The 52,525-nt window shown below is 70.4% G+C and carries 51 protein-coding genes, 2 pseudogenes and 1 riboswitch; of the genes and pseudogenes, 31 read left to right on the top strand and 22 right to left on the bottom strand.

What is annotated here, in order from left to right; genetic code table 11:
• Positions 1 to 190: 190 nt before the first annotated feature.
• Both ACFQ7F_RS23400 and ACFQ7F_RS23395 read left to right on the top strand, forming a co-directional pair.
• Complete coding sequence (locus tag ACFQ7F_RS23400) at positions 191 to 1,045, top strand: helix-turn-helix domain-containing protein (protein ID WP_383273424.1); 855 nt, start codon at positions 191 to 193, stop codon at positions 1,043 to 1,045.
• A 44-nt stretch (positions 1,046 to 1,089) separates the two neighbouring features.
• Positions 1,090 to 1,641 (top strand): hypothetical protein, encoded by a 552-nt coding sequence (locus ACFQ7F_RS23395; RefSeq protein WP_383273422.1) that lies wholly within the window; start codon positions 1,090 to 1,092, stop codon positions 1,639 to 1,641.
• On the opposite strand, the gene ACFQ7F_RS23390 is transcribed toward ACFQ7F_RS23395, so the two are convergent.
• On the bottom strand, positions 1,574 to 1,882 hold the full coding sequence (locus ACFQ7F_RS23390; protein WP_383273420.1) for a hypothetical protein: 309 nt from the start codon (positions 1,880 to 1,882) through the stop codon (positions 1,574 to 1,576). The two genes, ACFQ7F_RS23395 and ACFQ7F_RS23390, sit on opposite strands and share 68 nt — an antisense overlap.
• An 18-nt stretch (positions 1,883 to 1,900) precedes the next feature.
• Positions 1,901 to 2,095, bottom strand: coding sequence for a DUF397 domain-containing protein (locus ACFQ7F_RS23385; RefSeq protein ID WP_383273418.1), 195 nt, complete (start codon positions 2,093 to 2,095; stop codon positions 1,901 to 1,903).
• Positions 2,096 to 2,366: 271 nt separating this feature from the next.
• A riboswitch (cobalamin riboswitch) is annotated at positions 2,367 to 2,510 on the top strand.
• Between the two features lie 121 nt (positions 2,511 to 2,631).
• Between ACFQ7F_RS23385 and ACFQ7F_RS23380 the strand changes: the two genes are divergently transcribed.
• The 5 genes and pseudogenes from ACFQ7F_RS23380 (at position 2,632) to ACFQ7F_RS23360 (ending at position 9,217) form a co-directional block, all read left to right on the top strand.
• Positions 2,632 to 3,570, top strand: a complete 939-nt coding sequence (locus ACFQ7F_RS23380; RefSeq protein ID WP_383273416.1) for a cobalamin biosynthesis protein — start codon at positions 2,632 to 2,634, stop codon at positions 3,568 to 3,570.
• A pseudogene (locus tag ACFQ7F_RS23375) lies at positions 3,570 to 5,170 on the top strand (cobyric acid synthase). Before ACFQ7F_RS23380 ends, ACFQ7F_RS23375 begins: the two are co-directional and overlap by 1 nt.
• Positions 5,167 to 7,245, top strand: coding sequence for a putative cobaltochelatase (locus ACFQ7F_RS23370; RefSeq protein ID WP_383273414.1), 2,079 nt, complete (start codon positions 5,167 to 5,169; stop codon positions 7,243 to 7,245). The pseudogene ACFQ7F_RS23375 and the gene ACFQ7F_RS23370 overlap by 4 nt, the downstream one beginning before the upstream one ends.
• Entirely contained in the window at positions 7,245 to 7,853 is a 609-nt protein-coding gene (gene cobO / locus ACFQ7F_RS23365) for a cob(I)yrinic acid a,c-diamide adenosyltransferase (RefSeq protein ID WP_383273412.1), read from the top strand. Before ACFQ7F_RS23370 ends, cobO begins: the two co-directional genes overlap by 1 nt.
• On the top strand, positions 7,847 to 9,217 hold the full coding sequence (locus tag ACFQ7F_RS23360; RefSeq protein ID WP_383273410.1) for a cobyrinate a,c-diamide synthase: 1,371 nt from the start codon (positions 7,847 to 7,849) through the stop codon (positions 9,215 to 9,217). Before cobO ends, ACFQ7F_RS23360 begins: the two co-directional genes overlap by 7 nt.
• A gap of 67 nt (positions 9,218 to 9,284) precedes the next feature.
• Here the strand turns inward: ACFQ7F_RS23360 and ACFQ7F_RS23355 are convergent, their stop codons facing one another.
• Positions 9,285 to 10,016 carry a ZIP family metal transporter gene (locus ACFQ7F_RS23355; protein ID WP_383273408.1) on the bottom strand — a complete coding sequence of 244 codons (732 nt, stop codon included), beginning with the start codon at positions 10,014 to 10,016 and terminating at the stop codon, positions 9,285 to 9,287.
• A 265-nt stretch (positions 10,017 to 10,281) separates the two neighbouring features.
• On the opposite strand from ACFQ7F_RS23355, the pseudogene ACFQ7F_RS23350 reads away from it, so the two are divergent.
• The 3 genes and pseudogenes from ACFQ7F_RS23350 to cobC form a co-directional block, all read left to right on the top strand.
• A pseudogene (locus ACFQ7F_RS23350) lies at positions 10,282 to 10,656 on the top strand (cobalamin biosynthesis protein); the annotation flags it as partial.
• Positions 10,657 to 10,748: 92 nt separating this feature from the next.
• Complete coding sequence (locus tag ACFQ7F_RS23345; RefSeq protein WP_383273406.1) at positions 10,749 to 11,564, top strand: sirohydrochlorin chelatase; 816 nt, start codon at positions 10,749 to 10,751, stop codon at positions 11,562 to 11,564.
• A complete protein-coding gene (gene cobC / locus ACFQ7F_RS23340; protein WP_383273404.1) occupies positions 11,545 to 12,624 on the top strand; it encodes an Rv2231c family pyridoxal phosphate-dependent protein CobC in 1,080 nt (359 codons plus the stop codon). Before ACFQ7F_RS23345 ends, cobC begins: the two co-directional genes overlap by 20 nt.
• A 128-nt stretch (positions 12,625 to 12,752) precedes the next feature.
• On the opposite strand, the gene ACFQ7F_RS23335 is transcribed toward cobC, so the two are convergent.
• Both ACFQ7F_RS23335 and ACFQ7F_RS23330 read right to left on the bottom strand, forming a co-directional pair.
• On the bottom strand, positions 12,753 to 13,679 hold the full coding sequence (locus ACFQ7F_RS23335) for an SCO1860 family LAETG-anchored protein (protein ID WP_383273402.1): 927 nt from the start codon (positions 13,677 to 13,679) through the stop codon (positions 12,753 to 12,755).
• Between the two features lie 336 nt (positions 13,680 to 14,015).
• Positions 14,016 to 15,104 (bottom strand): amidohydrolase family protein, encoded by a 1,089-nt coding sequence (locus ACFQ7F_RS23330; RefSeq protein WP_383273400.1) that lies wholly within the window; start codon positions 15,102 to 15,104, stop codon positions 14,016 to 14,018.
• A 55-nt stretch (positions 15,105 to 15,159) separates the two neighbouring features.
• On the opposite strand from ACFQ7F_RS23330, the gene ACFQ7F_RS23325 reads away from it, so the two are divergent.
• The 6 genes from ACFQ7F_RS23325 to thpD all read left to right on the top strand — a co-directional run bounded on the left by ACFQ7F_RS23325 (position 15,160) and on the right by thpD (position 20,691).
• The gene (locus ACFQ7F_RS23325) at positions 15,160 to 16,296 is read left to right on the top strand and encodes a pyridoxal-phosphate-dependent aminotransferase family protein (RefSeq protein ID WP_383273398.1); all 1,137 of its coding nucleotides are present in this window, start codon (positions 15,160 to 15,162) and stop codon (positions 16,294 to 16,296) included.
• An 83-nt stretch (positions 16,297 to 16,379) separates the two neighbouring features.
• Positions 16,380 to 16,904, top strand: coding sequence for a DinB family protein (locus ACFQ7F_RS23320; protein ID WP_383273396.1), 525 nt, complete (start codon positions 16,380 to 16,382; stop codon positions 16,902 to 16,904).
• 332 nt (positions 16,905 to 17,236) lie between these two features.
• Positions 17,237 to 17,830 carry a diaminobutyrate acetyltransferase gene (ectA, locus tag ACFQ7F_RS23315; RefSeq protein ID WP_383273394.1) on the top strand — a complete coding sequence of 198 codons (594 nt, stop codon included), beginning with the start codon at positions 17,237 to 17,239 and terminating at the stop codon, positions 17,828 to 17,830.
• Between the two features lie 73 nt (positions 17,831 to 17,903).
• Positions 17,904 to 19,175: a diaminobutyrate--2-oxoglutarate transaminase gene (gene ectB / locus ACFQ7F_RS23310; RefSeq protein WP_383273392.1), complete on the top strand. Its 1,272-nt coding sequence runs from the start codon at positions 17,904 to 17,906 to the stop codon at positions 19,173 to 19,175.
• Positions 19,176 to 19,228: 53 nt separating this feature from the next.
• Positions 19,229 to 19,633 carry an ectoine synthase gene (locus ACFQ7F_RS23305; protein ID WP_383273390.1) on the top strand — a complete coding sequence of 135 codons (405 nt, stop codon included), beginning with the start codon at positions 19,229 to 19,231 and terminating at the stop codon, positions 19,631 to 19,633.
• A gap of 158 nt (positions 19,634 to 19,791) precedes the next feature.
• Entirely contained in the window at positions 19,792 to 20,691 is a 900-nt protein-coding gene (thpD, locus tag ACFQ7F_RS23300; protein ID WP_383273388.1) for an ectoine hydroxylase, read from the top strand.
• A 90-nt stretch (positions 20,692 to 20,781) separates the two neighbouring features.
• Here thpD and ACFQ7F_RS23295 read toward each other — a convergent pair whose 3' ends face one another.
• Positions 20,782 to 21,849 carry an alkene reductase gene (locus tag ACFQ7F_RS23295; protein ID WP_383273386.1) on the bottom strand — a complete coding sequence of 356 codons (1,068 nt, stop codon included), beginning with the start codon at positions 21,847 to 21,849 and terminating at the stop codon, positions 20,782 to 20,784.
• Positions 21,850 to 22,029: 180 nt separating this feature from the next.
• On the opposite strand from ACFQ7F_RS23295, the gene ACFQ7F_RS23290 reads away from it, so the two are divergent.
• A complete protein-coding gene (locus ACFQ7F_RS23290; RefSeq protein WP_383273384.1) occupies positions 22,030 to 22,527 on the top strand; it encodes a MarR family winged helix-turn-helix transcriptional regulator in 498 nt (165 codons plus the stop codon).
• Here the strand turns inward: ACFQ7F_RS23290 and ACFQ7F_RS23285 are convergent.
• From ACFQ7F_RS23285 to ACFQ7F_RS23260, 6 genes are all read right to left on the bottom strand, one after another.
• The gene (locus ACFQ7F_RS23285; protein WP_383273382.1) at positions 22,524 to 23,540 is read right to left on the bottom strand and encodes a maleylpyruvate isomerase family mycothiol-dependent enzyme; all 1,017 of its coding nucleotides are present in this window, start codon (positions 23,538 to 23,540) and stop codon (positions 22,524 to 22,526) included. The two genes, ACFQ7F_RS23290 and ACFQ7F_RS23285, sit on opposite strands and share 4 nt — an antisense overlap.
• Positions 23,540 to 24,157: an RNA polymerase sigma factor gene (locus ACFQ7F_RS23280; RefSeq protein ID WP_383273381.1), complete on the bottom strand. Its 618-nt coding sequence runs from the start codon at positions 24,155 to 24,157 to the stop codon at positions 23,540 to 23,542. Before ACFQ7F_RS23280 ends, ACFQ7F_RS23285 begins: the two co-directional genes overlap by 1 nt.
• Before the next feature lie 75 nt (positions 24,158 to 24,232).
• Positions 24,233 to 25,279, bottom strand: coding sequence for an aminotransferase class V-fold PLP-dependent enzyme (locus ACFQ7F_RS23275; protein ID WP_383273379.1), 1,047 nt, complete (start codon positions 25,277 to 25,279; stop codon positions 24,233 to 24,235).
• Between the two features lie 85 nt (positions 25,280 to 25,364).
• Positions 25,365 to 26,072, bottom strand: a complete 708-nt coding sequence (locus ACFQ7F_RS23270) for a DsbA family oxidoreductase (RefSeq protein ID WP_383273377.1) — start codon at positions 26,070 to 26,072, stop codon at positions 25,365 to 25,367.
• Between the two features lie 83 nt (positions 26,073 to 26,155).
• The gene (locus ACFQ7F_RS23265) at positions 26,156 to 26,653 is read right to left on the bottom strand and encodes a GNAT family N-acetyltransferase (protein WP_383273375.1); all 498 of its coding nucleotides are present in this window, start codon (positions 26,651 to 26,653) and stop codon (positions 26,156 to 26,158) included.
• Between the two features lie 35 nt (positions 26,654 to 26,688).
• Positions 26,689 to 27,711, bottom strand: coding sequence for a GlxA family transcriptional regulator (locus ACFQ7F_RS23260; protein WP_383273373.1), 1,023 nt, complete (start codon positions 27,709 to 27,711; stop codon positions 26,689 to 26,691).
• A 71-nt stretch (positions 27,712 to 27,782) separates the two neighbouring features.
• Between ACFQ7F_RS23260 and ACFQ7F_RS23255 the strand changes: the two genes are divergently transcribed.
• Complete coding sequence (locus ACFQ7F_RS23255; RefSeq protein ID WP_383273371.1) at positions 27,783 to 29,180, top strand: MFS transporter; 1,398 nt, start codon at positions 27,783 to 27,785, stop codon at positions 29,178 to 29,180.
• A gap of 326 nt (positions 29,181 to 29,506) precedes the next feature.
• A complete protein-coding gene (locus tag ACFQ7F_RS23250; protein ID WP_383273369.1) occupies positions 29,507 to 30,037 on the top strand; it encodes a hypothetical protein in 531 nt (176 codons plus the stop codon).
• A 108-nt stretch (positions 30,038 to 30,145) separates the two neighbouring features.
• Here ACFQ7F_RS23250 and ACFQ7F_RS23245 read toward each other — a convergent pair whose 3' ends face one another.
• Both ACFQ7F_RS23245 and ACFQ7F_RS23240 read right to left on the bottom strand, forming a co-directional pair.
• Complete coding sequence (locus ACFQ7F_RS23245; protein WP_383273367.1) at positions 30,146 to 30,754, bottom strand: DUF1349 domain-containing protein; 609 nt, start codon at positions 30,752 to 30,754, stop codon at positions 30,146 to 30,148.
• Between the two features lie 5 nt (positions 30,755 to 30,759).
• The gene (locus ACFQ7F_RS23240) at positions 30,760 to 32,289 is read right to left on the bottom strand and encodes an aldehyde dehydrogenase (NADP(+)) (protein WP_383273365.1); all 1,530 of its coding nucleotides are present in this window, start codon (positions 32,287 to 32,289) and stop codon (positions 30,760 to 30,762) included.
• Between the two features lie 137 nt (positions 32,290 to 32,426).
• Here ACFQ7F_RS23240 and ACFQ7F_RS23235 point away from each other — a divergent pair, with 137 nt between their 5' ends.
• From ACFQ7F_RS23235 to ACFQ7F_RS23215, 5 genes are all read left to right on the top strand, one after another.
• The gene (locus tag ACFQ7F_RS23235; protein ID WP_383273363.1) at positions 32,427 to 33,197 is read left to right on the top strand and encodes an IclR family transcriptional regulator; all 771 of its coding nucleotides are present in this window, start codon (positions 32,427 to 32,429) and stop codon (positions 33,195 to 33,197) included.
• An 11-nt stretch (positions 33,198 to 33,208) separates the two neighbouring features.
• Positions 33,209 to 33,676: a GNAT family N-acetyltransferase gene (locus ACFQ7F_RS23230; RefSeq protein WP_383273426.1), complete on the top strand. Its 468-nt coding sequence runs from the start codon at positions 33,209 to 33,211 to the stop codon at positions 33,674 to 33,676.
• A 190-nt stretch (positions 33,677 to 33,866) separates the two neighbouring features.
• On the top strand, positions 33,867 to 35,198 hold the full coding sequence (locus tag ACFQ7F_RS23225; RefSeq protein ID WP_383273361.1) for a sensor histidine kinase: 1,332 nt from the start codon (positions 33,867 to 33,869) through the stop codon (positions 35,196 to 35,198).
• The gene (locus ACFQ7F_RS23220) at positions 35,195 to 35,851 is read left to right on the top strand and encodes a response regulator (protein ID WP_383273359.1); all 657 of its coding nucleotides are present in this window, start codon (positions 35,195 to 35,197) and stop codon (positions 35,849 to 35,851) included. The genes ACFQ7F_RS23225 and ACFQ7F_RS23220 overlap by 4 nt, the downstream gene beginning before the upstream one ends.
• A gap of 63 nt (positions 35,852 to 35,914) precedes the next feature.
• Positions 35,915 to 37,369, top strand: a complete 1,455-nt coding sequence (locus tag ACFQ7F_RS23215; RefSeq protein ID WP_383273357.1) for a peptidoglycan D,D-transpeptidase FtsI family protein — start codon at positions 35,915 to 35,917, stop codon at positions 37,367 to 37,369.
• Positions 37,370 to 37,438: 69 nt separating this feature from the next.
• Here ACFQ7F_RS23215 and ACFQ7F_RS23210 read toward each other — a convergent pair whose 3' ends face one another.
• The 5 genes from ACFQ7F_RS23210 to ACFQ7F_RS23190 form a co-directional block, all read right to left on the bottom strand.
• The gene (locus ACFQ7F_RS23210) at positions 37,439 to 38,161 is read right to left on the bottom strand and encodes a hypothetical protein (protein WP_383273355.1); all 723 of its coding nucleotides are present in this window, start codon (positions 38,159 to 38,161) and stop codon (positions 37,439 to 37,441) included.
• Positions 38,158 to 38,520, bottom strand: a complete 363-nt coding sequence (locus ACFQ7F_RS23205) for a PadR family transcriptional regulator (protein WP_344527161.1) — start codon at positions 38,518 to 38,520, stop codon at positions 38,158 to 38,160. Before ACFQ7F_RS23205 ends, ACFQ7F_RS23210 begins: the two co-directional genes overlap by 4 nt.
• 2 nt (positions 38,521 to 38,522) lie before the next feature.
• Positions 38,523 to 39,275: a CPBP family intramembrane glutamic endopeptidase gene (locus ACFQ7F_RS23200; protein WP_383273353.1), complete on the bottom strand. Its 753-nt coding sequence runs from the start codon at positions 39,273 to 39,275 to the stop codon at positions 38,523 to 38,525.
• Between the two features lie 179 nt (positions 39,276 to 39,454).
• A complete protein-coding gene (locus tag ACFQ7F_RS23195; RefSeq protein ID WP_383273351.1) occupies positions 39,455 to 40,267 on the bottom strand; it encodes an HAD family acid phosphatase in 813 nt (270 codons plus the stop codon).
• Positions 40,268 to 40,458: 191 nt separating this feature from the next.
• Positions 40,459 to 41,046 carry a TIGR03086 family metal-binding protein gene (locus ACFQ7F_RS23190; RefSeq protein ID WP_383273349.1) on the bottom strand — a complete coding sequence of 196 codons (588 nt, stop codon included), beginning with the start codon at positions 41,044 to 41,046 and terminating at the stop codon, positions 40,459 to 40,461.
• Between the two features lie 154 nt (positions 41,047 to 41,200).
• On the opposite strand from ACFQ7F_RS23190, the gene ACFQ7F_RS23185 reads away from it, so the two are divergent.
• On the top strand, positions 41,201 to 42,409 hold the full coding sequence (locus ACFQ7F_RS23185; RefSeq protein WP_383273347.1) for an MFS transporter: 1,209 nt from the start codon (positions 41,201 to 41,203) through the stop codon (positions 42,407 to 42,409).
• Here ACFQ7F_RS23185 and ACFQ7F_RS23180 read toward each other — a convergent pair.
• The 3 genes from ACFQ7F_RS23180 to ACFQ7F_RS23170 form a co-directional block, all read right to left on the bottom strand.
• Positions 42,384 to 43,733 carry a S28 family serine protease gene (locus ACFQ7F_RS23180; RefSeq protein ID WP_383273345.1) on the bottom strand — a complete coding sequence of 450 codons (1,350 nt, stop codon included), beginning with the start codon at positions 43,731 to 43,733 and terminating at the stop codon, positions 42,384 to 42,386. The two genes, ACFQ7F_RS23185 and ACFQ7F_RS23180, sit on opposite strands and share 26 nt — an antisense overlap.
• A gap of 115 nt (positions 43,734 to 43,848) precedes the next feature.
• Positions 43,849 to 45,015 (bottom strand): hypothetical protein, encoded by a 1,167-nt coding sequence (locus tag ACFQ7F_RS23175; protein ID WP_383273343.1) that lies wholly within the window; start codon positions 45,013 to 45,015, stop codon positions 43,849 to 43,851.
• Positions 45,012 to 45,965, bottom strand: coding sequence for a 5-dehydro-4-deoxyglucarate dehydratase (locus ACFQ7F_RS23170; protein WP_383273341.1), 954 nt, complete (start codon positions 45,963 to 45,965; stop codon positions 45,012 to 45,014). The genes ACFQ7F_RS23175 and ACFQ7F_RS23170 overlap by 4 nt, the downstream gene beginning before the upstream one ends.
• Before the next feature lie 277 nt (positions 45,966 to 46,242).
• Here ACFQ7F_RS23170 and ACFQ7F_RS23165 point away from each other — a divergent pair, with 277 nt between their 5' ends.
• The 6 genes from ACFQ7F_RS23165 to ACFQ7F_RS23140 all read left to right on the top strand — a co-directional run bounded on the left by ACFQ7F_RS23165 (position 46,243) and on the right by ACFQ7F_RS23140 (position 52,386).
• Positions 46,243 to 47,052 carry an NAD-dependent epimerase/dehydratase family protein gene (locus ACFQ7F_RS23165; protein WP_383273339.1) on the top strand — a complete coding sequence of 270 codons (810 nt, stop codon included), beginning with the start codon at positions 46,243 to 46,245 and terminating at the stop codon, positions 47,050 to 47,052.
• Between the two features lie 268 nt (positions 47,053 to 47,320).
• Positions 47,321 to 48,091, top strand: coding sequence for a DeoR/GlpR family DNA-binding transcription regulator (locus tag ACFQ7F_RS23160; protein ID WP_383273337.1), 771 nt, complete (start codon positions 47,321 to 47,323; stop codon positions 48,089 to 48,091).
• Positions 48,092 to 48,207: 116 nt separating this feature from the next.
• Positions 48,208 to 49,572 carry an ABC transporter substrate-binding protein gene (locus ACFQ7F_RS23155; protein ID WP_383273335.1) on the top strand — a complete coding sequence of 455 codons (1,365 nt, stop codon included), beginning with the start codon at positions 48,208 to 48,210 and terminating at the stop codon, positions 49,570 to 49,572.
• On the top strand, positions 49,569 to 50,522 hold the full coding sequence (locus ACFQ7F_RS23150) for a carbohydrate ABC transporter permease (RefSeq protein WP_383273333.1): 954 nt from the start codon (positions 49,569 to 49,571) through the stop codon (positions 50,520 to 50,522). The genes ACFQ7F_RS23155 and ACFQ7F_RS23150 overlap by 4 nt, the downstream gene beginning before the upstream one ends.
• On the top strand, positions 50,519 to 51,400 hold the full coding sequence (locus tag ACFQ7F_RS23145) for a carbohydrate ABC transporter permease (RefSeq protein WP_383273331.1): 882 nt from the start codon (positions 50,519 to 50,521) through the stop codon (positions 51,398 to 51,400). The genes ACFQ7F_RS23150 and ACFQ7F_RS23145 overlap by 4 nt, the downstream gene beginning before the upstream one ends.
• Positions 51,397 to 52,386 carry a zinc-dependent alcohol dehydrogenase family protein gene (locus tag ACFQ7F_RS23140; RefSeq protein WP_383273329.1) on the top strand — a complete coding sequence of 330 codons (990 nt, stop codon included), beginning with the start codon at positions 51,397 to 51,399 and terminating at the stop codon, positions 52,384 to 52,386. Before ACFQ7F_RS23145 ends, ACFQ7F_RS23140 begins: the two co-directional genes overlap by 4 nt.
• The last annotated feature ends 139 nt before the right edge of the window (positions 52,387 to 52,525 follow it).

The raw sequence follows: 52,525 nt of genomic DNA, 5'->3' as shown, positions 1-52,525 counted from the left end.
CCTCATGGTGCGTCCCACCCGGCTTTCGCGTGTCCACGCGCACCTCGTTTTTCACGCGAATGAGCGGATGCGATGCGGCGAAGTGACATATGGCATAATGACAGGCAGCTGTCTGCTAGCGTCGGCTGCACATATAGCACTCCGCCTTATGTCAAACAACCAACAGCCACGACGACAGCGAGGAGCCACCATGCCGAGGGATGTCGACCCGAGCCTCAATCGCCGCAGGCTTCGCATTGCACTCCGCAAGGCCCGCGAGGCCGCGAAGCAGTCACAGGGCCAAGCCGCCCAGGCCCTCGACTGGTCACTGTCCAAGATCATGAGGATCGAGCAGGGAACGGTCAGCCTCTCCGTCACCGATCTGCGCGCTCTCCTCCAGCAGTACGGAGTGACGGATCCGGATCTCGGCGCGGAACTCGAAGAGGCCGCTCGCGGCTCCAAGGGCGCGAGCTGGTGGGCCCAGTACCACGACATCATCGGACCGCAGTTCAGTCAGTACGTGGGGTACGAGAGTGCCGCCGCGTCCATTCGCACGTACAACCCGATCATCGTGCCCGGCTTCCTGCAGACGGACGAGTACGCGATGGCGCTCCTCGCCCCGCGCGTGGCGACGGAGCGGGCGCGGCGGATCGTGGAACTGCGGACAGCGCGCCAAGAGCGCGCTCTGGAGGGCGAGGACCCGCCGTGGACGTTCTTCGTCATCGATGAGGCCGCGCTGCACCGGCAGATCGGCGGTCCGCGCGTGCTGCGCGCCCAGCTGCAGCGCCTCATTGACATGTCGGCACGCCCGAAGGTGTCCCTCCAGGTTCTGCCGTTCACAGCGGGCGCCCACTACTCCACCTTGAGCAGCTTCATCCTGCTCGGCTTCCTCGACGACGAGGACCTGCTTTACCTGGAGGCTCAGGGGAACCAGTCGATCCGTGACGATCACGAGCTGATCGTGCGTCACCAGGAGTGCTTCGAATCCCTGCGCGAGACCGCGTACAGCGGAGATAAAGCCATCGACCTGATCAACCGGGTCAGGGACGGCATTGACAGCAGCTGACCTTCCGGGCCCGAGGAGTCCGGCAGGAGCGAGGAGGCCTCAACATGCCAGCCGCGTTGCGAGAGTGGTGGCGGGGGATTCTCGCGGCCATCAGGCAGGCGCCGTGGCGGGGCGGTGGTACGGGTGGTGCGCAAGGTGCCGATGGGGCCTCCGTCGGCAGCAACGCCGGCGGGGCCGCCCATGTCACCGCCGACGCCGGCGCCGAGCAGCCGACATCCGTCGGCCCCTCCTACAACCAGCTCGTCCGCGAAGCGATGACCGACCAGGGCCGTACGAATCGGATGGACACGCTGGACCGCCATCGCACGGACGACAACGTGCGGATGTTCACGACCAGGATCGTCTACTGCACCGGCTGCATACTCGTTCTGGTGCTGACGCTCACCGGAGTGCTCGTCGTCCTGGCCGCCATCGGCATGACGGGGTTCCGGACGGTCGGCCCGGTGATCGCTGTCTTCTCGGCCCCCGTGATCGCGCTCAGCCGCCAGCTCGCCAGGCTGATCTCGCAGGCGGGGGCAACGCCCACGCTCAGCGACGACCGCCGTGCTGTGGTTCCCGCTCAGCGGCCCGAGCCCAAGGCTGACGATTCTGCCTGAACTCGGCGAAGCCCCACCACAGACCCACGGCCACCGCGGCCACCACGGCCGTGAGGACCCAGACAGCCAGCCGCGCCGCCGTCCCCTCGACCAACAGCGAGGCCGCCGCTCCGACCAGGGTGACGGCCGCACCGAGCAGCACACACCCCGCCACGGCCGCGACGACCCCCGATGCCTTCCGCTTCCCCCCGTGCACGCCGTTCACCAGCCGCCGCACATCGGCAAGATGATGCTCAGTCATCCCGTTCCCCCCTCCCTCTCACCCAGCTCCGACGAGAGCGTTCAGGAACGCTTGCCAGCGCTCGACGGAGAAGACGACGCCGGGTTCCGACGGGTTCTGCGAATCACGGACAATCACCGCTTTCCGCACGAAGGCAATTTCAACACACTCTCCGTCGGCCCCGCTGTAGCTGCTCCTGCGCCAGAACAATCCGGACGAGCTCTCATTGGACACGCCGACCTCCCCCTGCCCGAGAGCCGGCGTCCCTCGACGCGTGTCCGTCGCTCTTCGCCCACGCCGATGCACGATAGCGCCGTGATCTTGGAGGGCCGCCAGGTCCGCCGAGAACCGTCACACCACGTCACGACCGGACCCAATCACTCCTGGACCGCTCTCCGGTTGTCGTGTTCCAGTCTAGGAAAGTTACATTTCCAGGCCTAGGGAGAAACCGGCCCTATGTGGGCCTCGGCACACTCTCCCGCCCCAGGTCAACGGCAAGTTGACGGGCGTTCGTGGGCGTGGTGGACTGCCGGAGCCATTACGGCGGCAGAAGAGGAAGCCGGTGCGAATCCGGCGCGGTCCCGCCACTGTCATCGAGGAGACGACTCCTCGGAAGCCAGGAACTCTCGCCGCCGATCTCGTCGAATCAGGGCGCGGACACCCTGAGTGAGGACATATCGCCATGCGCGGCCGCTCGTTGCCGGTCTCTGTGCCCCTGCCTGTCCAGGCCGGGCCCCTCGCTCTCCTCCGCGTAACGGCCGGCTGAAGCCATGTGTGCCGATCGCGACTTCGCGTACGGCGCCGCCGTCGGCCTCCTCGGTGATCTGTTCCTCGGCGATCCTCGCCGCGGGCATCCGGTCGCCGCGTTCGGTCGGGCCGCGGGAGCCGTCGAGCGTGTGCTGTGGCGTGACCACCGCGGGTGGGGCGCCCTGCATGCCGTGGTGTGCGCCGGGGGTGCGGCAGGTGCCGCTGCCCTGGCCTCTTCCCTTGTACGTGAATCACGCGCCGCATCCGTCGCGCTGACCGCCGCCACCACCTGGGCCGTGGTCGGCGGGACCTCGCTGGGCCGCGAGGCGCGGGCCGTCGGCGGGGCGCTCGCCGCCGGGGACATCGAGGTGGCAAGGGAGCGGCTTCCGCATCTGTGCGGCCGTGATCCGCAGGCCCTCGACGCCGACGGCATCGCGCGGGCCGTGGTCGAGTCCGTCGCCGAGAACACGTCCGACGCGGTCGTCGGCGCCTTGGTGTGGGGGGCGCTCGGCGGGGTTCCCGGGCTCGTCGCCTTCCGGGCCGTGAACACGCTCGACGCCATGGTCGGGCACAAGTCCGTGAAGTACCGGCGGTACGGGTGGGCCTCCGCGCGGCTCGACGATGTTCTGGGGTGGCCCGGGGCCCGGCTCACCGCGGTGCTCGCCGCTGCCGCCGGGGATGCGCCACGAGGGGCCCTGCGGGCCTGGCGTACCGACGCCGCCAAGCATCCGAGCCCCAACGCGGGGCCGGTCGAGACCTCCTTCGCCGGGGCGTTGGGGGTAAGGCTCGGGGGGACCCTCTCGTACGGAGGCCGGGTCGAGCACCGGCCTGTCCTGAACGGGGACGGGCGGGACGTCGAAGTCGCCGACATCGAGCGGGCCGTGAAGCTTTCGCGACGGGTCGGGCTGCTTGCCCTGGGGGTCGCCGCAGTGGTGAGCACTATGCGGAAAGGCAGGGCCTGATGAGTGGTGGGCTGCTCGTGGCCGGGACCACGTCCGACGCGGGGAAGAGCGTGATCACTGCCGGGATCTGCCGGTGGCTGGCCCGCAAGGGGGTCTCCGTCGCGCCCTTCAAGGCGCAGAACATGTCCCTCAACTCCTTCGTCACGCGCGAGGGCGCCGAGATCGGGCGGGCCCAGGCCATGCAGGCGCAGGCCGCCCGGGTCGAGCCGAGCGCGCTGATGAACCCCGTGCTGCTCAAGCCGGGCAGTGACCGCAGCAGCCAGGTCGTCCTCATGGGAAAGCCCGTGGGCGAGATGAGTGCGCGCGGCTATCACGGTGGGCGCCAGGAACAGCTGCTCTCCACCGTCGTGGGATGTCTCGAAGAACTTCGGGGCAGCTATGACGCCGTGATCTGCGAAGGCGCGGGCAGTCCCGCCGAGATCAATCTGCGGCGTACGGACATCGTGAACATGGGGATCGCGCGGGCCGCCCGCTTCCCGGTCATCGTGGTCGGCGACATCGACCGCGGCGGCGTCTTCGCCTCCTTCTTCGGGACGACGGCGCTGCTCAGCGCCGAGGACCAGGAACTGGTCGCCGGGTATCTCGTCAACAAGTTCCGTGGCGACGTCTCGCTGCTCGAACCGGGGCTCGACATGCTTCATGAGCTCACCGGGCGGCGTACGTTCGGCGTGCTTCCCTTCCAGCACGGTCTCGGTATCGACGAGGAGGACGGGCTCCGGGTGTCCCTGCGGGGCGCCGTACGGGAGTCCGTCGTCGCTCCCCCGGTCGGTGAGGACGTGCTGCGGGTCGCCGTCTGTGCCGTGCCGCTGATGTCGAACTTCACGGACGTGGACGCCCTGGCCGCCGAACCCGGCGTCGTGGTGCGGTTCGTTGACCGCGCCGATGAACTCGTCGACGCCGATCTCGTGGTCGTACCGGGGACGCGCGGCACGGTCCGCGCCCTGCAGTGGCTGCGCGAGCGCGGTCTCGCGGACGCCATCGCGCGCCGCGCTGCCGAGGGGCGGCCCGTGCTCGGTATCTGCGGCGGCTTCCAGGTCCTCGGCGAGCACATCGAGGACGACGTCGAGTCACGGGCAGGAGCCGTGGACGGGCTCGGCCTGCTGCCCGTGCGCGTGCGGTTCGCACGCGAGAAGACCCTCGCACGGCCGGTCGGCGAGGCGCTCGGCGAACCCGTCGAGGGGTACGAGATCCATCACGGCGTCGCCGAAGTCCTCGGCGGAGAGCCCTTCCTGGACGGCTGCCGCGTGGGTGAAGTGTGGGGCACGCACTGGCACGGGTCGCTGGAGAGCGACGCGTTCCGGCGCCGCTTCCTGACCGAGGTCGCCCGCGCCGCCGGGCGCCGTTTCGTGCCGGCGCCCGACACCAGCTTCGGTGTTCTGCGCGAGGAGCAGCTCGACCTGCTCGGCGACCTGATCGAGCAGCATGCGGACACGGACGCGCTGCTCCGCCTGATCGAGACCGGCGCCCCGTCCGGCCTCCCCTTCATCGCACCCGGGGCGCCCCCACGACCGGCGGAGGGGGACGGGTGAGAGCCGCTGCTCCCTGGGCGAGAGCCGCCGCCCCCTGCCCCGCCCTGAACCACGTAATGGAGGCCTTGTGAGTACCCCCTATCCGTTCACCGCTCTCGTCGGACAGGACGACCTGCGGCTCGCCCTGCTGCTCAACGCCGTCTCGCCCGCCGTCGGCGGTGTGCTCGTGCGCGGAGAGAAGGGCACCGCCAAGTCCACCGCCGTGCGGGCCCTTTCGGCCTTGCTGCCGCAGGTGCCCGTCGTCGCCGGATGCCGCTTCTCCTGCGACCCGGCCGCCCCGGACCCCGCCTGCCCCGACGGTCCGCACGACGTCGGCGGGGCATCGGTGCGGGACGCGCGGATGGTCGAGCTGCCCGTCGGAGCCTCCGAGGACCGTCTTGTCGGGGCGCTCGACATCGAGCGGGCGCTCGCCGAGGGCGTGAAGGCCTTCGAGCCGGGTCTTCTCGCCGACGCCCATCGCGGCATCCTCTACGTCGACGAAGTCAACCTGCTGCACGACCACTTGGTCGACCTGCTGCTCGACGCCGCCGCCATGGGCGCTTCGTACGTCGAGCGCGAGGGCGTGTCGGTGCGGCATGCGGCGCGGTTCCTGCTCGTGGGCACCATGAACCCCGAAGAGGGCGAACTGCGCCCGCAGTTGCTCGACCGGTTCGGGCTCACCGTAGAGGTCGCCGCGTCGCGCGAGACCGATCAGCGGGTCGAGGTCGTGCGCCGACGGCTCGCGTACGACGACGACGCGGAGAACTTCGCCGCGCGGTGGCACGAGGACGAGTCCGCGCTGCGGGACCGGATCGTCGCGGCACGTGCGCTGCTCCCCCAAGTGCGGCTCGGAGACGGCGCGTTGCGGCAGATCGCCGCCACCTGCGCGGCCTTCGAGGTCGACGGGATGCGGGCCGACATCGTGATGGCGCGTACGGCGACGGCGCTTGCCGCCTGGGCCGGGCGCAGCGACGTACTCGCCGAGGATGTACGGCAGGCCGCTCTCCTCGCGCTTCCGCACCGGCGCCGTCGCAACCCCTTCGACGCGCCGGGCCTCGACGAGGACAAGCTCGACGACACGCTGGAGCAGAACGGCGACGACGACAACGGGGACGACGGGGGCGACGACCCCGAGCCCGACGGCGACGGCCCCGATGGCGGCGGGCAGCCGCCCCAGGAAGGACCCGACGCCCCCGAGGCGCCCGAAGCCCCGGCGCCCGACGCACATGACGCCCCCGCCGCCGACAACGAGAGCCAGCGCGAGAACGGGCAGGACGAAGACGCGTCCCCCGCGCAGGCTCCCGCCGCCGGTGGCGGTGAACAGCGGGCCGTGCAGGCCGCCGAGCCGTTCCGAACGAAGATGCTGAGCGTCCCCGGTCTCGGTGAGGGTGCCGCGGGCCGGCGCTCAAGGGCGCGGACCGAGCACGGCCGGACCACCGGCGCCCGGCGGCCCCGAGGGGCGCTCACCAAGCTGCACCTGGCGGCCACCGTGCAGGCGGCCGCCCCGCATCAGCGGGCACGCGGGCGCGCGGGCCGGGGGCTCGTCGTGCGGCGGGACGATCTGCGGCAGGCGACGCGGGAGGGGCGTGAGGGCAACCTCGTGCTCTTCGTCGTGGACGCCTCCGGATCCATGGCGGCGCGGCAGCGGATGAGTGCCGTGAAGGGAGCGGTGCTCTCACTGCTTCTCGACGCCTACCAGCGCCGGGACAAGGTCGGGCTCGTCACCTTCCGCGGGGCCGATGCCGAGGTGGCGTTGCCGCCGACCTCGTCCGTCGACGCTGCTGCCGCCCGCCTGGAGACGCTGCCCACGGGCGGGCGTACGCCGGTCGCGGCCGGGCTGCTCAAGGCGCACGACGTGCTGCGCGTGGAGCGCCTTCGCGACCCGGCACGGCGCCCCCTGGTCGTGGTCGTCACGGACGGCAGGGCCACGGGAGGCGTGGAGCCGGTGGCCCGGGCGGGGCGCGCCGCGCGTCTTTTCGCGGCCGCCAACATCGCCTCCGTGGTCGTCGACTGCGAGTCGGGGCACATCCGGCTCGGGCTCGCGGGGCAACTGGCGGGCGAGCTCGGCGGGACGGCCGTGACACTCGACGAGCTGCGGGCGGACTCCATCGCCGGGCTCGTCAAGGACGTACAGGGAACTCAGATGCAGATGAGGAGCGTGGCCTGATGCCGCAGGGACAGCCGAACGTGGTGCCGGACGACGGGCTCACCACGCGTCAGCGGCGCAACCGACCGCTGGTCATGGTGCACACCGGGATCGGCAAGGGAAAGTCCACCGCGGCTTTCGGGATGGCGCTGCGAGCCTGGAATCAGGGGTGGCCCATCGGGGTCTTCCAGTTCGTGAAGTCGGCGAAGTGGAAGGTCGGCGAGGAGAACGCCCTGAAGGTGCTCGGCGCGAGCGAAGAGGGCGGGTCAGTCACCTGGAACAAGATGGGCGAGGGCTGGTCGTGGATCCAGCGGGAGCCCGCCGAGGGCGAGCCCAGCCACGAGGACAAGGCCCGCGAGGGGTGGGAGCAGGTCAAGCGTGACCTCGCCGCCGAGACGTACTCCCTGTACGTCCTCGATGAGTTCGCCTATCTCCTGCACTGGGGCTGGATCGACGTGGACGAGGTGATCGAGGTTCTCCGGGACCGTCCCGGGCACCAGCACGTCATCATCACCGGGCGCTACGCACCCGAGGCCCTGGTCGAGTTCGCCGATCTCGTCACCGACATGTCCAAGGTCAAGCACCCGATGGACGCGGGGCAGAAGGGCCAGAGGGGCATCGAGTGGTAGCTCGGCTCGTCGTCGCCGCGCCGTCTTCCGGAAGCGGGAAGACGACCGTGGCCACGGGGTTGATGGCCGCGTTCACGGCGGCAGGGCTCGCGGTGTCCCCGCACAAGGTGGGCCCCGACTACATCGACCCCGGGTATCACGCGCTGGCCACGGGGCGCCCCGGGCGGAATCTCGACGCGTACATGTGCGGCCCCCAGATGGTGGCGCCCTTGTTCAACCATGGGGCGCGCGGGGCCGATCTCGCCGTGGTCGAGGGTGTCATGGGGCTGTACGACGGGGCTTCCGGGCAGGGTGAGCTCGCCTCCACCGCGCATGTGTCGAAGCTGCTCCGTGCGCCGGTGGTCCTTGTCGTCGACGCGTCGTCGCAGTCCCGCTCCGTCGCCGCCCTTGTGCACGGGTTCGCGTCCTGGGACCCGGAGGTGCGGCTCGGGGGCGTGATCCTCAACAAGGTGGGGTCCGCGCGGCACGAGGAGCTGCTGCGGGACGCACTCGGCGAGTCCGGGGTGCCCGTGCTCGGCGCTCTTGGCCGGGTGCAGCAGGTTCGGGCACCCTCACGGCATCTGGGGCTCGTCCCGGTGGCCGAGCGGCAGGCCGAAGCCGTCGATTCGGTGGCCGCGCTGGCCTCCCGGGTGCGGGAGGGCTGCGATCTCGACGCGCTTCTCGCGCTGGCGCGCAGTGCGCCCGCGATGACCGGTGAGACGTGGGATCCGGGGCTGCCGCAAGGCGAAGGCCATGGCGGGGGCGAGAGCGAAAGCCAAGGCCGTCGCCCCGTGGTCGCCGTCGCGGGCGGGGCCGCGTTCACCTTCTCCTACGCCGAGCACACCGAGCTGCTCACCGCCGCGGGCGCCGACGTGGTCACCTTCGATCCGCTGCACGACGAGGAGCTTCCGCCCGGCACCGCGGGACTGATCATCGGGGGCGGTTTCCCCGAGGTGTACGCACCCGAGCTCTCCGCCAACGAGCCGCTGCGGAAAGTCGTCGCGGAGCTGGCGCTGAGCGGTGCGCCCGTCGCCGCCGAATGCGCCGGGTTGCTCTATCTGACCCGGGAGTTGGACGGAAAGCCGATGTGCGGTGTGCTCGACGCCCGCTCCCACATGTCCGAGCGGCTCACGCTCGGGTACCGCGAGGCCGTCGCCGTGTCCGAAAGCCCGCTCGCGGTGGTCGGGACCCGGATGCGCGGGCACGAGTTCCACCGCACCGTCGTCGAACCGGGCGCCGGGGCGGCTCCCGCCTGGGGGCTGCACTCCCCCGAACGGCGCGTCGAAGGCTTCGTACAACAGGGTGTGCACGCGAGTTATCTGCACACGCACTGGGCCGCCGAGCCGGGTATCGCACGTCGGTTCGTGGAGAGGTGCCGGGGATGAGCGGTACGCCGGTCGGGTCCGGGGGCGGCCGGAGCGGGAACCGGTGACCTCGATCCACGCCCCGGCCTCACTCCGCGATGCCCACCACCAGCCAGATGAACGCCGCCCCCGCCACCGTGCACAGCAGCGTCGAGCGCGCCGGATGCTCGTGGTGTGCCTCCGGCAGGATCTCCGCGGCGGCCAGATAGAGCAGCGCGCCGCCGAAGAAGCCGAGATATCCCCCGAGCAGTTGCTCCGGAATGGTGAACAGGAGCGTCGATGCGGCGCCCACCACCGGGGCCACCGCGTCCGCGAAGAGCATCGCGAGGGCCTTGCGGCGGGCGTTCCCGTACAGGCTGGTGAGCGTGTACGTGTTGAAGCCGTCCGCGAAGTCATGGGCGATGACCGCGAGCGCCACCGCCACGCCCATGCCGCCGCCCACCTGGAACGCGGCACCGATCGCGACACCGTCCATGACGCTGTGTCCGACCATCGCCCCGGCCGCCGTCAGGCCCACCTGCGGGACCCGGCCGTTCGTGTCCTCGCCCGCCCCGTGGGCGGCCTGGCGGCCCGCGAGGAGGTGTTCCACCAGGTGCGCGGTGAGGAAGCCCGCGACGAACAGGAGCAGCGCCGCCGGTACGCCGAAGACCGGACCGCCCGCGGCGTCCAGCGCCTCGGGCAGCAGGTCGAGGCCGACCACGCCGAGCATCAGGCCGCCCGCGAGCCCCAGGACGAGGTGGCGCCGGTCGGTGACCCGCTGGGCCGTCCAGCCGCCCACCAGGGTCATCACAAAGGCGCCGAGCGCCACGAACACCGCCATGCGCCCTTGCTAGCCGATTGACCCCCTGCCCCGCACATCCACATCCGGCCCGCCGCGTGGACACCGACCCGTTTCTGTCCCGTTTCCGTCTCGTACGAGAGGAGCCCCACCCATGGCCGACGGGCCGACCGACCTCGCGCGGACGGGGGCCATCGAACACACGAGGGAAGGCGCAGAGATGCTCGACCCGGTGACGGTGTCCCTCGAACAGGTGACAGCCCTCCATGAGCGGGCCTCCGTGGAGACTGGGGCCGTGTGCGGTGGCTCTCTCGTGGTGGGCGTCGGTGCGGGCAAGGGCGTGCCCGCCGAAGAAGTCCTCGGTCTCGTCGAGGACACCCTTCGGGACGCGGGACTCTCCCTCGCCCGCGTCGCCGCGTTGACGACCGTCGACGCGAAGGCCGAGGAGCCCGGCATCGTCGAGGCGGCGGCGCGGCTCCGGGTACCGCTCGTGACGTACGCGGCCGACGAGTTGGCCGGTGTCGACGTGCCGAACCCCTCCGGCGCGTCGCTCGCCGCCGTGGGGACGCCCTCCGTGGCGGAGGCCGCCGCGCTGTGCGGTGGCGGTGAACTTGTCGTGCCCAAGCGGAAGTCGGCGCCCCCAGGCCGTGCGCCCATGGTGACCTGTGCGATCGTGCGCCGCGGGCCCGCGATGAACGCGATGAGCGCGATGAAGACGCCGCGGGTGTCCGCACCTGATCCGAACGAAACAGGCAAAGCAATCAAGGAGTCCGAGTGACCACCCCGCCCGCACCGCTCCCCGCACTGCTCATCGCCGGACACGGCACCCGGGACGAGGCCGGGGCGGCCGCCTTCCGGGGCTTCGTGCGGGAACTCGCCCGCCGCAACCCCGAACTCCCGGTCGCCGGCGGCCTGCTCGGCCTTTCGGCGCCGTCGCCGCCGTCACCGCCGCCATTGGCCGACGCGGTCACCGACCTCGTGGACCGGGGCGTGAAACGTTTCGCGTCCGTACCGCTGACGCTGGTGCCGGACGAGCAAGCAGGAGGCGACATCCCCGCGGCGCTCACCCGTGAGAAGGAGCGCCACCCCGGCATCTCGTACGCCCACGGCCGCCCGCTCGGCCCGCACCCCTCGCTCCTGAACGTCCTCGGCCGCCGCCTGGACGAGGCTCTCGGCGGCCCGGCCCGCACTCCGCAGGACCGCGCGAACGTCATGGTGCTGCTCGTGGGGCGCGGTTCGACCGACCCGCAGGCCAACGCCGAGGTGCACAGGGCGGCCCGGCTGCTGTGGGAGGGGCGCGGTTACGCGGGTGTGGAGACGGCGTTCGTGTCGCTCGCGGCGCCGGACGTGCCGTCTGGGCTCGACCGCTGCGTACGTCTGGGAGCGAAGCGGATCGTCGTCCTGCCCTACTTCCTCTTCACCGGCACCCTGCCGGAGCGGGTCCTCCAGCAGACGGAAGGCTGGGCGGCGGCGCACCCGGAGACCGAGGTGCGCTCGGCGGATGTGATCGGCCCCGAGGAAGAGCTGCTCGACCTCGTCATGGAGCGCTACCGGGAGGCGGTCGGCGGCGATGACGCACATACCCGCTGAGTACGACGTCGAGTACGACGGCGGACCGGACCTGCGCCATCACGGGGATGCCGAGGTCCGCGGCGCCGCCGACCTCACCGACCTCGCGGTGAACGTCCGCGCGAACACCCCGCCCGCCTGGCTCAAGCGACACCTCGCCGCCTCGCTCGACGGCCTGGCCGCCTACCCGGACGGCCAAGTGGCACGGGCGGCGGTGGCGGCGCGGCACGGCGTGACGCCGGACCGGGTGCTGCTCACGTCGGGCGCGGCTGAGGCGTTCGTGCTCCTTGCGCGCGCCCTGAAGGTGCGTAAGCCCGTGGTGGTCCACCCGCAGTTCACCGAGCCGGAGGCGGCGCTGCGGGATGCGGGGCATGTGGTGGGGCGGGTGCTGCTGCGGGAGGAGGACGGGTTCCGCCTCTCGGGGGCGGCGGTCCCGCAGGACGCGGACCTGGTCGTCATCGGCAACCCGACGAACCCGACATCGGTCCTTCACCCGTCCGCCTCGATATCCGAACTCGCCCGCCCAGGGCGGTACTTGGTGGTGGATGAGGCGTTCATGGACGCGGTGCCGGGTGAGCGGGATGCGCTGGCCGGCCGTACGGACGTACCAGGGCTTGTGGTGCTGCGGAGCCTCACCAAGACATGGGGTCTTGCGGGGCTGCGGATCGGCTACGTCCTGTCCGATCCGGAGACGATCGCGACGCTGTCAGGAGCGCAGCCGCTCTGGCCGGTGTCCTCTCCCGCGCTCGCGGCGGCGGAGGCGTGCGTGGCGCCTGCGGCGCTGGCCGAGGCGTCTGACGCGGCGCTGCGGATCGCCGCCGATCGGGCCCATCTCCTGGACGGGCTCAGGGAGTTCGCGCCCCACGGGGTGCGAGCCGTCGAGCCCGCCGAGGGGCCCTTCATCCTGCTCCGGGCCCCCGAGGCCCCGGCCCTCCGTGAACGCCTGCGGGAGCGGGGGTTCGCGTTGCGGCGGGGGGATACGTTTCCGGGGCTCGGGGCCGAGTGGCTGCGGGTGGCGGTGCGTGACCCGGGGACGACGGATCGGTTGCTGGGGGCGGTGCGGGCGGTGCTGGGGAGCTGAGGACTTTCCCTTCCCCGACCCCGCCCCTTCCCACAGACCTGCTGGGCGCGGGGGCCCTGTGCCTTGTGCGTACCGTCATCACCGGCTCCGCCGAGTTCGTCCTCAATCGCCGGACGGGCTGATGGGGTTCAGCCCTTGCGCACCCGCCGAGCCATGATCACCGCGCCACCACCCGCGGCAAGCAGCATCACGCCGCCGCCCACCAGGTACGGCGTCGACGAGTTGCCCCCGGTCTCGGCGAGATTCGCTTCCTTCGGCTTCTCCGCCACCGGCTTCTCCCCCGTGCCCCCCTGCGGCTTCACCGGGGCCGAGGGCTCGGGCTTCGCGGCCGCCGCCGGTGCCTCGCACGACGCGCCCGCCAGCGTCACCGTCCCCTCGACCTCCGCGACGTTCAGCTTCAGGGGATTCACGGACACCTTCAGCTCAAGGGCTGAAGCAGCCGCCGTACGCGACGTCGTGTGCGTCTTCGACAGGTCGAGCCGCACCTCTCCGACGCCCGGTACCTCCACGTGGGTCGTGCCCCCCGCCGACAGCGTGACCTTCTTGCCGAGCACCGTCACGCCGCCCAGCAGGTTCGCCTCGGCGACAGGCCGCTTGCCCGCCGCGCAGACCGCTTTGGACGTCACCTGCTCGACCTCGATGAGGGACAGCAGCGGGAGGCCCGGCACATGCACCTTGGCCCGCGCGATGTTGCTGTAGCCCTGCGCCTTCCCGTCCTCGACGGTCGCCTTCGCGGTGGCGACGTCCGCCCGAAGGACGCTGAACGGCTGCCCGCCATTAACCCCGTCCAGGTCGGCGGTGAGCGTGGTCTTCTCGGCACTCGCCGGCGCCTGTACTTCGTTGAGCGCGACCTTGAGCGGGACGTTCAGGGTCTTGTTGAGCAGGGACACGTCGAGCCCGGTACGCAGCACGACGGCGTTGGCACGGCCCTTGTCGCCGCCCGTCGCCGAGGCGGGTCCCGCGGTGGCGAGCGCCGCGGGACCCGCGACGAGGACCGTGGCGGTGGCGATCACGCCGAGGCGGCGTGCGGGCAGGCGGAAGGTGTTGCTGTTCAAGGTGGTGGAACCCCCACAAGAGTTACGGAGCCGCCGGAAGCCTCGCGCTTCGCTGGATGGGGACATCGCATGAGCACGACACCGGCAACATCGACAGGGGGAATCTTTACGCACTGAGAGTGAATAGCCAGCGACCAAGCGTGAGTTCACTCCAAAGGGAGGTTTCCGTCCCTGCTTTCGAATCTTCCGGCACGTACGTTCCCCACAGTCACCCGAGCAACTCCCTGGCTCGAACACGGCGGTTGACGCGGCCGCCGTGGCCGAATCGTGTGCAACGAACCGAGGGCCCTACACGTAACGCTCCGTCAACATGAGTCAGCTGGAGGGGGCTTCGAGCTACCCCACCACCCTCCCGTTCAGCACCACCCTCCGCGGATTCCCCAGCACCCCCACGTCCTCCCGGGGATCGGCCCCGTACACCACCAGGTCCGCCGGTGCCCCCTCCACCAGGCCGGGGCGCCCCAGCCAGGACCTCGCCCCCCACGTCGTCGCCGACAGCGCGTCCACCGCCGGGATCCCGGCGTGCCTCAGTTCGGCCACCTCGGCCGCGACCAGGCCGTGGGCCAGCGAACCGCCCGCGTCCGTACCGGCATACACGGGCACCCCCGCGTCGTACGCGGCCCGTACCGTGTCGTAGCGCCGGTCGTACAGCCGCCGCATGTGCCGCGACCACTTGGGGAACTTCGATTCGCCGCCATCGGCCAGCTGCGGGAACGTCGCGATGTTCACCAGGGTCGGGACGATCGCCACGCCCCGTTCGGCGAAGAGCGGGATGGTGTCCTCGGTCAGGCCCGTGGCGTGCTCGATGCAGTCGATGCCCGCCCCCACCAGGTCGCGCAGAGAGTCCTCGGCGAAGCAGTGGGCCGTCACCCGCGCGCCCAGGCGGTGGGCCTCGGTGATCGCCGCCTCCACCTCGGGCCGTGGCCAGCACGCCGTCAGGTCGCCCGCGTCGCGGTCGATCCAGTCGCCGACCAGCTTGACCCAGCCGTCGCCGCGCCGGGCCTCCTGGGCGACGTACGCGACGAGGTCGGACGGCTCGATCTCGTGGGCGTAGTTGCGGATGTAGCGGCGCGTGCGCGCGATGTGGCGGCCCGCCCGGATGATCTTCGGGAGGTCCTCACGGTCGTCGATCCAGCGGGTGTCGGACGGGGAGCCCGCGTCGCGGATCAGGAGGGTGCCGATCTCGCGGTCGGTCAGCGCCTGCTTCTCCGCCACGTCCGCCTCCACCGGGCCATGTGTGTCCAGGCCCACGTGGCAGTGCGCGTCGACCAGGCCGGGGAGCGTCCAGCCCTGGAGGGTGACGTCGGGCGCCGCCGAAGGACGGTCGTACGTCACCCTGCCCCCGACCACCCACAATTCGTCCCGGACCTCGTCCGGGCCGACGAGCACCCGCCCCTTCACGTGCAGCACCGTGTGATCGCTCATGTACAGCAGCTTAGGAGCCGGTCGGTACGCTCGGTCCGGCAGCCCGAACGAACTCGTGAGCGAAGTGAGCAGCGAAGTGAGCAGCACCGTGACGACGCATCCATTCCTTGACCTGGCCCCCTTGAGTGCCCGGCACTTCGCCTCCATCGAGGAGCGCGTCGCCCGGCTGCTCTCCACCGCGCAGGACGTCGTGATCATGCAGGGCGAGGCGCTGCTTCCCCTTGAGGGCTGTATCCGGGGTGCGGCGCGACCCGGCACGACCGCGCTGAACGTCATCACAGGGCCTTACGGGCAGACCTTCGGCAACTGGCTGCGGGACTGCGGGGCGACCGTCGTCGATCTCGCCGTCCCCTTCCACACCGCCGTGACCGCCGAACAGGTCCGCGAGGCCCTCGCCGCGCATCCCGAGATCGACTTCGTCTCGCTCGTCCATGCCGAGGCCGCGACCGGCAACACCAACCCCGTCGCCGAGATCGGTGAGGTCGTCCGCGAGCACGGCGCCCTGTTCATGCTCGACGCCGTCGCCTCGGTGGCCGCCGAGCCGCTGCTTCCTGACGCGTGGGGCGTGGACCTGTGCGTGATCGGCGCCCAGAAGGCGATGGGCGGCCCCGCGGGCGTCTCGGCCGTCTCCGTGAGCGAGCGGGCCTGGACGCGGCTCGCCGCCAATCCGCAGGCGCCGCGCCACTCGTACCTCTCCCTCCTGGACTGGAAGGAGCGGTGGATCGACGGCGGGCGCAAGGCGTTGCTGCACGCCCCGGCCCAGCTGGAGATGCTCGCTCTCGAAGCGTGCGTGGAGCGCATCGAGGCGGAGGGTCTCGACGCGCTGACGGCACGGCACGCCACCGCCGCCGCGGCGACCCGCGCGGGCGCGATCGCGCTCGGCGGCGGCCTTGAGCCGTACGTCCTCCAGGCGCGGGACGCCGCTCCGGTCGCCACGACGTTGCGCGCCCCCGAGGGCGTCGACGCCTCGGTGCTCGTCGCCAAGGCGCTCGCCGCCGACCCGGTGCTTCCGCTGGTCGCCGGTGGCGGCGCGCTGGCCAAGGAGATGATCCGGGTGAACCACTACGGTCCTGACGCGACCCGTGGCGTCGTACACGCCTCGCTCGCCGCCCTTGGCGCCGCGATGGGCGAATCCGGGCTCGCGGTCGACCTCGAAGCGGCACGGCGTGCCGTGACGGCCGCCTGGCAGTAGGCGCGGCCACCGCGCACCCCCTGCCGCAAAGCTCACAGCGAACAGCCGGCGCCCCGGGTGGCAGGGGTGGCAGCCTCAGCACCATGACCACGCTCCCGGACGGCCGCCCTGTGCCCGACCCGACCGCCGGTGAGCCCGCGATGCTGATGGGCTGGCTGGATTTCCATCGCGAGACGCTCGTACTCAAGTGCTCCGGGCTCGATGACGCACAGACCCGTGTCGCGGCGGTCCGGTCCTCGTCGCTGACCCTGCTCGGCCTCGTGCAGCATCTGGCCGAGGTCGAGCGGAACTGGTTCCAGCGGGTACTCGCCGGGCGGGACGTCCCGCCGGTGTACGAAGACGCGTCCGGAGGCTTCGCCCTGGCCCCGGAGCGGACGTACGCCCAGGCCCTGGCCGTGTGGCGGCGCGAGGTGGCGGTGAGCCGGAAGCTCTGCGAGGGACGTTCGCTGGACGCCGTCGGGCGGCTGAGCGAGCGGGAGGCGGCCGTGATGGGCAGTGCCGAGGTCAGCCTGCGCTGGATCCTGGTCCACCTCGTCGAGGAGTACGCGCGGCACAACGGCCACGCCGATCTCCTCAGGGAGGGAATCGACGGGGTGACAGGGCCTTAAATGCTCTACGTAAATTCACGGACGCATTTTCACCGCTTCATTATCCACTTTATCAGCACAGCTTTCCGTATTCTTCTTCCCGCTTTTCCGGGACCTAAACACTAAGGTTTCGGCAACGCAGAGTCTCACAATTCGGACACGCTTCGAGGGAGTTACGGTTCTGTGACGTACTCCACATGACGTCCGTTATGCACCCTATGACCCCACCAAATCAGGCCATACTGCCGGGGATTCCTGCGGGCGCGCACCCCCGCGTGATAACACATAGGGCTCTGTTCCGTAACCCCTCTCGGCGATGCAATTAAAGAAATTGCTCGGTAAATTCAATCCGCATGACCGCTGCACAAGCCGATGTACCGACCGACCTGGAAGCGAATTCCCTGAAAATGCCCGAGGGGCTACGCCTCGACACCCCCGACGTCGCCGACGGCGCCGCAATCTGGCGGATCGCACGCGACTCGAAGGTGTTGGACCTCAACTCCTCGTACAGCTACCTGCTGTGGTGTCGCGACTTCGCGGCGACCTCCGTGGTGGCCCGGGACGCGAACGGTGAGCCCGCCGGGTTCATCACCGGCTACATCCGGCCCGAGCGGCCACGCACGCTGGTGGTCTGGCAGGTGGCCGTCGACCAGGCGCACCGAGGCCGTGGCCTCGCGGGTGCGCTCCTTGACGGGCTGACCTCGAAGGTCGCCGCCGACCGGGAGCTGGTCTCGGTCGAGACGACGATCACGCCGGACAACACGCCGTCCGAGCGGCTCTTCACCTCGTACGCACAGCGCCACGGCGCGTCGGTCGAGCGCACCGTGCTCTTCGACGCGGGGCTCTTCCCCGAAGAGGGGCACGAGCCCGAGGTCCTGTTCCTCATAGAGCCTGTCACCGAGTCCGGGAAAGCCGCGCAGAACAAGCCGGCCGAGCCGGTCGGCTGAGTTGCGCGCTTCCCCCCACGCACCACCTGTCACCCCCACCTCCCAAGTCTTTCCATCTCCCAGGAGATCTGCTGTGACCATCACCCAGCCCGACCTGAGCGTCTTCGAGACCCTGGAGTCGGAGGTGCGCAGCTACTGCCGCGGTTGGCCCACCATCTTCGACCGTGCGCAGGGCAGCCGCATGTTCGACGAGGACGGCCACTCGTACCTCGACTTCTTCGCCGGGGCCGGCTCGCTCAACTACGGCCACAACAACCCGGTCCTCAAACGCGCCCTGATCGACTACCTGGAGCGCGACAGCATCGTCCACGGTCTGGACATGTCGACGACCGCCAAGCGCGCGTTCCTCGAGTCGTTCCAGAACATCATCCTGCGCCCGCGTGACCTGCCGTACAAGGTCATGTTCCCGGGCCCGACAGGCACCAACGCCGTCGAGTCCGCGCTGAAGCTTGCCCGCAAGGTCAAGGGCCGCGAGTCGATCGTGTCGTTCACGAACGCCTTCCACGGCATGTCGCTCGGCTCGCTCGCGGTGACCGGCAACGCCTTCAAGCGCGCCGGCGCCGGCATCCCGCTGGTGCACGGCACGCCGATGCCCTTCGACCGCTACCTCGAGGGCAAGACCCCCGACTTCGTCTGGTTCGAGCGTCTGCTCGAGGACCAGGGTTCGGGCCTCAACCAGCCCGCCGCCGTCATCGTCGAGACGGTCCAGGGCGAGGGCGGCATCAACGTCGCCCGCGCCGAGTGGCTCCGCAAGCTCGCCGACGTGTGCGAGCGCTGGGACATGCTCCTGATCGTCGACGACATCCAGATGGGCTGCGGCCGCACCGGCGCGTTCTTCTCCTTCGAGGAGGCGGGCATCACGCCGGACATCGTGACGGTGTCCAAGTCCATCAGCGGCTACGGCCTGCCGATGGCGCTGACCCTGTTCAAGCCCGAGCTGGACATCTGGGAGCCGGGCGAGCACAACGGCACCTTCCGCGGCAACAACGCGGCGTTCGTCACGGCCGCCGCCGCCCTGGAGACCTACTGGTCCGACGGCCCGGCCATGGAGAAGCAGACCCGCGCCCGCGGCGAGCAGGTCGAGGAGGCGTTCAAGGCGATCGTCGACGAGAACCCGGGCGCCATCAAGGAGTACCGCGGCCGCGGCCTTGTCTGGGGCTTGGAGTTCATCGACAAGCCGCGCGCGAACGCCATCGCCAAGCGGGCCTTCGAGCTCGGCCTGCTCATCGAGACCTCCGGCCCCGAGGGCGAGGTCGTCAAGCTCCTTCCGGCGCTGACGATCACCGCCGACGAGCTGGACGAAGGGCTTCGCACGCTGGCCCGTGCAGTGCGCGAGACCGCCTAGAGCGGCCCCGCTCCGCGTCGTCACCCCCGTAAGAGAAAAGGAACTGATTCACCGTGATCGTCCGTTCGTTCAAGGACATTGAAGGCACCGACCGGCACGTCAAGTCCGCGTCGGGCACCTGGGAGAGCAAGCGCATCGTCCTCGCCAAGGAGCGGGTGGGCTTCTCGGTCCACGAGACCATCCTGTACGCGGGTACGGAGACGTCGATGTGGTACGCCAACCACATCGAGGCCGTCGTGTGCACCAAGGGCGAGGCCGAGCTGACCGACGACACGACCGGCAAGAAGTACACGATCACGCCGGGGACCATGTACCTGCTCGACGGGAACGAAAAGCACACGATGCGGATCAAGGAGGACTTCCACTGCATCTGTGTCTTCAACCCGCCCGTCACGGGTCGTGAGGACCACGACGAGAACGGCGTGTACCCGCTCCTGACGGAGCCCGAGCCCGCCTGAAAAACTGAAGTGCCGGAGCCGGGGCCGCTTTTGCCCCGGCTCCGCGCCGCAGGGCAGCAGCAACACGCCCCCTGAATCTCCCCCGCCGCCCTCTTCCTCTGGGCGGCGGGGGTGTACATCCCGGAAAGGGCCGTACGAGAGGAGAGGCAGGCAACACCATGACCACCGCACCCGAACGCACCGCCGATCTGTACCCCACACGAGGCGCCGAAGAGGTCCTCATCGAGCGCAAGGACCCCGTCGTGTGGTCCGAGCCGGGTACGCCGGGGCCCATCGTGGCCGACGAACTGGCGGGGTTCGAACGGGACGGATTCCTGGCGATCGACCAGCTCATCACCCCGGACGAGGTGAGCGTCTACCACGCCGAGCTCACGCGGTTGATCGATGACCCCACGATGCGGGCGGACGAGCGCTCCATCGTGGAGCCGCGTTCCCAGGAAATCCGGACAATCTTTGAGGTGCACAAGCTCAGCGAGCTGTTCGCGAAGCTCGCTGCTGACCCGAGGGTGGTGGGGCGGGCCCGGCAGATCCTGGGTTCCGACGTCTACGTCCACCAGTCCCGGATCAACGTCAAGCCTGGCTTCGGGGCCTCGGGGTTCTACTGGCACTCGGACTTCGAGACCTGGCACGCCGAGGACGGCCTCGCGAACATGCGGACTGTCTCGGTCTCGATCGCGCTCACCAAAAATCACGACACCAACGGCGGCCTCATGATCATGCCGGGGTCGCACAAGCGGTTCCTCGGCTGTGAAGGCGCGACGCCGAAGGACAACTACAAGCGGTCCCTGCAGATGCAGGACGCGGGCATTCCCTCGGACGGGACGCTCACGGATCTCGCCTCGGAGCACGGTATCCGGCTCTTCACCGGTGAGGCGGGTTCCGCGACCTGGTTCGACTGCAATGCCATGCACGGCTCGGGGGACAACATCACGCCGTTCCCGCGCAGCAACGTCTTCATCGTGTTCAACAGTGTGGAGAACACGGCGGTGGAGCCGTTCGCGGCGCCGATCCGGCGGCCGGATTACATTGGGGCTCGGGACTTCACTCCGGTGAAGTAAGCAGTCTCGTATGAGAGTTGGCCCGGCACCTTGGAGTGCCGGGCCAAGCTTGGTTGTGACGTCCGGGATGCCGCGACGTCCGGGACGCGGTTACAGCGCCGGGTAGTCCGTGTAACCCTTCTCCGTGCCGCCGAAGTACGTCGCCGTGTCAGGCGTGTTGTACGGGCCTTCGGCCTTGAGGCGGGCCGGCAGGTCGGGGTTGGCCAGGAACAGTGCGCCGTACGCGACGATGTCCGCGGTGCCGTCCTCGACGAGGGCGAGTGCGTCGGAGCCGGTGGGGCCCTCGGTGGCGGGGTTCAGGATGAAGGTTCCGTTGAAGCTCCCGCGCAGGGTGGTCACCAGGTCGCGGACCGGTCCCACCTCCATGACGTGCAGGTACGCCAGGTCGAGGGCGCTCAGCTCCTTCACCAGGGAGGTGTACGTCGCTTCGAGCCCGTCCTCGGGCTCGGAGACGCTGTTGAAGGGGTTGCCGGGCGAGAGGCGCAGGCCGGTGCGGGCGGCGCCGATCTCGGCGGAGACGGCCCTGGCGGTCTCGACCGCGAAGCGGATGCGGTTCTCCGGGGTTCCGCCCCACTCATCGGTGCGCCGGTTGGAGCCGGGCGCCAGGAACTGGTGGATCAAGTAGCCGTTGGCGCCGTGCAGTTCGACTCCGTCGAAGCCCGCGTCGATCGCGTTGCGGGCCGCGGTCACGAAGTCGTCGATGGTGGCGCGGATCTCGTCGCCGGTCAGTTCGCGGGGCGTGACGAAGTCCTTGGGGCCCTCGGCCGTGTACACCTGTCCCTCGGCCGCGACGGCCGAGGGGGCGACGTTCACCAGGCCGTCGGGGAACAGTATGGGGTGACCGATACGGCCCGCGTGCATGAGCTGGGCGAAGATCCGGCCACCTGCCGCGTGGACGGCGGACGTGACCTTGCGCCAGGACTCGACCTGCTCGTCGGAGTGCAGGCCGGGGGTGTCCGGGTAGCCCTGGCCGATGACCGAGGGCTGGATGCCCTCCGTGATGATCAGCCCGGCCGATGCGCGCTGGGCGTAGTACTCGACGGTGAGTTCCGTGGCGGTGGCACCCGCACCCGCGCGGCTCCGGGTCATCGGGGCCATGGCGATGCGGTTGCTGAGCGGCGTGCCGGAGAGGTCGATCGAGTCGAACGCGGTGGTCATCGGGTGCTCCCAGGGGAATACTGCTGCGGGATGCCGCAGGGGTAATTGGTCGGCCAATTAATTGAACCGAGCGCCACCCTAACTCATTCCTTGGTCGGCCAAGCTAATCTGGTGGAACCGGACCGCGACCACCACTGCCCCTCGCCACCACCGCCCCCACCACCGCCCTCAGGAGTACCGATGAAAGCCTCGGCCGAACCCGCCTGTACCGAGCTCCCCACCGCCAAGCGGCGGGGGCCTGTCAGTCACGTCATCAGCCGGGTGGCCCGGCTGCACCGGAACGCGGCGGGCAAGGTGCTGAGGAAGGTCGGGCTCTACCCCGGCCAGGAGTTCGTGATGATGTACCTGTGGGACTCGGGGCCCGCGCGGCAGTCGGACATCATCAAGGCGGTCGGCCTGGATCCTTCGACGGTCACGAAGATGCTGCAGCGCCTGGAGCAGGCCGGACACGTACAGCGCCGACCGGACCCGGACGACCGTCGCGGGGTCCTCGTGGAGGCCACGGAGACGAGCTGCGGGTTGCTGACGGACGTGGAGCTCGCGTGGGGCGACCTGGAGGACCAGACGCTCGCGGGCCTCGACGAGACCGACCGGGCGGAGCTGACACGGCTGCTCGGCCTGGTGGAGGCGAACCTGTGCACGGAGATGGCGGAGCCGACGGAGTGCGGTGAGGGTTAGAGCCAGGCCAGCGACGCCGCCCGGGCCATGACCTGGTCCGCGACGGACTCACTGCCCGAGATCCCCCTGGGGACCTCCGCGGGGTCGACCCGCCCGCCCATGAGCAGGCAGAAGTCCACCGGTCCGAGGACCAGCTCCGCGCTCACCGGCTCCGCCCCACTGCCCAGGACCCACGACACCTCGTCGCCCGCCTCCGCGACGGTCAGCGCGACGGCCGGCGCCTTGGGGCCGAGGGCCAGGTCCAGGATCCGTACGGCAAGCCGCACCAGCTGCCAGAGGTGAGGGGACAGGGGCGGCGGAACCGGCCTGTCCAGGGCCCTGCCGATGTCGTCCGTGTGCACCCACGCCTCGAAGGCCCTGACCAGGAAGTGGTCCGCGAGCGGAAGCCGGACGCCCATCAGCTCCGTGGCCCGCCCGGCCAGTTCCGGGTCGTACGCCTCGGGGGCGGAGAGCAGCGCGGTCGCCTGGTCCTGCCAGGACGCGATCGTCTCGGCCGGGGTACGGCCGCGCTCTCGGCGAAGGACCTCCTCCGTGCGCGACGCCCAGGCCGCACGCCACGGAGCCCCGTCCACGCCGTCCCACGGCCCGGGCGCCCGCAGGCCGAGGCGCACGGCCAGCGGCTCGTCGGCGGCCAGCAGGTGGGCGACCGTGTCGTGGACGTTCCAGCCGTGCACTACCGGAGTTCCCCAGGGGCCGTGCTCGTCCAACTCCCCGAGCAGCGCCCGGAGTCCGGACACGGCGGCGGCGTACGGCGCCGCGTGCGCAGCCGTACGGGGAACCGCAGGGCGGGTGCGCAGGGCCAGGGCGAGGCCCCGGTCGGCGGTGGGGGCGGGCCCTTCGGCGACGGGCGGCCCGTCCAGGTGCCGTACCACCGCCCGCAGCCGCGTCGCCTCCGCCGCGCACGGATCGCAGTCGGCCAGATGCGGGGCGACCGTCCGCTCGTCGCCCGGCATGAGCGCGCCGACGGCCCAGGCCCCGAGAAGTTCACGTACGGCTTCGTGATCCGTGGTCATCACGCGCCTCTTTCGCCTGGAGCGTCGGCAAGTGCCGCGTCGGGTGGGTCGGGTGGTTCGGTCAGGGCTTCCGCCAGCGAGCGCAGGGCCGTGCGTAATCGGGTCTTCGCCGTGCCCTCGGGGATGCCCAGTTCCACCGCGGCCTGGCGGTAGGTGCGGCCCGCGAAGTACGCCAGGTGCACCACCTGGCGCTGCGGGAGCGGGAGTCTCGCCAGCGCGGAGTGCAGGAGCAGGGAGCGTTCTCGTGCCATGACCACGTCTTCCGGGGGCGGATCCGGGGTGGGGATCGTGTGCAGGGTCGTGTCGTCGGCATGGGCCGCCTTGCGGTGGCGCTCCTCGCCGCGTACCCAGTCCACCGCCCGCCGATGCGCCAGCATGCTCAGCCAGGTGCGCAGGCTGCCCCGCCCCGCGTCGAACGCGTAGGGCCTCGACCAGAGATGGGCGAAGACCTCCTGGGCGACGTCCTCCGCCCCCGCGGGGCTGCGGGTGACGCGTCCCGCGATGCGGTGGACGAGGGTGCCGTACGTGTCGTAGACCTCGGCGAGGGCGGTCTCGTCGCCGTACACCAGGCGCTGGTGCAGGTCGGTGTCCCGACATGGCTGCTCAGCCACTGACATCGACACTGACACCACCGCCTCGTGAGGCCACCCCGTCCTGCATTCCTAGTGCCCCGCCGCCCGGCGCGCCAGGGTTCAGCCGGAGAGCACGTCAAGGATCCGGTCCACGTCCGCCTCCGTGTTGTACAGGTGGAACGAGGCCCTCAGGTGTCCCGCCCGCGCGGCCGTGATGATCCCGGCCCGCCTCAGCTCGGGCTCCCGCCCTGCGAGACCGGGGACGGAGACGATGGGGGACGCGCCGGGCACCGGCTCGTGGCCCAGGTCCGCGAGTCCCGCGCGGTAACGGGCCGCGAGGGCCGTGTCGTGGGCGTGCACCGCTTCGACTCCGGTCTCCTCCAGGTACGCCAGGGACTGCGCCGCGCCGTGGTACGCGAGGAAGGCGGGGGGCTCGTCGAAACGGCGGGCGTCGGGGGCCAGCTCCGAGAGCGGCCCGTAGGTGGAGTGCCAGCCGTCCGCCGCCGCCATCCAGCCCGCGTGCAGCGGGACGAGCGACTCCTGCGCCTCCTCGCTCACCGTCAGGAACGACGTGCCGCGCGGGCAGAGCAGCCACTTGAAGGCGCCGGTGACGGTGTAGTCGTACGGACTCGCGTCGAAGGGCAGCCAGCCCACGGCCTGCGTGGCGTCGTTGAGGATGCGGGCTCCGTGGGCGGCGGCGGCCTCACGCACCGCGGTGTCGTCGGCGAGACGGCCGTCGGCCGACTGCACGGCGGAGTACACGACGAGGGCCGTGGTGGGGCGGACCGAATCGGCGAGGTCCTCGAGGGGTACGTAGCGGATCTTGAGGTCGCCGCGCACCACGAAGGGGTTGATGATCGAGCTGAACTCCCCCTCGGGGAGCAGGACTTCGGAGCCAGGACGCTGCGCCGCGGCGATCAGTCCGCAGTGGACGGCGACCGAGCCGCCGTTGGCCACACGCGTGCTCGGCACGCCGACAAGGCGCGCGAAGGCCTCGCGGGCGGCGTTCACGATCCCGAAGTCACCCGAGCCGCCGCCCGCGCCCATGCCGTTCTCGGCCGCGAGGCGTTGGACGGCCTCGACCGCGCGGGCAGGCAGCAGCCCGCTTTTCGCCGTGTCCAGATATGTCGACGTGGGCGCGAACTCGGCGCCGTTGATGATCCCCATGGGAGCAACTCTCGCGCCCCTTCACTCCCACGTCCATTACGCATGCGGGGAGGCGACCGGTCGGCGGTGCCCCCGCGCCGCCGCGTCAGGCCTGCGGAACCGCGCAGCCGTCCGGGCCGCAGGCGTCACCGTCCGCGAGGGTGGTGAGCGGCGAGCGGCTGTCCCACGCCTGTTCGAGGGCCTGGGCGAAGACGTCGGCGGGCTGGGCGCCGGAAACGCCGTACTTGCGGTCGAGGACGAAGAACGGCACGCCGTTCGCGCCGAGTTCGGCGGCCTCACGCTCGTCGGCGCGTACGTCGTCGGCGTAGCGGGATGAGTCGGCGAGGACCGCGCGGGCGTCGTCCGCGTCGAGTCCGGCCGCGACCGCGAGCTCCACGAGCCGCTCGTCGTCGTCGAAGACGGACCGCTCGTCGGCGAAGTTGGCGCGGTAGAGGAGCCCGAGCAGCTCGTCCTGCCTGCCCTGCTCCTTGGCGAAGTGAAGGAGGCGGTGCATGTCGAAGGTGCTGCCGTGGTCGCGGCCCTCGGTGAGGTAGTCGAGACCTTCGGACGAGGCGTTCACGCCGAGGTTCCGCTCGGCCTCCTGGGCCTGCTCCTCGCTCATGCCGTACTTCTTCGCGAGCATCGGGATCACGAGCCCGCTGTCGCCCTTGACGCGCGAGGGGTCGAGCTCGAAGGAGCGGTGCACCACCTCGACGTCGTCGCGGTGCGGGAAAGCGGCGAGTGCCTTCTCGAAGCGGGCCTTGCCCACGTAGCACCAGGGGCAGGCGATGTCGCTCCAGATCTCGACGCGCATGTGTCCAGCTCTCTTCAAATCGAACGGTGACGGCAGTGCGGAGGATCCCTCCGGTCAGTTGAAGAACGTACGACCCGGTCCGGTCATTCCCCGGCTCCCTCAGCGCCTTCGGCCGGCACAGAAAGCCGCATCCGCAGGTGCGTGCCCGCACCCTCGCCCGGCTCCGCCGGCTGCCAGCCGTGGCGGGCGTAGAAGGCCTGGGCGCGCCGGTTCTCCCGGTGGACGTCCAGGGTGACCGTCCGGATGCCGTCGGCCCGCCACTCCTCCACGCACGCGGCGTGCAGGGCCGCGCCGACCCCCGCGCGCCAGTGGTCGGGGTCGACGTGGAACTGGAAGAGCGCCACGGTGTCCGCCGCCTCGCCCTCGGGCGTACGGAAGGAGGCGAGACCCACGATCCGGCCCTCGCGGACCGCGCACAGCACATGCCCTTCACGGCGCTCGACGGCCTCCCGCCACATCGCTGTCGCGTCGACGACCTTCTCCGGAAGACCTTCGGGGTAGTACGTGGCGCGGGCACGGGCGTGCAGGGCCGCGAGGGCCGGGGCGTCTGCGGTGAGTGCGGTGCGTATGACGGTCGGCATCACGGTCCGCATCGTCGTCGGGAATGCTGAGTGGATCACGCTGCGACAGACGTGTTCCGGGAGCCTTGGGTTCCGAGGCGGCTGAACTGGGCGCGGTAGGCGCTCGGCGTGAGCCCGGTGCGGCGCACCAGATGGCCGCGGAGCGAGTCCGCGGTGCCGAGTCCACAGGCCTGCGCCACCTGGTCCATGGAGAGCGACGTCGTCTCAAGGAGCTCCTTGGCCCGCTCGATGCGCTGGTGGAGGAGCCACTGCAGCGGGCTCACCCCGCTCTCGGCGTGGAAGCGCCGGGTGAGGGTGCGCACGCTGACGCCCGCCTGCCGGGCGAGGTCGGTGAGCGTGAGCGGTTCGTCGAGGTGGCGCATGGCCCAGCCCCGGGTGTCGGCGCAGGCGTTGCCGCGCTCGGGAGGGAGCGGGGTCTGGGTGAACTGGGTCTGGCCGCCGGGCCGTACGGGGGCGACGAGCGTGGCTCTGGCCACCTGGTTGGCGACGGCCGCACCGTAGTCGGTGCGGATGATGTGCAGGCACAGGTCGATCCCGGCGGCGTACCCGGAGGACGTCATGACCTGCCCGTCCTCCACGTAGAGGACGTCTCCCTTGAGGTCGAGCGCCGGATAGCGGCTGCGCAGCTCCTCGGCGAGCTCCCAGTACGTGGTCGCGCTGCGCCCGTCGAGGAGTCCCGCCTCCGCGAGCACGAAGGCGCCGCTGCAGATGGAGGCGATACGCCGGCCCGCGTCGGCGGCCTCGCGGACGGCGGCGACGGTCAGCGGGTCGGGTTCGTAGCGATGCCCGGTGCCCGCGACCAGGAGGGTGTCGGCCTCGCGCACGGCATCCAGCCCTTGCTCCACGTGGAGGCTGAGCCCGCCGGTGGTGGCGACGGCGCCGGGCTGCGGGGTGCAGACGACCACCTCGTAGCCGGGCACGCCCGCCAACTCGACCTTCCCGAAGAGCAGCTCGGGGATCGCGAGGTTGAACATCGACACAGGTGAGGGCGCGATGACGGCGACGCGGTGGGGCCGGTTCGGCTGGTACGGCCGGTGGGCGGACTTCGGGCGGGGCATGGCCAGAACCTCCGGAGGTATGGCATTCAGGCCACTACTGTAGCCGCGCCGCCGTCAGCAGACTCATGGACATGGCAACGAACTCCCTCACCGAGGGCTCCCGCACGGCGGGGCACGACCTGCCGGAACCGGCACCCGTTCCGGCACCCGGCAAGCGCCGCACCTCCCCCGGCCTCACGCTCACCGCCGCCATGCTCGGCTTCGCCCTGATCACGCTCGACGCCTCCGTGGTGAACGTGGCGCTGCCCGCGATCGGCGACTCCCTGGGCGGCGGCATGTCCGGGCTCCAGTGGGTCGTGGACGCCTACACCCTCGCCTTCGCCGCTTTGATGCTCTCGACCGGCTCGCTCTCCGACCGGATCGGCGCGACCCGGGCGTACGGAATCGGCATCACGGTGTTCACCACCGCCTCGGTGGCGTGCGGCCTCGCTCCGTCGCTGCCCGTGCTGATCGGCGCGCGAGTCGTCCAGGGCGTGGCGGCCGCCGTGGTCCTGCCCGCCTCGCTCTCCCTCGTGCGCCAGGCCTACTCGGACGCGGCCAAGCGGGCCCGCGCCGTGGCGATGTGGGCGGCGGGCGGTTCGGTGGCGGTGGCGCTCGGCCCGGTCGCGGGCGGTGCGCTGACCACTGCGTGGGGCTGGAGCGGCATCTTCTTCATCAATGTCCCGCTGGGCGCGGTGGCACTGGTCCTGCTCCTTCGGGCGCCGCGCTCGGAGCGGCGGCCCGCGCCGCTGGACGTGCCGGGCCAGCTGCTCGCCGTCCTGACGCTGACGGCCTTGACCTTCGCCGTCATCGAGGGCGGTACGACGGGTCTTGTCGCACTGGTCGTCGCGGTGGCGGCGGCGCTGATGTTCCTGCGGACGGAGACACGGCAGCCGCATCCGGTGGTGCCGTTGACCCTCTTCCGTGACCGGACGGTCGCGATCACCGTCGCGGCCGGGGCCGCGTGCAGTGTCGCCTTCTACGGTCTCGTCTTCGTCTTCAGCCTCTTCTTCCAGGAGGTGCAGGGGCGTTCGGCGCTGTGGGCCGGTCTCATGTTCCTGCCGATGACCGGGCTCATCGCGGTGACGAACGTCTTCGCCGGGAAGCTGGCGGCGCGGGTGGGGCCGCGCGTTCCGATGCTGGCGGGTCAGTCGCTCGCCGTCGTGGGGCTCATCGCCCTGCTGTTCGCCGACGCGTCGACGCCCGCGCTCGGCCTGGCGTTCCTCATGGTGCCGCTGGCCCTGGGATGCGCCCTGACGATTCCGCCGCTCACCGCGGCGATGATGGAGGCGGTGCCCGCCGACCGGGCGGGTCTTGCCGCGGGAGTCCTCAACTCGGCCCGGCAGGTGGCCGGGGGCCTGGGGATCGCGGCCTTCGGGGGCCTGGTGGCCGGGGACTTCATCTCTGGGATGCGGGTGAGTCTGCTGATCTCGGCGGGGCTGCTGGCGGCTTCTGGGGTGGCGACGTTGGGGTTGCGGCGCGGGCGTTGACCTCTCCTCGGGCCTCTCGCCCGTTCCTCGCATGCCGTCCATCTGCCTCACGACCAGGGGCACTTGCCGCACGCACCGCACGCGAACCGAGGAGAGCCAGAGCGGTTGGCGGCCATAGCGGGAATTCGAGGCGGACGCGTTCCCGACACTCCGCGTCACCAATCAGATCAAGTCGTTATACACCTGAAATAGGGTCATCTCATGTTGCATATGCCCTTTGTGGTGTGTCTATGGTGATCCCCGTGCCCGGCTGCTCCTGACCACGCCACCTGTCGGAGCAGCCACGAGAAGTTCCTCCGGTCGGCACGTATCAAGGACTGATCCCCATGCGAGTCCGCAGCACCCCGCAGCATCCGGAGAAGTTGCTCTACTTCAGCGGTGTCGCCCTGATGGGCTTCTTCAGCTTCCTGGCGTTCGGCTGGCTGTTCGCCGTTCTCACGGCCTTCCTTCTGAGCGCCGGGCTCCTCGTCGTCATCGCCGCCCGGCGGGGCGTCCGCGCCCTGCGCGCGGGTGGACGCGGAGCGTGGCCGATGCTCGCCCTGGCGACCGCACCGGTGTCCCTCCTGGGACTGCTCGTCTCCTACTGTGTCGGCGCCTTCTCCGGGGCCCTGCGTGTGGAGAAGTCCTGCCGGGTCCGGCAGGAGCCCTACGACGCCGCCTACCAGGCACAGCACGCGGCAGAAACAGATCGCTGGTTCCCGCTGCACAACAAGTGCAACGCCGGTTTCGACGTCGTCCCCGGCTGGGTGAACCCCGCCGTCGTGATCTTCACCGTGCTTCTGGCGGCCGCTGTCGGCACGGTCGCCGTCGCCGCGGTGACACATCTCAGAACGATCAGAACAAAGAGAAACACATGACTCGCGGCTTCTCGCTGCGTCGCTTTATGACCGCAAGATCCGGCGGTGGGACTCCGGTCCGAACAGCGAGGGTGCGGGAGCGACCGACGCTTTCGCTCCCGCGACGTACTAGGACCCGTCCCTGAGGCCCCGGGGCCAGTTGGGGCGGAACTCGATCCCCTCGTACGTCACCACGCACCCCTCCCCCACCGGCGACTGCGCCATGAAGCCGACCAGTGCGGCTCCCGCCGTTTTCTCCTCGCCGAGGGAGAAGATCCGGACGAACGTCCACCGCTCCCCGTCGAGCGACGCGTGGAACGCGAACGCCGAACCCGTGCGGCTGATCCGGAGCCAGACGCTGCTGCCGTCCACCACGAACGCGTTCGAGTCGTCGGAGCGGCCGCGGGTGACGACCGTGCAGACCGTCGCCTCGTCCGGTGACCGCTCCAGGCAGAGCTTCGCCCACTCCCGGTCGCCGACGTGGAGGTACAGCACGCCCGCGTCGAACGCCGCCGCGAAACCGACCGTCACCCGCGCGATCAGCTGGAAGTCCCCCTCGGGCGCGCCGAGAAGACGAGGCGCGTCCGATGCGGGGTCCAGGGCCTCGCCCGTCGGCGGCACGAAGCGGTCCTGCCGGGCGCTCGCCCAGCCGGTGAGCACCCCGTCCTCGTACGACCAGTTGCCGTCGGGGCCGTACGAGCGCAGGGAGAAGGGCAGTTGGGGGATGTCGACGTCCATGGGCGTCAGTGTTCCAGGCGCCCGTCGTAGCGACGCGGCAGCCCCAGCGGATTGTCGTCCCGCAGCTCGGCCGGGAGCAGCGCTTCGGGCGTGTTCTGGTACGCCACAGGACGCAGCCAGCGCTCGATCGCCGTACCGCCCACGGAGGTGGAGGTGGACGTCGTCGCGGGGTAAGGACCGCCGTGGTGCTGCGCGGGCGCCACCGCGACCCCGGTCGGCCACCCGTTGACCAGCACGCGCCCGGCAAGCGGCGTGAGCTCGGCGAGCAGCGCCGTGCCGCCTCCCTCGCCCGCGGCCTCCTCGGCGGACAGCTGCACCGTCGCCGTGAGGTTGCCGGGAAGCCGGGTGAGTACGGAGGTGATCTCCGCCTCGTCCTCGTAGCGTGCGACGACCGTCACCGGGCCGAAGCACTCCTCCAGGAGCAGATCGTGCTCGCCCTCGGTGGCGAGCTTCGCCGCGGGAACCGTCAGGAAGCCCGCGCTCACCGTGTGCTCGCCGCCCGCGCCCGGCGTCACCGGCGCGTCCACGTCCGGCAGCGCGCCGCGCTCCCGCACGCCCGCCACGAAGTTGTCCCGCATCCGGTGGTCGAGGAGCACCCCGGCCTCGGTGTCGCTGACCGCCTCCGTCAGGGACTTGACGAACCGGTCGCCGCCCGCTCCCGTCGGCGCGAAGACCAGGCCCGGCTTGACGCAGAACTGGCCGACGCCCAGCGTCATCGAGCCCGCGAGACCCGCTCCGATCTCCTCCGCGCGCTCGACCGCCGCGGCCTCGGTCACGACGACCGGGTTGAGGGAGCCGAGCTCGCCGTGGAAGGGGATCGGCACGGGGCGGGCCGCCGCCGCGTCGAAGAGGGCTCGGCCGCCGCGGATCGATCCGGTGAAGCCCGCTCCGGAGACGAACGGGTGCCTGACGAGCTCGACTCCCGCGTCGAAGCCGTGCACGAGGCCGATGACGCCCTCGGGGATGTCGTGCCGGGCCGCGGCCCGGCGCAGCGTCGCCGCCACAAGTTCGGAGGTCGCCGGGTGGTCCGGGTGCGCCTTGACGACCACGGGGCAGCCCGCGGCGAGCGCGCTCGCGGTGTCGCCGCCGGGCACGGAGAAGGCGAACGGGAAGTTGGAGGCGGAGTAGACGGCCACCACGCCCAGCGGGATCTTGTAGCGCCGCAGGTCCGGGATGGGCGGGGTCGCGCTGCTGTCGGGGTGGTCGATGACGACGCCGAGGAAGCCTCCCTCGTCGACCACGTCGGCGAAGGCCCGCAGCTGGTAGCAGGTGCGGGCGAGCTCGCCCGTGAGCCGGACGGGACCGAGCGCGGTCTCCGCGTCCGCGGCCTCCACCAGGTGGTCCTTGGCCCCGTCGAGCAGTTCGGCCGCGGAGCGCAGGAAGGCGGCGCGTACGGCGCGGTCGGCGAGGGCGTCCTTGGCGGCCAGTGCGGAACGTACCGCCTGATCCACCTCTTGGACCGAGGCTTCGACAGCGACCTGCTCGCGCTGCTTCCCGGTTCGGGGGTCGACACTCCAGACTGGTGCTGATGCCACCGCGGGGTCCCTCCAAGGGTGATGCCACAGATGTGCTGCCACCCACCTGGGCTGTTCGATATGCTGAACGCTGTCTCCGGTGATGAATAGCGGAGACTTCGGAGACTATTTCTCGTCGAACTAAGGGGTCAAGGGCGATGTCGGCTGGCGAGACTGGCGGGGCACAGGTCAAGTCCGCGGTGCGGACCGTGGAGTTGCTCGAATACTTCGCGGGGCGCCCCGGAATGCACTCCTTGGCCGCCGTCCAGGAAGCCGTCGGGTACCCCAAGTCCAGCCTCTACATGCTCCTTCGTACGCTGGTGGAGCTCGGCTGGGTGGAGACGGACGCGACGGGCACGCGGTACGGGATCGGGGTGCGGGCCCTGCTCGTCGGCACCTCGTACATCGACGGCGACGAGGTGGTCGCGGCGGCGCGTCCGACGCTCGACCGCCTCTCGGACGACACCACGGAGACGATCCACCTGGCGCGCCTCGACGGCACGAACGTCGTCTACCTCGCCACGCGTCAGTCGCAGCACTACCTGCGCCCCTTCACGCGGGTGGGCCGCCGCCTGCCGGCGCACTCGACGTCCCTGGGCAAGGCGCTGCTCGCCACCCACACCGACGAGCAGGTCCGCAAGATGCTCCCGGAGACGCTGCCCGCGCTGACCGAGCACACGATCACCGACCGCGAGAAGCTGATCGACGAGCTGCGCACGGTCCGCGAGCAGGGCATCGCCGTGGACCGCGAGGAGAACACTCTCGGCCTGCGCTGCTTCGGCGTCGCGATCCCGTACCGCACGCCCGCGCGTGACGCGATCAGCTGCTCCGTGCCGGTGGCACGCCTTACGCCCGCGCACGAACAGATGGTGAAGGACGCCCTGTTCGACGCGCGTGACCGGTTGACACTGGCGACTCGTAGGCTCTGACCATGGTCAGTATGGATGTCATTCTGCGCCCGGTCCACGACAGCGATCTCCCGGTCTTCTACCGGCAGATGAACGATCCCGAGTCGAACCACGTCGCCGCGTTCACCTCGCCGAAGGCGGCGGACTGGACGCTCTTCGAGGCCCACTGGAAGAAGCTGAGGGCGTCGGACGACGTCGTCCGTACGGTCCTCGCCGACGGCGACGTCGTGGGCAGCGCGGCGGTGTACGGGGAGCCGGGGGAGCGCGAGGTCACGTACTGGATCGATCGGGCGTACTGGGGCCGTGGGCTCGGCACGGCGGCTTTGCGGGCGTTGCTTGCCGAGGTGCCCGAGCGGCCGCTTTACGCTCGGGCGGCGGCGGACAACGCGGGGTCCCTGCGGGTGCTCGAGAAGTGTGGGTTCCTGGTTACCGCCGCTGCGCGGGGCTTTGCGCATGCGCGGGGCGAGGAGATTGATGAGGCGGTGTTGGTGCTGGCGTAGGGACGGGGTTCTTTTCCCCGATCCCGCCCCTACCCGAATCCCCCGGCTTCGCCGGCTCGTGCGTACCGTCGTCACCGGCTGCGCCGAGTTCGTCCTCAAACGCCGGACGGGCTGATTCTCCCCCGCACGGCGGACCAGGATCATCGCCACGCAGGACGTGTCCCGCACCCCGGCCCGGGAGCATGGGGGCATGAGCCAGATCATCGGGGCGGTCGTCCCACGGCCCCTGACCGCCTTGACGGCCCTGTTCGGGCGGCGGGCGCGGCGGCGGTGGATCCATCTGATCCTCGGCGGCGCGCTCGCCATGCCGTACGTCTTCGTGGGCTCCGTCGCCGTCGGTCCGCTGCTCGGCGAGGACAACGTCTTCGGCTCGCTCACCTCCCAACTCGGCGCGTTCGTCGTGGGGTTGCCCCTCGCAGCCGTCACCGCCCTCTTCCCGCTCACACGGCCGATGTCGGTGGCCGCCGTGCGTGCGCTGTGCGATGTGCCGGGCGACACGCTCGCCGACGGGCCCGCACGGTCCCGGCAGGCACGCGGGCGCACCGTCGCGTGGTTCACGCTGCACCTCGGGTTCGGCGGGATCATCAGCGGCATGTCCCTCGCGCTGCCGCCGTTCGCGGCGGTGCTCATCGCGCTTCCGTTCGTCGCCGCGCTGCGAGGCAGCCGGGCCGGGATGCCCGAAGTGCTCGACGAGGGGTGGGCGTTGGCGCTCTCCCCCGTCGCCGGGATCCTCTCCCTCCTCGCGCTCGCGGGGTGCGCGGCGGCGGCCGGGGGCCTGCTCGCGCGCTGGGCGCCTCGACTGCTCGGGCCCTCGCCCGCCGACCGGCTCGCGGCGGCCGAACAGCGCGCCGCCGACCTCGCCGTACGCAACCGGCTCGCGCGGGAGCTGCACGACTCGGTGGGCCACGCCCTGAGCGCGGTCACGCTCCAGGCGAGCGCCGCCCGCAGAGTCCTCGACAGCGACCCGGAGTTCGTCCGCGATGCCCTTGCCGCCATCGAGGAGACGACCCGGCGCACGGTGGGCGAACTCGACGCGGTTCTTGGAGTGTTGAGGGAAGGAGGCAGCGACCGGGCGAGTCCGACCGCGCCCGCCCCCACCCTCTCCGCCGACCTCGACAGGCTCCTCAAGCACACCCGCGCGGGCGGCCTGCCGGTGAAGGCCACGGTCGAGTTCGGCCGCGAAGGCCCGGACGCCCTGCCGCCGATGGTGTCCCGCGAGGCCTACCGCATCGTCCAGGAGAGCCTGAGCAACGCGCTCCGGCACGCGGGCCCCGCCGCCCCGGTGACCCTCCGGATCGCCCTGGACGGCACCGACCTGGAGATCATCGCGGAGAACCCGCTGCCCCACGACACCTCCGCGTCCTCCGCGCCCCCCTCGCCCCCCGCGCCCCGCCCCGGCGGCGGCCACGGCCTGCGCGGCATCACCGACCGGGCCAGGCTCCTCGGCGGCACGGTCCTTGCGGGCCCCGCCGACGGGGTGTGGCGAGTGAACGTACGACTCCCTCTGAAGGGCCCCGCATGACTCCCCCCATCCGCATCGTGCTCGCCGACGACGAGCGCATGGTGCGCACCGCCCTGCGCGTGATCCTGTCCGCCGAGCCCGACCTGGAGGTCGTCGGCGAGGCGGCGAGCGGCGCCGATGCGGTGTCCGTCGTACGCGAGCTGAAGCCCGACGTGGTGCTCATGGACGTACGCATGCCGGAGATCGACGGCATCCGGGCCACCGAGCAGATCTTGCGGACGGTCGCCGATCCGCCGCGCATCGTGGTCGTGACGACCTTCGAGAACGACTCCTACGTGTACGAGGCGCTGCGCGCGGGGGCCTCCGGGTTCCTGCTCAAGCGGTCCGACGCGGACTCGCTCGTGCAGGCGGTGCGGCTCGTCGCGCGCAGCGACTCGTTGCTCTTCCCCGCGGCGGTGCGCGCCCTGGCCGCCGAGTACGGGCGCGCCAAGCCCGCGGCGCCGGCCTGGGTGGGCAGGCTGACGGGGCGCGAGAGCGAGGTGCTGAGGCTGATGGCGGCGGGCCTGACCAACGCGGAGATCGCCGGACGGATGGGCGTGGGCCCGGCGACGGTGAAGACGCACGTGGCCGCGGTCCTTGCCAAGACGGGGGCCCGGGACCGTACGCAGGCGGTGATCGCGGCGTACGAGGCGGGCTTCATGAACACTGCATGAGGAATGTCTGAGAAACCCGGCAGAACGGAACGAATACATCCGCGCCGCTCGTCCTTTCATGGGATGAACAAGACGATCAGGCGCGCCTCGGTCTTCACACTGCTGCTCGTGGTCTCCCTCCTTGTGCGGGCGACGTGGGTGCAGTTCTACGACTCGAAGGCGCTCGCGGACGACAAGCTGAACCGGCGCAACGCGATCGAGCAGTACGCGAACCCGCTGGGGAACATCATCGTGGGCGGTGAGTCCATCACCGGCTCCGAGCGGACGAAGGGCAGCGACCTCGCGTACAAGCGCACCTACAAGGACGGCGATCTGTATTCGTCCGTCACGGGCTACAGCTCGCAGGTGTACGGAGCGACGCAGCTCGAGGGCATCTACAAGGACGTCCTCGACGGCACCGACAACCGGCTGAAGAACCCGCTGGACACGGTCACCGACAAGCGCGCCGATCCGGGTGACGTGGTCACGACGATCGACCCGGCGGTGCAGAAGGCCGCGTACAAGTCGCTCGGCGACCAGAAGGGCGCGGCGGTCGCCGTCGACCCGAAGACGGGCAAGATCCTCAGCATGGTGTCGACCCCCTCGTACAACCCCTCGGACATCAGCGGTTCCGGTTCCACGGACTCCAAGGAGTGGTCCTCGCTCCTGAAGGACGAGGAGAAGCCGCTGGTCAACCGCGCGATGCGGCAGCCGCTGCCGCCTGGTTCGACGTTCAAGCTGGTCGTCGCGGCGGCGGCCCTTGAGGACGGGCTCTACGGCTCGGCGGACACCAGGACCGAAAGCCCGAACCCGTACATGCTGCCCGGCACGACCCAGCCGCTGAAGAACGAGAGCGCCTCCGCGCCCTGCGAGGACGCGACGATCCGTACGGCGCTGCAGTACTCGTGCAACAACGTCTTCGGGAAGATGGCCGTCGACCTGGGCCAGGACAAGGTCAAGGCGATGGCCGAGAAGATGGGCTTCAACACCGAGAAGCTCGACGTGCCGGTGCGCGCGTCCGAGAGCGTGTATCCCTCGGGCATGGACAAGGCCCAGACGGCCCTGACCGGCATCGGCCAGTTCGACGTGACGGCGACGCCGCTGCAGATGTCGATGGTCTCGGGGGCGATCGCCAACGGCGGCGAGCTGGCCGCGCCCCACATGGTCTCCCAGATCACGGACTCGGGCGGCGACGTCCTCCAGTCGTTCGACGACGCGGACTCCCAGCGGGTGATGAGCGAGGACACGGCGAGTCAGCTGCAGTCGGCCATGGAGACGGTCGTCGAGAAGGGCACGGGTACGAACGCGCGGATCAGCGGCGCGGACGTGGGCGGCAAGACGGGCACGGCGCAGCACGGCGAGAACAACAGCAAGACGCCGTACGCCTGGTTCACCTCGTACGCCAAGGGCAGCGACGGCAAGGAGGTCGCGGTGGCGGTCATCATCGAGTCGTCGAGCGCGGCGAGGTCGGAGGTCAGCGGCAACGGCCTTGCGGCGCCCATCGCGAAGTCGATGATGTCGGCGGCCTTGGACTCGTAGCCCCACCTGATCCGTGTGCACGACCGCGGGGTGCCGATGCTCTGGACGGCACCCCGCGGAGGTGGGAGGTCAGCGGCGCGAACGCCACACCTGCAAGGCCCAAAGACCGGCGAACAGGCCCAAGGGCCCTGTCAGGATCCCCGCGGCGAAGCCGAATCCGGTGTGGGCCCGACCGTCGTCGACGGCGACGGCGACGCCCGCCAGGACGACGACCGACGCCGCGACAGCCACAAGGACATAGAAACGCCGGCTGAAGAAGCGCCACCGTCCCGGCACCTCCGGCGGAGCCGAGATCTCCGCGTCGGGCCCAAGGCTCGCAGCCAGCGGCCGCTTGAACCACGCGTAGACGATCCAGTTCCCGCAGGCCTCCCAGCCGTCGGGGGCAAGCCGCTCGTCGAGCCCTTCACGCCCCCGCGTGACCAGCTCACGCCGGTACTCCCAGCGCTGCGGCCGCTCCAGGTCCCGGTGGCTGACGAAACGGCCGAGCGCGTCGACCCGTTCCACCTCCCACCCCTCGTCGCCGAAGCGGTTCAGGAGCTCCTCGTCGACATACGTGTCGGCGGTCCACCGCCATGTCTCGATGTGCGCCCCGGGGACCTCGGGCGCCTGGGTCCCGGCGGGCACCAGTTCGTGGGCGAACTCCTCGGCGGGCCCGAACTCGGCCTCCGGGGCGGCGCCGCCCGACTCCTCCAGGTGCGCCTGAAGATCCGCGACGGTCGCCGCCACTCGGTCGGCGGGCACCCCCTGCGCCCGCAGCCGCTCGGCGAGATCCGCGAAGTAGCTCACGCTCATCGCACACCCGCCTTCGCCAGGACCTCACGTACGGATCCGTCGAAGGCGAGCCACAGTCCGCCCTGCTCGCCGAGCGTGGCGCGCCCCGCGTCCGTCAGGGAGTAGTAGCGCCGCCCTGGGCCCTTCTCGGTGGCCCGGAACTCCGCGGCGACCAGGCCCGCCTCCTCGAGGCGGTTGAGCACGGGGTAGAGCGTGCCGCCCTTGATCTGGCCGAACCCGGCGGCGTCGAGCAGCTTGGCGATCTCGTAGCCGTAGCTCTCGCCGTCGGTGAGAGCGGCGAGCACGAGCAGATCGAGTACGCCCTTGAACCAGCTGGCCCTGCGGTCGGTCTTGGCGCCCCCGGACGCGGGTGCGGTCATGGTCAGCTGCCCTTCGGGGTCGGCTCGTACGTGGGCAGGCTGCCGATCGGCTCCGGCACGGGGAGCGTCAAGTCCCTCACGGTGAGCGCGATGTGGACGGCGATGGGCAGCAGCAGGCTCCCGCTCGCCACATAGAGCCCGGCGAAGAGGGCTCCGACGAGGCCGAAGGCGATGACGCCGCTGCGGCCCTGGTAGATACCGGCGACGGCGTACACGAGCACCGAAAGGGCCGCCGCCGCATAGAGGTTGAGGCCGAGCACGCCGACGCCGAAGGCGATCAGGAGCCCGCGGTAGACGAGCTCGGCGCAGATGCCGTCGGTCACGGCGACGGCGATCGCGAGGCGGCGCTCCTGTGCCGTGCGCGGCAGCATCGCCTGGATGGAGGCGAGCCCCGGCACGTTCCTGCCGCCTTCGGCGAGGGCGCGCATCTTGCGCCCGGACACCACCGAGACGGCCCCCATCAGGACGATGATGACGGCCGCCGACACCGGCGACGCGGGGGCCGCGATGCCGAGGTCGGCGGCGGCGATGCCCGGCGAGAGCAGCAGCGCGGCCACCGCGAGCGCGGCGAGGACGCACCAGAAGACGAGGATGAAACTGAAGTAGCCGACGAGAGCGCGCGGTTCGGTGTCGCGGCGGCGGGCCAGCGAGCCGTAGAGGCGGCGGCCGAGCCAGGGCTCACCGAGCAGCAGATAGGCACCGAGCACGGCGGTGACGACGGTGGAAGCGACCGAGAAGTCCGGCGAGATGGTCATGGTGGGATTCCCCCTTCCCGAAGGGGCCGCGCGGCGCGTGCCGCACAGCCCCATGAGCATGTGAGCTACCTAGACCGTAAAGCGACCTAGTCAGGAATGCAACCTATCTCGCGATGCCGAGTCCCTCCCCGGCCGCCGGACTGCTCCACGAAGCCGGACTACTCCACGAAGAAGCCGGACTACTCCACGAAGTACGTCGGGTTCGGGAGCTTGTACGTCTTGTCCGCGTAGCCGCCCGCGAGGTCGGAGACCTGGTCACCGAAGCTGCCGACGATGTTGAAGCCGGTCGACTCGATGTACTTGCGGGTGCCTTCCTTGAACTGCACGGTGGTGCACTCCCACTTGGCGGGCGTGGCGCAGTGGCTCAGGTAGGCGGGCGGGGCGGTCTTGTTCTTGGTGAAGACGTGCTTGGTGTCGAGCTTCGTGTCGTACCCGGCCTTGGCGAGGTTGGTGACCGCGCCCTCGCGCTGCGACTCGCTCAGCCCGGTCAGGAAGAAGACCTCGACGCCCTTGCCCTTGGCGTACTTGACGAGTTCGGGCATGCCGAAGACGGCGGGGCGCTTGGCCTCCTTCACGTAGGCGTCCCACGTGGCGCCGTTGTACGTGTAGTTGGTGGACTTCTCGTAGTCGAAGCTGAGCAGCGCGGTGTCGTCCACGTCGAGGACGATCGCGGGCTTCTTGCCGTGCGCGCCGCCCTTCGCGCCGTGCGCGCCGTGCGCGGCGGCCTTCCTGATGTCCTTCTTCGCCTTCGTCTGGACGCGCGCCAGATCCTTGGCGTACGGGCTGTCCGGCGAGGAACGCCAGACTCCGTCGGCGTCCTGGTACGCGCCGTAGTAGTCGTCGATCTCGCCGACGAGCACGCCGATGTTCTGGGGTTCGGCGGTGTGCCGCGCCGAGGCGTTGTCGGCGGTGGCGGCGCCGGTGCCGTACAGCGCGGCTCCGGCGACGGCACAGGTGGTGGCGATGCCCGCCACCCTTAGGGACTTCCGCATAGGTCGATATCTCCGGATCAGGGTCAGGGTTTGGATCTGGGTCTGGGTCTGTGCAGAGGTGACAAGTTCGAGCAGGTCAATGCCCGTCTACGCGCACTGTCTACGCGCATCACACACCGCATCGCGAGACTCTTTGCCCGATCGATACCTGATCCGGAGAGAACCGGAGACAACCGGAGAGAACCTGAGTACTACGCCCCCGGCCTCCAGCCCGGATCCCTGCCGCTGAGCCCGATCACGCGGTCGAGGAGCGGGGCGCCGTCCGGCACCGGGACCACGGCCCCGAACATGCTGTTCCCGGACGCGTCGCCCTCCTGGGGCGTGAGCAGCGCCTGGGCCACCCCCAGGCTCGCCTCGTCGGGGGCGTACGCCTGTCCCGTCGCACGGGCCAGGTCCCAGCCGTGCACGACGAGTTCGTCCATGGCGACGGCGCCCGCCACCGCACCCGGCAGATCGAGGCCGCCCGCCCGGGTCATGCCCTCCCACGCGGCCGGGTCGCGCCACACCTCCACCAGCTCGTCGAGCAGCTTCGGCAGGTCCGTACGCCACCCGGGGCCGAGCTCAGGCAGGGCGTTCCCCGGGTCCTGGTCGAGGTGGGGCCCGAAGTCCTTGCGCGCGGCGTCCCGGAACGCGCCGGTCAGATGGACCAGGTGGCCAAGGAGATGGCGCACCTGGTACTCCGGACAGGGCGTGGGCCCCGCGAGCTGCTCGTCACCGATGCCTTCCGCGATGCCTGCCACAAGGCGGGCCTGCGGCGCGAAGTCGATCGTCTCCGTCATGGATCCTCCCGAATCTCGGCGGCCCTGCCCCACGGACCGCGCTCCTGCCCTGTAGACCGGCCCGCAGCCCGGAACTCATCGCCGGACCTGGCGCGCACATCTACCGCACCTGCCCTATGCCGGACCCCGGGCCTTAGAACCACCATCACCTGCCATGACATCGACGATCACGCGGATCCTGCGCAACCGCGACGCGAGCCTCTGTCTGGGCGCGGTGGTGGTCTCCGGCTTCGGGAGCTCCGCGATGTGGCTGGTTTCCGGGATCTGGGTGAAGCAGCTGACCGGCTCGGACGGCCTGGCGGCCCTCTGCACGTTCGCCCTCTGGGCCCCGTCCCTGATCGGCCCCCTCCTGGGCACGATCGCCGACCGCACCCGCCGCAGACCCCTGCTCATCGGCACGAACCTGACCCTGGGCGCCCTGCTGACCTCCCTCCTGTTCGTCGACTCCACGAGCACCCTGTGGGTCCTCTACGCGGTGCTCTTCCTGTACGGGGCGTGCGGCGCCGTCACCGACGCGGCCGAGGCGGCCCTGGTGACGGCGGCCGTCGGCAAGGACCTGACGGGAGACTTCAACGGCCTGCGGATGTCCGCGAACGAGGGCATGAAGCTGATCGCACCACTCGCGGGAGCGGGCCTCTTCGCCGCCTACGGAGGCGCCCGGGTGGCGCTCCTTGACGCCGCCACCTTCGTCATCGCGGCCGGAATGTTCACGCTGCTGCGCGTGCACGAGGACGCCCCCGAGCGCGACACGAAGGGATGGCGGGCCCAGACGGCTGAAGGCGCACGCTACTTGTGGGGCAGTCCGCAGCTGCGCCCCCTCGTCCTCGCGGGCGGCCTGACCATGCTGACCTCGGGGATCAGCGGGGCGGCCGTGTACGCGGTCGTGGAGGGGCTCGGCCACTCCCCCGCGTACACCGGCGTGCTGTACGTCGTGCAGGGCGCCGGTTCCGTCGCGGTCGGTGTCTCTTCGGGGGCGCTGCTGCGGCGCTTCGGAGGGCGCCGGTTCGGCGGGGCGGGCATCGCGCTCACCGCGCTCGCCGTGGTCCTGCACGCGCTGCCGTACGACGCGACGGCTCTGGCGGGCAGCCTCGCCAACGGCCTGGGACTGCCCTGCGTGCTGATCGCGGGCATGACGGCGGTCCAGCGCGAGACACCGCAGGCCCTGCTCGGCCGCGCGGCGGCGACCGCGAGCACCCTGATGTTCACGCCGACCGCCCTTGGCATCGCCCTGGGCGCGGGACTCGTGGAGGCCGTCGACTACCGCGTCCTGCTGCCGGTCCTTGCGGGGGCGCGACTGCTGATCGCCGCGCCCCTCCTCAAGGCCACCTCGATGACGGCTACTTCACATTCGCCCAGCGCTTGATGGTCGCGATCGCCTCAGCCTGTTCGGCGGCGGGCAGTTTGGCGATGGAGGCGCCGTGGTTGGAGCCGGGGACCTCGTAGCGGTAGGAGTCGCGGTGGCTCGGCTTGAACTTCTCCGCGCTCCACGGGTCGTTCTGGCCGTAGATGAACATCATCCGCTGGCCCTGGGTCTTCACCCAGCGGTCGACGTCGGCGGTGGTCCTGTTGTTGTACGAGCCGCGCATCGACTCGGGAAGGACCGAGTTGGGCTGGTAGATGTCGGGGTAGTGGCGGACGTCCTTGAGGTGCGCGAACTTCAGGTCGGCCCAGCCGAGCTGGGTGGCGGCCTGCCGGTAGTACGGACCTGTGCCGTTCGTGCCGAGGGTCTCGTCCTGGTAGACGCTGAAGCCGTGCTTCTTCGACCAGTCGTAGAGCTCGTCGTCGCTTGCCTTCTTGGCGTCGGGCACGGTCGGGCAGTTGTCGACGGTGCCGCTCTGCCAGAAGTTCCACACCTGGTCGAGCACCGCGAACTCGTAGGCGCGGTCGGTGGTGCCGAGGGTCTCATCGAAGGTGTCACCGGCGGCCTTCGCGTCCGCCTCGAACTTCGGCAGCAGCGCCTCACGCCGTACCAGCATCTCGCGCTGCACGGCGTTCAGAGCGGTCCGGCACTCGGCCGTGCCGACGGTCTTGAAGAACCGCTCGTAGCCGCTGTCGTCCCTGTTGTTCGCGTCGTTCGGCGCCACGAACGCGACGACAGCGTCCAGGTCGCCGGGGTAGAAGCGCTCGTGGTACGTCGCCGTCATCCCGCCCTTGCTGGCACCCGTGCCGAGCCACTTGCCCTTCTCGATGCCGCGCAGCGCCTGGGTCAGGCGGTGCTCGTCGGCGGCCTCCTGCTGGACGGTGAGCTTGGACCAGTCCGATGCCGCCGGGCCCGAGGGGCGCGACTGCTCGAAGTAGCGGTGCTCGACGCTGACCTGGTTGGCGTCGATCAGCTTGGTGAGGGCGGTGGTGTTGGACGCCAGGGTGTAGCCGCCGGTGTAGAGGACGGTCGGCTTGTCCGTGGCCTTGTGCCAGAGCGTGGCGCGCTGGGTGAACGTGCCGGCGCCGGGGTTGTGGTGGTCGACGGGCTGGGCGTACGTGAGGGTGTAGAAGGGGTAGCCCTCCCTGTCGGCCACGGAGACGACCTTCATGCCGGGGATCTTCTCCAGCTGCTCCCGGATGTCGGCCTTGGCGTCCGCCGCCGGTCGCTCGTCTGCCTGCGCGGCCGCGGGCACTGCCCCGCCGAGCACGGCCGCACCCGCCATGAATCCGGCACAGACCAGCGCGGATATCCCCTTGTTGCGCACCTTGTCCCCTTGTCGTCTTGCCGTCGGCCTGCCGTGGTCTTGTTCCGCTCGTGGCCGGCGCGACGGTGTTGTGGTGCGCGGATGGTAACCGCTTCCACTTCCGGTGCGACAGAGGCTATTTGAGGCGTTCCAGGGCCTTGGTCACTTGCGCGAGGTCCGCGTCGGAGGCCAGTCCGGCGTGGTAGAGCCGCAGTTCGTCGGCGCCCAGCGTGATCGCGTGCGCCGCGTCGGCGGCGAGTGTGGTGGGACTTCCGCCCATGCCGGAGACGACGGTGAGGTTCGCGGCGAGGGTGGTGCGGGCCGTGCGGTGCGCGTCGAAGGGTGTCAGGGCCCCGGCACCGCCCGTGCAGGGCACGACCACGCCGTCGGCCACGGAGAGGATGTGCTCCGGGTCGACTCCGGCGTTGGCGCCGCAGTGGTAGGCCACCGGGTCGGCGTGCAGCAGGACCTGGAAGCCGTCGGGGGCGGCGGCGCGTACGGCCGCGATCGCCGATTCCTGGAGTGTGCGGGCGGTTTCCTCGCGCCACGCGCGCGTGGCGGTGGCCGTCTCGGCGCCCAGGAGCTTCTCCACCGCCTCCCAGCCGCCGGAGGGCTCGTCGCCCCGCCACACGGGCTCCAGGGCGCGGCGGACCCCGGCCGCAAGATCGTCGGAGGCGAGTCCTTGTCCGGCGTACCCCTCGCGGCAGTCCGCGCAGAAGCACAGCGACATCAGGTACTGCCCGGCTTCCCCGAGCGCCACTCCCGCGATCTTGTCGTGGGCGTGCAGATGCGCGAGGCCGTACCAGCCGAGGGATTCCAGCTCGGTGCCGCGCGCGCCGGGGCGTACGGCGGCTTCCACCGCCAGGTCGACGAGGTACGCGCGCGTGGCGGGCTGCGCGATGCAGGGAGCCCAGGGGTAGCGGTCTCCGTAGGCGTTGACGACGGAGGTGTCCGGATGGTCGGCGCCCATACGGGAGTTGTGGGCGAGGACGACCCAGGTGTGTACGTCGAGCCCGGCGGCCGCCAGTGCGTCGGCGGCTTCTCCGTAGGCGTCGCCAGGGGCCCAGTCTCCGGCCGCGTACGGGCGAAGGTCGCGGCCCTGCCACCGGTCACCGGGCTCGTACAGGACCGCCGCGTGTTCGGCGGTGACGATGCGGTGGCGGGGGTGGCGGGGGGTCAGCGCGCGCGTGGAGTGGTAGGCGGAGGCGAGGGTGACCTGCTGGACGCCGAGGCCCGCGACGCGTGCGGGCGCCGCGGGGTCGCCGACGACGTCCCAGGGGTACAGGAAGGCGGAGGTCCTCACGCGCCCTCCTCCCGCACCAGGGCGCGCCCGCGCTCGGTCAGTTCGGCGAGGCGCTTGATGTGTTCGTCGGCGGGTTCGTGCAGCGGCGTCCGCACCCCGCCGACGTCGAGCCCGGCCATGCGTACGCCTGCCTTGACGAGCGAGACGGCGTATCCGCGGCCCTCGGCGCGCAGCTCCACGAAGGGCCGGTAGAAACCGTCGATCAGCCGGTTCACCAGGTCGTCGCCCTCGGCGGTCCTGGCGTTGAAGGCCCGGTGGAAGGCGAGCGCGATGTCGGGCGCGAAGCAGAAGACCGCCGACGAGTAGAGCGTGACGCCGACGCCCCGGTAGGCGAGCCCGGTCAGCTCGGCGGTGGGCAGGCCGTTGAAGTAGAGGAATTCCTCCGGGACTTCCGCGCGCACGGCGCTGACGATGCGCTGCATCAGGTCCATGTCGCCGAGGCCGTCCTTGAAGCCGATGACGCCCTCGGTACGGGCGAGCTCGACCACCGTCTCCGGGGTGAACACGGCGTTGTCGCGCTGGTAGACGATGATGTCGAGGGAGGTCGCCGCGGCCAGTTCGGCGTAGTGCGCGAGCAGCCCCTCCTGCCCGGCGACGACGAGGTAGGGCGGCATCGCGAGCAGCCCGTCGGCACCGGCTTCCTCGGCGAGCTTCGCGTACCGCACGGCGAGCGCGGTGCCGTACCCGGCGCCCGCGACCACCGGCACCCGGCCGGCCGACTCCTCGGCGGCCGCGGCGACGCACGCCTGGAACTCCTCGGGCGTCAGGGCGTGGAACTCTCCGGTGCCGCAGCAGGCGAACACGGCCGCCGCGCCCGCCTCGATGCCCGCGCGCACGTGCGCGCGGAAGACATCGAGGTCGACGGAGCCGTCAGGACCGTAGGCGGTGACCGGGAAGAACAGCGGCCCGCTGGGGATATTGAGTCGATCGGCGAGGGGTGCTGACGTCACGGGCTCTCCCTAAGCGTGCACGTTTCTGATCCACGTCCATATTTCTGAACGCACCCACGCTAAGCCGCCTCCCGAGCCCCGGTCAAGCGCCGAGGTCGGCAAGAGATCGACAAGAGATCAGCAAGAGAACCGTCATTCAAGAGCGGATTCGCCGCCTCCGTACGACACTTGACTCGACGAGGTGTTGATCCTTAGCTTGTCCACAGATGTGAATGCTGTACGTACACGCGAACTCAGCCGCTGAGCAGCCCAGCCCCTGATCCGAGGAGATCCCCTCATGCCCGCTCCCCGCACCATCCTGCTCACCGGCGCCGCAGGCGGCCTCGGCACCTTGATGCGGGGACTGCTCCCGGCTTACGGCTACGAACTGCGACTCCTCGACGTGCTGCCCATCGAGGGCGAGCCCGACGCGATCACGGCGGACCTGGCCGACAAGAAGGCGCTGCGGGAGGCCGTGCGGGGCGTCGACGCCGTCATCCATCTCGCGGGCATCTCCCTCGAGGCCTCCTTCGACAAGATCCTGCGGGCCAACATCGAGGGGACGTACAACCTCTACGAAGCGGCCCGCGAGGAGGGCGTCCGCCGGGTCGTCTTCGCGTCGTCGAACCACGCGCTTGGATTCACGCCGCGGCCCGTCGGGGACGATCCGCTGATCGCGGTGGACGCGCCGCGCCGCCCCGACACCTTCTACGGCCTGTCGAAGTCGTTCGGTGAGGATCTCGCCCAGTTCTACTGGGACAAGCACGGGGTCGAGACCGTCTCGGTGCGCATCGGTTCGTGCTTCCTGGAGCCGTCGAGCGTGCGGATGCTGTCGGTCTGGATGAGCCCCGGGGACGGCGCCCGGCTCTTCGACGCGGCGCTGACCGCCCCTGATGTGGGACACGCGGTGGTCTACGGATCGTCCGCGAACACGCGGCTGTGGTGGGACCTCTCGTCGGCGCGCGCGCTCGGCTACGAGCCGCAGGACGACTCCGAGCAGTACGCGGAGAAGCTGGTCGCCGAGCAGGGGGAACTGGACCCCGCGAACCCGGACCACGCGAATCTGGGCGGTCACTTCTGCACGAACCCTCCAGTCTGGCCGTACTGAGCACTCGGCCACACCGATGCCGGACAGACGGAAATCAGCCCTTCCGGTAGAGGAAGAAGAGTCGACCGAACCCCACTCGGGCATCAAACGGGCGCCCCACACCCCCCGAACGGGCAGCCCCACCGCCCGAAGCAGAGGCCGCGGCCCTGCCAAGCGGGCACATGCGGGCACCATCGTCTGCACTCCGAGCCTGTTCACACACCGTCCCCCGCTGTAGAACTTCCCCACAGGGCCCGAACGGGCACAGCGAGGAAAGGCGGCGGCACCCATGACCGCGGAAGAGCGTCAGCGGGAGATCGTCCGGGCAGCACGGAACTCCGGCTCCGTGGACGTCACCGCACTCGCCACCAAACTGGGTGTCGCCAAAGAGACCGTCCGCCGTGACCTGCGCGCCCTGGAGGACCACGGCCTGGTCCGCCGCACCCATGGTGGCGCCTACCCCGTGGAGAGCGCGGGGTACGAGACGACCCTCGCGTTCCGCACCACCATGCACGTCCCCGAGAAGAGAAGGATCGCCACCGCCGCCGCCGACCTCCTCGGCGACGCCGAAACGGTCTTCGTCGACGAGGGCTTCACCCCACAGCTCATCGCCGAAGCCCTCCCCGAAGCCGCCAAGGGCCGCCCCCTGACCATCGTCACCGCGTCCCTGGCCACCGCGGGCGCCCTCGCCGAGGCCGACAACATGTCCGTACTCCTCCTCGGTGGCCGTGTCCGCCCGGGCACCCTGGCGACCGTCGACCACTGGACGACGCGCATGCTGGCCGGATTCGTCATCGACCTCGCGTACATCGGGGCCAACGGCATCTCCCGTGAGCACGGCCTGACCACGCCCGACCCCGCGGTCAGCGAGGTGAAGACGCAGGCCATCCGGGCGTCACGGCGCACCGTGTTCACGGGCGTGCACACCAAGTTCGGGGCGACGAGCTTCTGCAGGTTCGCGCACGTCGGCGAGCTGGAGTCGATCGTCACCAGCACGCAGTTGCCCGCGTCCGAGGCGCACCGCTACTCGCTCCAGGGCCCGCAGGTCATCCGCGTCTGACACCGCCCCACCCGCTCACCTTCCCCTCCCGCTCACCTCCCGTGATTCCGCACGCCCATTTCCACCTCGACGCACCCCCACACCTCCCATAAGTCCCCATACGTCCAGGAGCATTCATGCGAACCCAGAGCCGACGGAGGTCGCGCGCACTCGCCGCGGCAGCCGCAGGGACGCTGCTTGCCCCGCTGCTCTCCGGCTGCTGGGCCGGGGCGGGCGGGACCGGTTCCGGCGACTCCATCAACGTACTGATGGTGAACAACCCGCAGATGGTCGAATTGCAGAAGCTCACCGCCGCCCACTTCACCAAGGAAACGGGCATCAAGGTGAGCTTCACGGTCCTGCCCGAGAACGACGTCCGCGACAAAATCAGCCAGGACTTCGCCAACCAGGCGGGCCAGTACGACGTCGCCACGCTCTCCAACTACGAGATCCCGATCTACGCCAAGAACGACTGGCTGCACGAACTGGGCTCGTACACAAAGAAGGACAAGGCGTACGACGAGAAGGACGTACTGCCGTCCATGCGCCAGTCCCTCACCGGCGACGACGGCAAGCTCTACGGGCAGCCCTTCTACGGAGAGTCGTCCTTCCTGATGTACCGGAAGGACGTGTTCAAGAAGGCCGGCCTCACCATGCCGAAGAACCCCACCTGGCAGCAGGTGGCGAAGCTCTCGGCCGAGGTGGACGGCGCCGAGTCCGGCATGAAGGGCATCTGTCTGCGCGGGCTTCCGGGCTGGGGCGAGTTGATCGCGCCTCTGACGAGCGTGGTGAACACCTTCGGCGGGACCTGGTTCGACAAGGACTGGAAGGCCCGCCTCGACTCACCCGAGTTCAAGAAGGCGACGCAGTTCTACGTGGACCTCGTCCGCGAGCACGGCGAGTCCGGGGCCGCCCAGTCCGGCTATGCCGAGTGCCTGAACAACCTCACCCAGGGCAAGACCGCCATGTGGTACGACGCCACGGCCGCCGCCGGTTCCCTCGAGGCCGCCAAGTCCCCGGTCAAGGGCAAGATCGGCTACGTACCCGCGCCCGTGGAGAAGACCAAGAGCTCCGGGTGGCTCTACACCTGGGCGTGGGGCCTGCAGAAGGCATCGCGCAACCCGGACAAGGCATGGAAGTTCGTCTCCTGGGCGTCGAGCAAGGAGTACGAGCAGCTGGTCGGCGAGAAGATCGGCTGGTCCAACGTCCCGGCGGGCAAGCGGGCGTCGACGTACGACAACCCCGAGTACCGCAAGGAAGCCGCCGCCTTCCAGGACGTCACCCACGACGCCATCGAGGGTGCGCGCCCGACCGATCCCGGAGTGCAGCCCCGTCCCGCGCCCGGCATCCAGTTCGTCGGCATCCCCGAGTTCACCGACCTCGGCACGAAGGTCTCCCAGGAGATCAGCGCGGCCATCGCCGGGCGCCAGTCCGTCGACTCGGCCCTCAAGAAGTCACAGAAGCTCGCCGAGAAGATCGCCGAGGAGTACGAGGGACGATGACCGCCACCACGAGTACCACCACCGTCGCGCCCAAGACCGCGCGCGCCCCCGGCCCCAAGGGGCCAGGAAGGCTGCGCGCCTGGGCCACCAGAGCCCCGCTCCTGCCCGCCCTGATCTTCATGGTCGTCGTGACCCAGCTGCCGTTCGTGGCCACGCTGGTGATCTCCTTCTTCGACTGGAACGCCCTCTACCCCGACGCCCGCAGCTTCGCCGGATTCGACAACTACTCCGAGGTCCTCACCGATCCGGACCTGCGCAAGTCGGTCCTGACGACCATCGTGCTCACGGCCACCGTCGTGATAGCGAGCCTCGTCATCGGCCTCGGCCTCGCCCTGCTCCTCGACCGGAAGTTCCGGGGCCGCGGATTCGTGCGTACGTTGCTCATCGCGCCGTTCCTGCTCGTGCCGGTGGCCGCGGCGCTGCTGTGGAAGCACGTGCTCTACAACCCCGAGTACGGCCTCTTCAACGGCCTGCTGCACTGGGTGGGCGGTGACGGCGCGGCCCAGCCCGACTGGGTCTCCAACACCCCGCTGATCGCCATCGAGGCCTCCCTGATCTGGCAGTGGACGCCCTTCATGATGCTGATCCTGCTCGCAGGCCTGCAGAGCCGTGACAGCGAGCTCATCGAGGCGGCCCGCATGGACGGCGCGGGCAACTGGCAGGTGTTCCGCTATCTGACGCTGCCGCATCTGCGCCGCTATCTGGAGCTCGGCTCGCTGCTCGGCTCGATCTACATCGTGCAGAACTTCGACGCCGTCTTCACGATCACGTCGGGCGGTCTTGGCACCGCCAACCTGCCCTACACCGTCTACCAGAGCTTCTACCAGGCCCACGAGAACGGCCTGGCGTCCGCCGCCGGTGTCCTCGTCGTCATCGGCTCCATCATCATCGCGACCTTCGCACTGCGGGTCGTCTCGTCCCTGTTCCGTGAGGAGGCGTCCCGCGCATGAGCACTGCCGATACGCGTGTACGTACACAGCAGCCACAGCAGCCGGGGAGCCGCTTCCGCATCCGGGGCTCCGCAGGACTCGGCCTTGCCGCCTGGCTGGCCGGAATCCTGTTCTTCCTGCCCATCGCCTGGATGACGCTGACCTCCTTCCACTCGGAGTCGGACGCGGCGACCAATCCGCCCTCGCTCGCCGCCTCGCTCACCCTGGACGGCTACCGCGACTTCTTCGGCACGGGCGGCGGCGCGAGCCCCTGGCCCTCGCTCATCAACTCGACCGTGGCGTCGGTCGCCTCGACCCTGTTCGTGCTCGTCCTCGCGCTGCCCGCCGCGTACGCGCTCTCCATCAGGCCGGTGAAGAAGTGGACGGACGTCCTGTTCTTCTTCCTGTCGACGAAGATGCTGCCGATCGTGGCGGGCCTCCTTCCGATCTATCTCTTCGCCAAGAACACCGAGATGCTCGACAACATCTGGCTGCTCGTCATCCTCTACACGTCGATGAACCTGCCGATCGCGGTGTGGATGATGCAGTCCTTCCTCGCCGAGGTGCCGGTCGCGATCATCGAGGCCGCGCAGATCGACGGGGCGCGTCTGCCCACCATCCTCACGCGCGTGGTGGCCCCCATCGCGCTGCCGGGGATCGCGGCGACGTCCCTGATCTGCTTCATCTTCAGCTGGAACGAACTCCTCTTCGCACGGGTACTCACGGGCGTCGTCGCCCAGACCGCGCCCGTTTTCCTGACCGGCTTCATCACCAGCCAGGGCCTGTTCCTGGCGAAGGTGTGCGCCGCGTCTCTCGTGATCTCCCTGCCGGTGCTCGCCGCAGGGTTCGCCGCCCAGGACAAGCTGGTCCAGGGCCTGTCGTTGGGAGCAGTCAAGTGAAGGCCGCCATCATCGAGTCCGTTGGCAAAGCCGTCGTCGGCGAGGTGCCCGACCCCACCCCGGGGCCGCGCGACGTCGTCGTCGAGGTCGCCGCCTGCGGTCTGTGCGGAACCGACCTGCACATCCTGCAGGGCGAGTTCGCACCCACGCTGCCGGTGGTCCCGGGGCACGAGTTCGCCGGGGAGGTGGTGGGCCTCGGCCGCGAGGTCACGGAGCTCTCGATCGGCGACCGGGTCGCCGTCGACCCCTCGCTCTACTGTTACGAGTGCCGCTACTGCCGTACCGGCCACAACAACCTCTGTGAGCGCTGGAACGCGATCGGCGTCACCACGGCGGGCGGCGCGGCCCAGTACGCCGTCGCGCCCGTCGCCAACTGCGTGCGGCTCCCCGAGCACGTACGCACCCAGGACGCGGCCCTCATCGAGCCGCTGTCCTGCGCGGTGCGCGGCTACGACGTCCTCCGCGCCCAGCTCGGCGCGCACGTCCTGATCTATGGCTCCGGGACGATGGGCCTGATGATGCTGGAGCTCGCCAAGCGGACGGGGGCGGCGAGCGTGGACATCGTGGACCTCAACGCGGACCGCCTCGCCACTGCGCGGCAGTTGGGCGTCTCGGGGTCGGCCGCCGGTGCGGACGATCTTGACCGGCCGCAGGGGTGGGACATCGTCGTCGACGCCACGGGCAACGCGGCGGCGATCCAGGACGGCCTTGGCCGGGTCGCCAAGGCAGGAACGTTCCTGCAGTTCGGTGTGGCCGACTACGCGACACGTGTCAGCATCGATCCGTACAAGATCTACAACCAGGAGATCACCATCACCGGGTCGATGGCGGTCCTGCACAGCTACGAGCGGGCGGCGGAGCTGTTCGCCGCCGGTGTGCTCGATCCGGATGTGTTCATCAGCGACCGGATGCCGCTGGACTCGTACCCCGAGGCGCTCGACCGGTTCGCCTCTGGGGTGGGCCGGAAGATTGTTGTGGTGCCGTAGGGCGGACCCTGCGGGGCCTCCCCGATCCCGCCCCTTCCCGGCCGCATCTATGAGGGGCTCCGCCGCGGAGGGGCTCCGCCCCAGACCCCGGTCCTCAAGCGCCGGACGGCTGAAAGATTTAAGCCGTCCGGTGCTTGAG

Origin of the sequence: Streptomyces sp. NPDC056486, from assembly GCF_042795295.1 — a bacterium.
Lineage (GTDB): Bacteria > Actinomycetota > Actinomycetes > Streptomycetales > Streptomycetaceae > Streptomyces.
The sequence above is the reverse complement of the archived record's forward strand: the minus strand, read 5'-3'. Positions and strand labels throughout refer to the sequence as shown.

What these genes read in the sequence shown, in the direction of transcription:
- ACFQ7F_RS23400 (WP_383273424.1), top strand. Translation starts at nt 191, where the DNA reads ATGCCGAGGGATGTCGACCCGAGCCTCAATCGCCGCAGGCTTCGCATT.
- ACFQ7F_RS23395 (WP_383273422.1), top strand. Translation starts at nt 1,090, where the DNA reads ATGCCAGCCGCGTTGCGAGAGTGGTGGCGGGGGATTCTCGCGGCCATC.
- ACFQ7F_RS23390 (WP_383273420.1), bottom strand. Translation starts at nt 1,882, where the DNA reads ATGACTGAGCATCATCTTGCCGATGTGCGGCGGCTGGTGAACGGCGTG.
- ACFQ7F_RS23380 (WP_383273416.1), top strand. Translation starts at nt 2,632, where the DNA reads ATGTGTGCCGATCGCGACTTCGCGTACGGCGCCGCCGTCGGCCTCCTC.
- cobO (WP_383273412.1), top strand. Translation starts at nt 7,245, where the DNA reads ATGCCGCAGGGACAGCCGAACGTGGTGCCGGACGACGGGCTCACCACG.
- ACFQ7F_RS23355 (WP_383273408.1), bottom strand. Translation starts at nt 10,016, where the DNA reads ATGGCGGTGTTCGTGGCGCTCGGCGCCTTTGTGATGACCCTGGTGGGC.
- cobC (WP_383273404.1), top strand. Translation starts at nt 11,545, where the DNA reads ATGACGCACATACCCGCTGAGTACGACGTCGAGTACGACGGCGGACCG.
- ACFQ7F_RS23330 (WP_383273400.1), bottom strand. Translation starts at nt 15,104, where the DNA reads ATGAGCGATCACACGGTGCTGCACGTGAAGGGGCGGGTGCTCGTCGGC.
- ACFQ7F_RS23320 (WP_383273396.1), top strand. Translation starts at nt 16,380, where the DNA reads ATGACCACGCTCCCGGACGGCCGCCCTGTGCCCGACCCGACCGCCGGT.
- ectA (WP_383273394.1), top strand. Translation starts at nt 17,237, where the DNA reads ATGACCGCTGCACAAGCCGATGTACCGACCGACCTGGAAGCGAATTCC.
- thpD (WP_383273388.1), top strand. Translation starts at nt 19,792, where the DNA reads ATGACCACCGCACCCGAACGCACCGCCGATCTGTACCCCACACGAGGC.
- ACFQ7F_RS23295 (WP_383273386.1), bottom strand. Translation starts at nt 21,849, where the DNA reads ATGACCACCGCGTTCGACTCGATCGACCTCTCCGGCACGCCGCTCAGC.
- ACFQ7F_RS23290 (WP_383273384.1), top strand. Translation starts at nt 22,030, where the DNA reads ATGAAAGCCTCGGCCGAACCCGCCTGTACCGAGCTCCCCACCGCCAAG.
- ACFQ7F_RS23285 (WP_383273382.1), bottom strand. Translation starts at nt 23,540, where the DNA reads ATGACCACGGATCACGAAGCCGTACGTGAACTTCTCGGGGCCTGGGCC.
- ACFQ7F_RS23280 (WP_383273381.1), bottom strand. Translation starts at nt 24,157, where the DNA reads ATGTCAGTGGCTGAGCAGCCATGTCGGGACACCGACCTGCACCAGCGC.
- ACFQ7F_RS23275 (WP_383273379.1), bottom strand. Translation starts at nt 25,279, where the DNA reads ATGGGGATCATCAACGGCGCCGAGTTCGCGCCCACGTCGACATATCTG.
- ACFQ7F_RS23270 (WP_383273377.1), bottom strand. Translation starts at nt 26,072, where the DNA reads ATGCGCGTCGAGATCTGGAGCGACATCGCCTGCCCCTGGTGCTACGTG.
- ACFQ7F_RS23265 (WP_383273375.1), bottom strand. Translation starts at nt 26,653, where the DNA reads ATGCCGACCGTCATACGCACCGCACTCACCGCAGACGCCCCGGCCCTC.
- ACFQ7F_RS23260 (WP_383273373.1), bottom strand. Translation starts at nt 27,711, where the DNA reads ATGCCCCGCCCGAAGTCCGCCCACCGGCCGTACCAGCCGAACCGGCCC.
- ACFQ7F_RS23255 (WP_383273371.1), top strand. Translation starts at nt 27,783, where the DNA reads ATGGCAACGAACTCCCTCACCGAGGGCTCCCGCACGGCGGGGCACGAC.
- ACFQ7F_RS23250 (WP_383273369.1), top strand. Translation starts at nt 29,507, where the DNA reads ATGCGAGTCCGCAGCACCCCGCAGCATCCGGAGAAGTTGCTCTACTTC.
- ACFQ7F_RS23245 (WP_383273367.1), bottom strand. Translation starts at nt 30,754, where the DNA reads ATGGACGTCGACATCCCCCAACTGCCCTTCTCCCTGCGCTCGTACGGC.
- ACFQ7F_RS23235 (WP_383273363.1), top strand. Translation starts at nt 32,427, where the DNA reads ATGTCGGCTGGCGAGACTGGCGGGGCACAGGTCAAGTCCGCGGTGCGG.
- ACFQ7F_RS23230 (WP_383273426.1), top strand. Translation starts at nt 33,209, where the DNA reads ATGGATGTCATTCTGCGCCCGGTCCACGACAGCGATCTCCCGGTCTTC.
- ACFQ7F_RS23225 (WP_383273361.1), top strand. Translation starts at nt 33,867, where the DNA reads ATGAGCCAGATCATCGGGGCGGTCGTCCCACGGCCCCTGACCGCCTTG.
- ACFQ7F_RS23220 (WP_383273359.1), top strand. Translation starts at nt 35,195, where the DNA reads ATGACTCCCCCCATCCGCATCGTGCTCGCCGACGACGAGCGCATGGTG.
- ACFQ7F_RS23215 (WP_383273357.1), top strand. Translation starts at nt 35,915, where the DNA reads ATGAACAAGACGATCAGGCGCGCCTCGGTCTTCACACTGCTGCTCGTG.
- ACFQ7F_RS23210 (WP_383273355.1), bottom strand. Translation starts at nt 38,161, where the DNA reads ATGAGCGTGAGCTACTTCGCGGATCTCGCCGAGCGGCTGCGGGCGCAG.
- ACFQ7F_RS23205 (WP_344527161.1), bottom strand. Translation starts at nt 38,520, where the DNA reads ATGACCGCACCCGCGTCCGGGGGCGCCAAGACCGACCGCAGGGCCAGC.
- ACFQ7F_RS23200 (WP_383273353.1), bottom strand. Translation starts at nt 39,275, where the DNA reads ATGACCATCTCGCCGGACTTCTCGGTCGCTTCCACCGTCGTCACCGCC.
- ACFQ7F_RS23195 (WP_383273351.1), bottom strand. Translation starts at nt 40,267, where the DNA reads ATGCGGAAGTCCCTAAGGGTGGCGGGCATCGCCACCACCTGTGCCGTC.
- ACFQ7F_RS23190 (WP_383273349.1), bottom strand. Translation starts at nt 41,046, where the DNA reads ATGACGGAGACGATCGACTTCGCGCCGCAGGCCCGCCTTGTGGCAGGC.
- ACFQ7F_RS23185 (WP_383273347.1), top strand. Translation starts at nt 41,201, where the DNA reads ATGACATCGACGATCACGCGGATCCTGCGCAACCGCGACGCGAGCCTC.
- ACFQ7F_RS23165 (WP_383273339.1), top strand. Translation starts at nt 46,243, where the DNA reads ATGCCCGCTCCCCGCACCATCCTGCTCACCGGCGCCGCAGGCGGCCTC.
- ACFQ7F_RS23160 (WP_383273337.1), top strand. Translation starts at nt 47,321, where the DNA reads ATGACCGCGGAAGAGCGTCAGCGGGAGATCGTCCGGGCAGCACGGAAC.
- ACFQ7F_RS23155 (WP_383273335.1), top strand. Translation starts at nt 48,208, where the DNA reads ATGCGAACCCAGAGCCGACGGAGGTCGCGCGCACTCGCCGCGGCAGCC.
- ACFQ7F_RS23150 (WP_383273333.1), top strand. Translation starts at nt 49,569, where the DNA reads ATGACCGCCACCACGAGTACCACCACCGTCGCGCCCAAGACCGCGCGC.
- ACFQ7F_RS23145 (WP_383273331.1), top strand. Translation starts at nt 50,519, where the DNA reads ATGAGCACTGCCGATACGCGTGTACGTACACAGCAGCCACAGCAGCCG.